The organism is Blautia sp. CGZ-1-C1, from assembly GCF_056504575.1.
Map to the genome: position 1 here is coordinate 1 of NZ_JBWLUT010000104.1, position 45,889 is coordinate 45,889.

General features: G+C 41.6%; 42 protein-coding genes, 1 tRNA gene and 2 pseudogenes. 5 read left to right on the forward strand and 40 right to left on the reverse strand.

Annotated features, from left to right (window positions below; genetic code table 11):
• Positions 1–5 precede the first annotated feature (5 nt).
• From AC058W_RS09250 to AC058W_RS09345, 20 genes are all read right to left on the reverse strand, one after another.
• Positions 6–659: an HAD family hydrolase gene (locus AC058W_RS09250; protein WP_118137090.1), complete on the reverse strand. Its 654-nt coding sequence runs from the start codon at positions 657–659 to the stop codon at positions 6–8.
• Positions 660–774: 115 nt separating this feature from the next.
• Positions 775–2,151, reverse strand: a complete 1,377-nt coding sequence (gene radA, locus AC058W_RS09255; RefSeq protein ID WP_118247297.1) for a DNA repair protein RadA — start codon at positions 2,149–2,151, stop codon at positions 775–777.
• Complete coding sequence (locus AC058W_RS09260) at positions 2,145–2,558, reverse strand: hypothetical protein (protein WP_008705473.1); 414 nt, start codon at positions 2,556–2,558, stop codon at positions 2,145–2,147. Before AC058W_RS09260 ends, radA begins: the two co-directional genes overlap by 7 nt.
• Positions 2,559–2,883: 325 nt before the next feature.
• Positions 2,884–5,337, reverse strand: a complete 2,454-nt coding sequence (locus AC058W_RS09265) for an ATP-dependent Clp protease ATP-binding subunit (protein WP_118137086.1) — start codon at positions 5,335–5,337, stop codon at positions 2,884–2,886.
• Positions 5,338–5,345: 8 nt separating this feature from the next.
• The gene (locus tag AC058W_RS09270; RefSeq protein WP_117676472.1) at positions 5,346–5,723 is read right to left on the reverse strand and encodes a GntR family transcriptional regulator; all 378 of its coding nucleotides are present in this window, start codon (positions 5,721–5,723) and stop codon (positions 5,346–5,348) included.
• Positions 5,724–5,954: 231 nt separating this feature from the next.
• Positions 5,955–6,725 carry an SseB family protein gene (locus tag AC058W_RS09275; RefSeq protein ID WP_117676473.1) on the reverse strand — a complete coding sequence of 257 codons (771 nt, stop codon included), beginning with the start codon at positions 6,723–6,725 and terminating at the stop codon, positions 5,955–5,957.
• A gap of 4 nt (positions 6,726–6,729) precedes the next feature.
• Positions 6,730–7,452 carry a DNA alkylation repair protein gene (locus tag AC058W_RS09280; RefSeq protein ID WP_479389997.1) on the reverse strand — a complete coding sequence of 241 codons (723 nt, stop codon included), beginning with the start codon at positions 7,450–7,452 and terminating at the stop codon, positions 6,730–6,732.
• Between the two features lie 369 nt (positions 7,453–7,821).
• The gene (gene purD, locus AC058W_RS09285) at positions 7,822–9,096 is read right to left on the reverse strand and encodes a phosphoribosylamine--glycine ligase (protein ID WP_117844694.1); all 1,275 of its coding nucleotides are present in this window, start codon (positions 9,094–9,096) and stop codon (positions 7,822–7,824) included.
• Positions 9,097–9,121: 25 nt separating this feature from the next.
• Complete coding sequence (gene purN / locus AC058W_RS09290; protein WP_117844696.1) at positions 9,122–9,763, reverse strand: phosphoribosylglycinamide formyltransferase; 642 nt, start codon at positions 9,761–9,763, stop codon at positions 9,122–9,124.
• On the reverse strand, positions 9,757–10,782 hold the full coding sequence (gene purM, locus AC058W_RS09295; RefSeq protein WP_117844698.1) for a phosphoribosylformylglycinamidine cyclo-ligase: 1,026 nt from the start codon (positions 10,780–10,782) through the stop codon (positions 9,757–9,759). The genes purN and purM overlap by 7 nt, the downstream gene beginning before the upstream one ends.
• A 75-nt stretch (positions 10,783–10,857) precedes the next feature.
• The gene (gene purE / locus AC058W_RS09300; protein ID WP_117844700.1) at positions 10,858–11,358 is read right to left on the reverse strand and encodes a 5-(carboxyamino)imidazole ribonucleotide mutase; all 501 of its coding nucleotides are present in this window, start codon (positions 11,356–11,358) and stop codon (positions 10,858–10,860) included.
• 213 nt (positions 11,359–11,571) lie between these two features.
• Positions 11,572–13,593 carry an aminopeptidase gene (locus AC058W_RS09305; protein WP_118247345.1) on the reverse strand — a complete coding sequence of 674 codons (2,022 nt, stop codon included), beginning with the start codon at positions 13,591–13,593 and terminating at the stop codon, positions 11,572–11,574.
• 38 nt (positions 13,594–13,631) lie between these two features.
• On the reverse strand, positions 13,632–13,952 hold the full coding sequence (locus AC058W_RS09310) for a DUF6142 family protein (protein WP_117676478.1): 321 nt from the start codon (positions 13,950–13,952) through the stop codon (positions 13,632–13,634).
• Positions 13,936–14,409: a VanZ family protein gene (locus AC058W_RS09315; protein WP_117676543.1), complete on the reverse strand. Its 474-nt coding sequence runs from the start codon at positions 14,407–14,409 to the stop codon at positions 13,936–13,938. The genes AC058W_RS09310 and AC058W_RS09315 overlap by 17 nt, the downstream gene beginning before the upstream one ends.
• A gap of 97 nt (positions 14,410–14,506) precedes the next feature.
• A complete protein-coding gene (locus AC058W_RS09320) occupies positions 14,507–14,659 on the reverse strand; it encodes a hypothetical protein (RefSeq protein ID WP_178761025.1) in 153 nt (50 codons plus the stop codon).
• Between the two features lie 58 nt (positions 14,660–14,717).
• The gene (pyrE, locus tag AC058W_RS09325) at positions 14,718–15,398 is read right to left on the reverse strand and encodes an orotate phosphoribosyltransferase (protein WP_117676479.1); all 681 of its coding nucleotides are present in this window, start codon (positions 15,396–15,398) and stop codon (positions 14,718–14,720) included.
• A gap of 110 nt (positions 15,399–15,508) precedes the next feature.
• Positions 15,509–16,411: a dihydroorotate dehydrogenase gene (locus AC058W_RS09330; protein ID WP_117676480.1), complete on the reverse strand. Its 903-nt coding sequence runs from the start codon at positions 16,409–16,411 to the stop codon at positions 15,509–15,511.
• Positions 16,411–17,199: a dihydroorotate dehydrogenase electron transfer subunit gene (locus AC058W_RS09335; protein WP_118247299.1), complete on the reverse strand. Its 789-nt coding sequence runs from the start codon at positions 17,197–17,199 to the stop codon at positions 16,411–16,413. The genes AC058W_RS09330 and AC058W_RS09335 overlap by 1 nt, the downstream gene beginning before the upstream one ends.
• A 10-nt stretch (positions 17,200–17,209) precedes the next feature.
• Positions 17,210–18,136, reverse strand: a complete 927-nt coding sequence (gene pyrF, locus AC058W_RS09340) for an orotidine-5'-phosphate decarboxylase (protein WP_117676482.1) — start codon at positions 18,134–18,136, stop codon at positions 17,210–17,212.
• A gap of 76 nt (positions 18,137–18,212) precedes the next feature.
• Positions 18,213–19,499 carry a dihydroorotase gene (locus AC058W_RS09345; protein ID WP_117676483.1) on the reverse strand — a complete coding sequence of 429 codons (1,287 nt, stop codon included), beginning with the start codon at positions 19,497–19,499 and terminating at the stop codon, positions 18,213–18,215.
• Between the two features lie 307 nt (positions 19,500–19,806).
• Here AC058W_RS09345 and AC058W_RS09350 point away from each other — a divergent pair, with 307 nt between their 5' ends.
• Entirely contained in the window at positions 19,807–20,007 is a 201-nt protein-coding gene (locus tag AC058W_RS09350; protein ID WP_008705499.1) for a cold-shock protein, read from the forward strand.
• 122 nt (positions 20,008–20,129) lie between these two features.
• Here the strand turns inward: AC058W_RS09350 and AC058W_RS09355 are convergent, their stop codons facing one another.
• The gene (locus AC058W_RS09355; RefSeq protein ID WP_181977704.1) at positions 20,130–20,600 is read right to left on the reverse strand and encodes a hypothetical protein; all 471 of its coding nucleotides are present in this window, start codon (positions 20,598–20,600) and stop codon (positions 20,130–20,132) included.
• Positions 20,601–20,678: 78 nt separating this feature from the next.
• Positions 20,679–21,518: a DegV family protein gene (locus AC058W_RS09360; RefSeq protein ID WP_117676485.1), complete on the reverse strand. Its 840-nt coding sequence runs from the start codon at positions 21,516–21,518 to the stop codon at positions 20,679–20,681.
• 211 nt (positions 21,519–21,729) lie between these two features.
• Here AC058W_RS09360 and AC058W_RS09365 point away from each other — a divergent pair, with 211 nt between their 5' ends.
• A complete protein-coding gene (locus AC058W_RS09365; protein WP_117676486.1) occupies positions 21,730–22,230 on the forward strand; it encodes a DUF5721 family protein in 501 nt (166 codons plus the stop codon).
• A gap of 9 nt (positions 22,231–22,239) precedes the next feature.
• Here AC058W_RS09365 and AC058W_RS09370 read toward each other — a convergent pair whose 3' ends face one another.
• The 7 genes and pseudogenes from AC058W_RS09370 to AC058W_RS09400 all read right to left on the reverse strand — a co-directional run bounded on the left by AC058W_RS09370 (position 22,240) and on the right by AC058W_RS09400 (position 30,758).
• Positions 22,240–22,584 carry a sporulation initiation factor Spo0A C-terminal domain-containing protein gene (locus AC058W_RS09370; protein WP_117676487.1) on the reverse strand — a complete coding sequence of 115 codons (345 nt, stop codon included), beginning with the start codon at positions 22,582–22,584 and terminating at the stop codon, positions 22,240–22,242.
• Between the two features lie 597 nt (positions 22,585–23,181).
• Positions 23,182–25,254, reverse strand: a pseudogene (gene htpG / locus AC058W_RS09375) (molecular chaperone HtpG).
• A gap of 143 nt (positions 25,255–25,397) precedes the next feature.
• A complete protein-coding gene (locus AC058W_RS09380; RefSeq protein WP_242986802.1) occupies positions 25,398–28,124 on the reverse strand; it encodes an Ig-like domain-containing protein in 2,727 nt (908 codons plus the stop codon).
• A gap of 313 nt (positions 28,125–28,437) precedes the next feature.
• Positions 28,438–28,695, reverse strand: a complete 258-nt coding sequence (locus AC058W_RS09385; RefSeq protein WP_117676489.1) for a glyoxalase — start codon at positions 28,693–28,695, stop codon at positions 28,438–28,440.
• A 1-nt stretch (position 28,696) separates the two neighbouring features.
• Positions 28,697–29,500, reverse strand: a complete 804-nt coding sequence (locus AC058W_RS09390) for an HAD family hydrolase (protein ID WP_117676490.1) — start codon at positions 29,498–29,500, stop codon at positions 28,697–28,699.
• The gene (locus AC058W_RS09395; protein WP_117676491.1) at positions 29,493–30,158 is read right to left on the reverse strand and encodes an HAD family hydrolase; all 666 of its coding nucleotides are present in this window, start codon (positions 30,156–30,158) and stop codon (positions 29,493–29,495) included. Before AC058W_RS09395 ends, AC058W_RS09390 begins: the two co-directional genes overlap by 8 nt.
• 6 nt (positions 30,159–30,164) lie before the next feature.
• A complete protein-coding gene (locus tag AC058W_RS09400; RefSeq protein WP_118137079.1) occupies positions 30,165–30,758 on the reverse strand; it encodes a Maf family protein in 594 nt (197 codons plus the stop codon).
• 233 nt (positions 30,759–30,991) lie between these two features.
• Between AC058W_RS09400 and AC058W_RS09405 the strand changes: the two genes are divergently transcribed.
• On the forward strand, positions 30,992–31,411 hold the full coding sequence (locus AC058W_RS09405) for a hypothetical protein (RefSeq protein ID WP_117676545.1): 420 nt from the start codon (positions 30,992–30,994) through the stop codon (positions 31,409–31,411).
• 96 nt (positions 31,412–31,507) lie between these two features.
• Here AC058W_RS09405 and AC058W_RS09410 read toward each other — a convergent pair whose 3' ends face one another.
• Positions 31,508–33,175 carry a glutamine--tRNA ligase/YqeY domain fusion protein gene (locus tag AC058W_RS09410; protein ID WP_479389998.1) on the reverse strand — a complete coding sequence of 556 codons (1,668 nt, stop codon included), beginning with the start codon at positions 33,173–33,175 and terminating at the stop codon, positions 31,508–31,510.
• A 353-nt stretch (positions 33,176–33,528) separates the two neighbouring features.
• On the opposite strand from AC058W_RS09410, the gene AC058W_RS09415 reads away from it, so the two are divergent.
• Positions 33,529–34,038: a Uma2 family endonuclease gene (locus AC058W_RS09415; RefSeq protein WP_117676494.1), complete on the forward strand. Its 510-nt coding sequence runs from the start codon at positions 33,529–33,531 to the stop codon at positions 34,036–34,038.
• Between the two features lie 87 nt (positions 34,039–34,125).
• Positions 34,126–34,425 (forward strand): annotated as a pseudogene (locus AC058W_RS09420) (Uma2 family endonuclease); the annotation flags it as partial.
• Between the two features lie 659 nt (positions 34,426–35,084).
• Here AC058W_RS09420 and AC058W_RS09425 read toward each other — a convergent pair.
• The 10 genes from AC058W_RS09425 to AC058W_RS09470 form a co-directional block, all read right to left on the reverse strand.
• A tRNA-Thr gene (locus tag AC058W_RS09425) sits at positions 35,085–35,156 on the reverse strand.
• Positions 35,157–35,277: 121 nt separating this feature from the next.
• The gene (sigH, locus tag AC058W_RS09430) at positions 35,278–35,877 is read right to left on the reverse strand and encodes an RNA polymerase sporulation sigma factor SigH (protein ID WP_294439157.1); all 600 of its coding nucleotides are present in this window, start codon (positions 35,875–35,877) and stop codon (positions 35,278–35,280) included.
• A 134-nt stretch (positions 35,878–36,011) separates the two neighbouring features.
• A complete protein-coding gene (gene rlmB / locus AC058W_RS09435; RefSeq protein ID WP_117676498.1) occupies positions 36,012–36,749 on the reverse strand; it encodes a 23S rRNA (guanosine(2251)-2'-O)-methyltransferase RlmB in 738 nt (245 codons plus the stop codon).
• A complete protein-coding gene (locus AC058W_RS09440; protein WP_117676499.1) occupies positions 36,746–37,225 on the reverse strand; it encodes a Mini-ribonuclease 3 in 480 nt (159 codons plus the stop codon). Before AC058W_RS09440 ends, rlmB begins: the two co-directional genes overlap by 4 nt.
• The gene (gene cysS, locus AC058W_RS09445; protein WP_117676500.1) at positions 37,210–38,619 is read right to left on the reverse strand and encodes a cysteine--tRNA ligase; all 1,410 of its coding nucleotides are present in this window, start codon (positions 38,617–38,619) and stop codon (positions 37,210–37,212) included. The genes AC058W_RS09440 and cysS overlap by 16 nt, the downstream gene beginning before the upstream one ends.
• 134 nt (positions 38,620–38,753) lie before the next feature.
• Positions 38,754–39,230 (reverse strand): 2-C-methyl-D-erythritol 2,4-cyclodiphosphate synthase, encoded by a 477-nt coding sequence (gene ispF, locus AC058W_RS09450; protein WP_117676501.1) that lies wholly within the window; start codon positions 39,228–39,230, stop codon positions 38,754–38,756.
• Between the two features lie 2 nt (positions 39,231–39,232).
• Positions 39,233–40,507, reverse strand: a complete 1,275-nt coding sequence (locus AC058W_RS09455) for a sn-glycerol-1-phosphate dehydrogenase (protein ID WP_117676502.1) — start codon at positions 40,505–40,507, stop codon at positions 39,233–39,235.
• Between the two features lie 231 nt (positions 40,508–40,738).
• Positions 40,739–42,223, reverse strand: a complete 1,485-nt coding sequence (locus tag AC058W_RS09460; protein WP_118591468.1) for a serine hydrolase — start codon at positions 42,221–42,223, stop codon at positions 40,739–40,741.
• Positions 42,224–42,506: 283 nt separating this feature from the next.
• Positions 42,507–44,864 carry an ATP-dependent DNA helicase gene (locus AC058W_RS09465; RefSeq protein ID WP_479389999.1) on the reverse strand — a complete coding sequence of 786 codons (2,358 nt, stop codon included), beginning with the start codon at positions 44,862–44,864 and terminating at the stop codon, positions 42,507–42,509.
• Positions 44,865–45,172: 308 nt separating this feature from the next.
• Positions 45,173–45,889 (reverse strand): ACT domain-containing protein (locus AC058W_RS09470; RefSeq protein ID WP_479390000.1); only part of this gene is annotated, 717 nt, incomplete at its 5' end.

Sequence of the window (45,889 nt, forward strand, 5' to 3'; positions counted from 1 at the left end):
AACTTTCACTTAATATACTCTTTAACTTCATACAACGACCTCAATATTTTCTCTGCCAACACCCTCATCTCCTCCGTCGGTTCCTTCAGATCCGGCACCATAATAGGATGCATCCCTGCTGCATGTGCTGCCCTGATCCCATTATAAGAATCTTCTATCACATAACAATTTTCCGGTTTTGATTCCAGTCTTCTGCATGCCTCCAGAAAAATATCCGGTTCCGGCTTACTCCGCTCCACCATATCTCCCCCGATAATCTGATCAAAATATCCCAGCAGCCCGCCATCTGAAATCTCCGAACGCACCAGTGCCTCCCTGGTAGAGCTGGCAAGCCCGATCTTAAACCCCTTCGCCTTCAGATATTTCAAAAGTTCCTCAACTCCCGGCTTCTTTGCCAGTTTACCTCCTGAAGCATGACTGAAAAACACTTCTGCCATCTCCGCTTTATATTCCTCATATGGGAAATCTTCACCATAATGTTTCAGAAAAACCCCTTTACTTACAACACTGTTTGTTCCCAGACACTCATGACATGCCGCCTCAACTCCTGCGATTCCATGACGTTCTGCCACTTCTTTCCACGCTTGAAGCACAAGAATCTCCGAATCAAAAATCACTCCATCCATATCAAATATCACTGTATCAATTCCACTCGCCATAACTTTTGATCCTTTCCTCTTTCTCTCTGTCAGCAGACTTTCTCAGACAAAAAATATCTTTGACGACAGTCTGATCGACTTATCAAAACCATATATAAGCAAGTAGTCTGCCAATCTATTTTTTCATAATATAACCAATCGCATCACGAATCTGCGACACATAAACCAAATTGATCCCTTCCACTTTTCCAACAGAAGACTTACACACTTCCGGAAGCACAACTGTTCCAAAGCCCAGTTTTTTCGCCTCCTGCACACGCTGGCCTGCCATACTCACCGCGCGGATTTCACCACTCAGGCCAACCTCACCAAACACCATCACATTATCAGGAATCACAATATCCTTCGCACTGGAAACAATCGCCAGACAGATTCCAAGGTCAATTGCCGGCTCTGTCATCTTCATTCCCCCTGCAATATTGACATAAGCATCCGATGCAGCCAGACGAAGTCCGACTTTCTTCTCAAGCACAGCCATAAGGAGATTCACTCTGTTAAAATCAGTTCCCACCGCTGTCCGCCTCGGAATACCGAAATTACTCTGGCACACAAGTGCCTGGATTTCAACCAGAATCGGACGGGTTCCTTCCATAGAACACGCCACAACAGAACCCGACGCATCCTCCGGTCTGCCATTCAGCATATATTCCGACGGATTCTTCACCTCCTCAAGACCTGTATTGCACATTTCAAAAACACCAATCTCATTCGTAGAGCCAAAACGATTCTTCACTGCACGCAGGATACGATAAGAAGCATGCCGGTCACCTTCGAAATAAAGCACCGTATCTACCATATGTTCCAGAACCCTCGGACCTGCCACATTTCCTTCTTTCGTCACATGACCTACAATAAAAATGGACACACCCATCCCCTTTGCAATCTGCATAAGGATATTGGTAGATTCTCTTACCTGAGAGACACTTCCCGGTGCCGAACTTACATCTTCATGAAACATGGTCTGAATGGAGTCGATCACAACCACATCCGGTTTCCTGCGCTCGATCACCTCACGTATCACTTCCAGGTTCGTCTCACATAAAAGCTGCATCTTATCCGTAAACTGCCCGATACGATTAGCTCTCAGCTTAATCTGTCTCAGAGATTCCTCGCCTGAAATATAAAGGACCGAAACCTGCTTCTCTGCCAGATTCCTGCACACTTGTAAAAGCAGCGTAGATTTTCCGATGCCCGGATCTCCTCCCACTAAAACAAGGGAGCCGGGGACGATACCGCCGCCCAGCACCCTGTCAAGTTCACCAATCTGAGTTGTCTGTCGTTCATCTTCTGACAGGCTGATGTCTTTAAGGATCACCGGTTCCTGCCTTTTTTCTGATGATTTCATTGCTCCAGAAGAGGATGGCTTCTTTGTGGAAACTGTCTCTTCCACAAAGGTGTTCCATGACTTGCATCCCGGGCACTGCCCCATCCATTTCGCAGATTCATATCCGCACTCCTGGCAAAAATATACTGTCTTTTTATTTTTTAGCATTTTACAATTTTTACTTCTACTCTTGCAGCATTTCCAAGTTCTACACTAAAGGAAAGTTTACCGCCAAGGTTTGTCTTCATCTTGCCAGTGCTTGCCTGCTCGATAAATACTTCATACTCTGTGTCCGGTTCCATCTCTACTGTGATCTGTGCATCTTCCGGTCCTTCTACATGGAAGTCCATCTGCGCTTCACTCTGTGTAAGGTTAAACACTGCTGTTCCCGGAACTGATTCGTAAACGAACATTCCGTTTCTCTCGAGCTTGGTAATCTCCTTAAAAGTTTTTACTTTATACATATCGCCCTGATGCTGGTAATCTGATAATTTAGATTTCTGTGCAAGCTCATAATCACCAAAGCTGATTGCTCCATTCTCTTCTGTGCGGATTAATTCTTTTACTACTGCCATTTCCCTATGTCCTCCTAAGACTCTTTTGTTTGCCGTCCCCGCCGTTTTATTCACCGGCATTGATACAGTTTTCATCATCACTGTACCTTTCCCGACATTTTATGTGGTTATTATATAATAAATTCACCTTTTTGACCAGTGGCTCACTGGTTTTTTTATACTAATTTCACAATTCCAGATACCAGGGTTGCAAAATCAAAAGGCGTTTGATCTTGCAACCCGCCAAGCATGAGGAAGTAGCGATTTACGTAGTAAATCTGCGGATTCCGAATGTTTGCAGAATTGCGAAAGCTGCCTCGCAGCGGAGCAATTCGTAAGTATCGTACTACTTCACTTCAAACATAATCTCATTCTTATGAAGTTTCACCTGTACGTGGTCTCCGTGTTTAACTTTGCCTTCCAGAATCTCATTCGCAAGTGCATCCTCGATTCTGCTCTGGATTGCGCGGCGAAGCGGACGGGCACCGTATTTGTTGTCAGAACCTTTATCTGCAATAAAATCTTTCACTGCATTTGTTACAGTAAGCTGAATATCCATCTGCTCTGCGCATCGTTTCTCCAATGTCTTAAGAAGCAGAGTTACGATCTTACGGATATCTTCTTTATTTAATACATGGAATACCATGATATCATCAATTCGGTTGAGGAATTCTGGTTTGAAGATACGGCGTACTTCTTCCATTACACCGCCTTTCATCCGTTCATAGTCCTTCTTCTCATCATTATTTGACATGAATCCCAGACGTTTCGGCTCCATGATTGCCTGCGCACCTGCATTAGATGTCATGATAATAATCGTCTGTTTAAAGTCTACCTTTCTACCCTGTGCATCTGTGATATGGCCATCATCCAATACCTGAAGAAGAATGTTAAATACATCCGGATGAGCTTTCTCAATTTCATCAAAAAGCAGTACACTATATGGATTTCTGCGGACTTTCTCGCTGAGCTGTCCACCCTCTTCATAGCCTACATATCCCGGAGGAGATCCAATCAGTTTGGAGACGCTGTGTTTCTCCATATATTCAGACATGTCAACCCTGATCATTGCCTGCTCACTGCCAAATACTGCCTCTGCAAGAGCTTTGGAAAGCTCTGTCTTACCAACACCTGTCGGTCCAAGGAAAAGGAATGAACCAATCGGACGGTTCGGATCTTTAAGTCCTACTCTTCCTCGCTTCACCGCCTGTGCAACAGCTTTTACTGCTTCATCTTGTCCAATCACTCGTTTATGAAGCTCTTTTTCAAGACGTGCAAGACGTTTGGTTTCTCCTTCTGTCAGACGCTGAAGCGGTATTTTCGTCCAGTCAGAAATAGTTTCTGCGACAGCAGCTTCATTTACGACCAGTTTCTTTCTCTTATTTCTGCGCTCTGTCTTAATACGGATTTTCTCCATCTCGGCTTCTACTTCGTTCTGGCGGGTCTGCGCTTTTCTGGCACGTTCAATATCTGCCGTCTTAACTGCCTGCTCTTTTTCCTCGCGAAGCTCGTTAAGTTCCATTTCATATGCTTCCAGTTCCGGTGCTGACTGATAACCTGCAAGCTGGACCTTGGATGCTGACTCATCAATGATATCGATAGCCTTATCCGGAAGAAAACGGTCATTGATATATCTCTGAGACATTTTCACTGCTACCTCAAGGGCCTCATCTTCGATCTTCACTCCATGGTGTTTCTCATAATATGGGCGAAGTCCCTTAAGAATCTCTATTGTCTCTTCTGCTGATGGTTCTTCCACTGTTACCGGCTGAAATCTTCGTTCCAGTGCCGCATCTTTCTCAATATGTTTACGGTATTCCTCAAGAGTCGTTGCTCCGATAAGCTGTATCTCACCTCTGGACAGAGATGGTTTCAGAATATTTGATGCATCCAGCGCACCCTCAGCTCCTCCAGCCCCGATAATGGTATGGATTTCATCAATAAACAGAAGAATTCCCTGATGTTCCTTCACTTCCTGAATCACATTCTTGATACGTTCCTCAAATTCACCTCTGTACTTGCTTCCCGCAACCATACCGGAAAGATCCAGAACAACAAGACGTTTATCTTTCACTGTATCAGGAACCATTCCCATGACAATACGCTGAGCAAGCCCTTCAACGATAGCTGTTTTACCAACTCCCGGCTCACCAACCAGACATGGATTGTTCTTAGTTCTTCTGCTCAGAATCTGGATAAGTCTGGTAATCTCTTTATCACGTCCTACTACTGGGTCAAGCTTTCCTTCTGCGGCAAGCTGTGTCAGATCGCGGCTGTATTGATCCAGAGTAGGGGTGCTTGTCATCTTTTTATTTCTTGCATTCTTTGCATACTGAAATTCCTCTGCAATCGTATCATTATCAAATCCCATCGCTGTCAGAATCGCTGCAAAAAGTTTCTGGATATTTACTCCCATTGTAAACAACAGTCTGGTAGCTACGCAGTCTGTCTCTTTCAGAAGTGCAAGCAACAGATGTTCTGTTCCGCAGACGCATTCCATGCTCTCTGCATCTTCCTGCGCCTGCTCAATGATTCTCTTTGATCTCGGGCTATACTGCGGATCCTTTTCTTCTACAACAGTATCTCCCTGTGCCGGAGCAATCAGCTGGCTGATCAGCTCCATAAGCTTTTCTTCTTCTACATTAAATTCCTGCAGTACTTTTCCCGCAGTACCCTCCGGTTCCTTTAAAAGACCTGCCAGAAGATGTTCTGTTCCGATATACCCGTGTCCACAAGACTTCGCTGTCGTCTTTGCCAGTTTAAGGGCATTCTCTGCCTGTCTGGTAAATTGTCTCTCCATGTCGTCTCCTATCTGTCTTTATTATAGTCATCAAAAATTTCGTCGATAAGCTGATGTACTTCCTCTCTGGTCACACTCTTACAGCATCCTTTCGCAAGAGCCACCATGAGATTCTGTTTTAGCTCTTCTAACGCTTTACGTTTATTTACATCAATGGAAATCACTGCACCACGTCTGCGGTCGATAGTTACAAATCCCTCCTGCCTTAACAGTGAATATGCTTTATTTACTGTGTGCATATTAATTCCTACTGTATCTGCAAGCTGCCTTACGGATGGTAAAGTATCACCCTCCTGCAGCCTTGACGTGGCAATTCCCATGATAATCTGATTGGTCAGCTGGATGTAAATGGCTTCATCACTGCTGAAATCTATTTCAATCATCATATGGATTTTTCTCCTTTTTTGTGTTACACATATCCTAGCACAAACCAACATTTTTTGCAATCATATCTGTAAGGTTTTGGAAAGGATAAATTTTGTAACATAAAAAGGTGTATATTATGCATTTTTTTACATAATCTACACCTTTTTTATTTCATGTTACTATTTTCCAGTCTTCTCAAACATACCAGAGTTAGTCTTCACTCTGTAACGCGATCAAATGTCCAGCTCAGATTACTTTAACCCAATAATCTTGTTCAACTGTTCTTTATTCAGAATAAGGTTGAATCCTAATGGATTAACTGCATAAGCCATTGCCTTGTCAATCATCAGTTCCGGAAGTTTTGCAAATGGTACTTTTGCAATACGGAGTTTCTGACCTTTGGTAAATTTCTCAAGTTCCATGACATCAGTAAATACCGGCTGAAGAATGTCACCTTTTTTATTCTTCAGATATGGAATGTTGATCTTCTTCGGATCTTCCGGATCTACATTCATGGCAACCAGATATTCTGATTTTTTAAGGTTCACGATCAGCTCTTCCTCAAGTTCACGGATATTTCCATGCTGATCTTTCTCTACCGGACGGCGAAGTTCCTGTACAAAATAAATACCGGAAAGTTCAAGTGTCGGATTGAGAAGTGGTCTCTTGGCCGGCTCAATTTTGCTCATATCAGCCTGTTTTGCAATATCAGGAAGATCAATCTCAATCTTATCTTCACCGTCTACCCATACAACAGTGTTAACACCAATGGCATAAAAAGTACCATATAATCTTGGATAATCTTTCTTGGAAAATCTCATTCCCATAAGAAGAATCTTATCTTCAATCATCTTTTTGCCGAATTCCTTGATTCCCTCTTCTGTGGAAAAAATCCATGCCTGGTCATTATAAGTCTCTTCGTCACATTTCACATATGGCAGTTTGGTAGCCTGTGAGTATGCAACAAATACTGTCTCTCTGTTCTGTAATTCCTTGATTGCTTCTTCTTTGCTGATTCCCATTATTTTATCCTCTCTGTCTCATTTCTTTTATGATCTTTTTCATTTCCTTATCAACACGATAAGACTCTGTGATCTTCTGTAGTGATTTCTTATATGTAAATTCATCCAGTTTGTGGCCGTCCTGCAAGTATGCCAGCATCTCATCCGGAAATACCGCAAAATATACAGATACTGCCCACGCCACTGCCATCTTTGCATAATAGCCCTGCTGAGTGATACTCTCCAGACGTTTGATACTCTCTTTCAAATATTCACGCTTCACAAAATGTCCCAGAAGCATGACTGCCGCAAATCTTGCTTCGTATTCTTTATCCGAAGTAAAATACGGTTCAATAAAATCCCAGTATTCCGTCTGGTATTTATCTGCATCTTTTAATGTACTGCAAAAACAGTCGCACACTGCCCAGTTATTAATGTCCGGCACAAATTTTGCCACATATGTTAAGCGTTCTTTGCATTCCATCTTTGCGTAAGCGCTCACCAGTCCACGAAGCATCGTTTCTTCATACCACTGATCATCTGCCTGTTCAAACCATTCCTGCCAGTCCATACCAGAAAGCTGCTTTGCAAATTTTCGCAACACCGGAAGTCTGATTCCCATAACATTATCCACACCCGGCAGAAGATTGCTGTGAAAATCCCGATAACCGGTATCTTCATTCTCCTGCAGAAACTGGCGCACCATATGTGTCGTCACCTGAATCTCTTTCTGACTTTTCCTGTTCATAATATTTCTCCCATTACTGCGCATATGCTGAACAGTAACTTTCTCCTCGCTGTTTCTGCTACGTTACAATTCATCTCAATCTGTAACTTTGCTTTACAGCACTTTTCTATTTTATAACAGATTGCATGAAAAGTAAAGGAAATCGCTCGTATTATTTATGCAAAAATATTTATGTGGATTCTATCGTTCTTTGAGGAAATACCATATTGAAAACACTTCTGGACAGAAGAAGTATCTGCTGACTATAAAATAGGAGACAAGAATAGGACTTTTCTCCCAGTCTTGTCTCCTGTTTATTTTTAATCATCGTAACTGTTCAGTACCTCGCGGGATAGTAGACCGCTGAATAGTTACTAATCATCAATACTTTTATGCTTCATCAATTGCTTTTCCAATATCATGGCGCATATATTTATTTGCGAATGTAATCCACTCTGTAGCTTCATATGCATTCTTTCTTGCTTCTTTTAAATCTTTGCCTGTCGCAGTGATTCCCAGAACACGACCGCCGTTAGTAACGATCTGGCCGTCTTTCAGTTTGGTTCCTGCGTGGAAGCAGTAATATCCGTCTTTGTCTTTGAAATTTTCAAAGCCGTACATTGGGATACCTTTTTCATATTTTACAGGATATCCATCACTTGCAAGTACTACGCACACTGCTGCATTATCCTCGAACTGAAGGTCTACCTGGTCCAGTGTTCCATTTACGCACGCTTCCATTACTTCAATGATATCATTCTTCATACGTGGCAGGACTACCTGTGCTTCCGGATCTCCGAAGCGTGCATTATATTCCAGTACTTTCGGGCCATCTGCGGTAAGCATAAGGCCAAAGAAAATGATTCCTTTGAACGGACGTCCTTCTGCTGCCATTGCATCTACAGTCGGCTGATATACATATTTTTTGCAGAATTCATCCACTTCTTCTGTATAGAACGGACTTGGTGAAAATGTTCCCATTCCGCCGGTGTTAAGTCCCTGATCTCCGTCCTGGGCACGTTTGTGATCCTGTGCAGAAGTCATGGTGCGGATTGTTTTTCCATCTACGAAAGATAAAACAGAAACTTCACGTCCTGTCATAAATTCCTCAATGACCATTGTATTTCCGGCATTTCCGAATTTCTTATCCTCCATGATCTCTTTTACACCGTCTTCTGCTTCTTTCAGATCATTACAGATCAGTACACCTTTGCCAAGTGCAAGACCATCTGCTTTCAGAACGATCGGAAATTTCGCTTCTGTACGGAGATATTCCAGTGCTTTCTCAGGATCATCGAAATTCTCATATGCTGCTGTCGGGATATTGTATTTCTTCATTAAATCTTTTGAGAAAGCTTTAGATCCCTCAAGGATTGCAGCGTTCTTTCTTGGTCCGAATACTTTCAGACCGCGGGACTCAAATACATCTACGACACCACCGACCAGCGGATCATCCATGCCAATGATCGTAAGATCGATTTCTTTTTCCTGTGCAAAATCAGCAAGTTTCTCAAATTCCATTGCACCGATATCTACACATTCTGCAAGCTCTGCGATTCCTGCATTTCCAGGTGCACAATAAATTTTATCTACTTTCGGGCTTTTTGAAACACTCCATGCAATCGCATGTTCTCTGCCGCCGCTGCCTACAATTAAGACTTTCATTTTATCTTGCCGCTCCTTTTTGTATCTACTCTTCCGTATCGTATTCTTCTATTTCCACTCTTCCATCCACAACCTTCACCTTGCCATTGGCAATGAGATTGATTGCCTTAGGAAGGATTTTCCACTCTGCTTTCTCCATAACACGTCTCTGGAGAACTTCCGGAGTGTCATCAGATTTAATCTTCACTGCTTTCTGAAGAATAATCGGACCGGTATCTGTGCCAGTATCAACGAAATGTACCGTAGCGCCTGTAACACGAACCCCTCTTGCTAACGCTTTCTCATGCACATGAAGTCCGTAATAACCAACTCCACAGAAAGACGGAATCAGTGACGGATGGATATTAATGATCTTATTTGGATATGCTTCCACGATCATCGGCGGAATTGCTACGAGGAATCCTGCCAGAACGATAAGCTCCACGCCACTCTCTTTCAGCTTTTCCAGAAGTGCTTTGTGAAATTCTTCTCTGCTTTCATACTGTTTCGGAGAAATACATACGGCTTCTATGTTATGGTTCTTCGCTCTCTCCAGAGCATAGGCATTTGGATTGTTGCTGATGACCAGAGATATTTCTGCATTTGTGATCTTTCCACTGTCAATGGCATCCAGGATGGCCTGCAGATTTGTGCCGCCTCCTGAAACCAGTACACCGACTTTTAACATAAAGTCACTCCTTTTTCACCTGCTTCGATACGTCCGACTACATATGGAGTATCGCCTGCTGCTTTAATTGCTTCCATTGTTTTATCAACATCTGCTGCATCTACGGCAAGAACCATTCCAAGTCCCATGTTGTAGGTGTTGTACATCATCTGTTCTTCAATGTTACCTTTCTCTGCAAGAAGTTTGAAGATTGGAAGTACCGGATAGCTGTTCTTCTCTACTACTGCACGTGTACCATCTTTGAGCATACGCGGAATGTTTTCATAGAAACCGCCACCTGTGATATGGCTGCATGCATGTACGCGGACACCTGCATTTTTGATGCTCTTTAATGCTTTTACATAGATTCTTGTCGGGGCAAGAAGAGCTTCACCAAGTGTTGTTCCAAGTTCATCATAGTAAGTATCAAGGGATTCTTTTGTCATATCAAATACTTTACGGACAAGTGAGAACCCGTTGCTGTGAACGCCAGTGGAAGCCATACCGATCAGGACATCTCCGGCTTTTAAATCTTCTCCTGTGATCATATCTTTCTTATCGCAGACACCTACTGCAAAACCAGCCAGGTCATATTCATCTTCCGGCATTAATCCCGGATGTTCTGCTGTCTCACCACCGATGAGAGCTGCATCAGACTGTACACATCCTTCAGCCACACCGCCTACAATAGCCGCGATTTTCTCCGGATAGTTCTTTCCACATGCAATATAGTCAAGGAAGAATAATGGTTCTCCGCCTGCACATGCGATATCATTGACACACATGGCAACTGCATCAATTCCGATAGTATCATGTTTGTCCATGATCATCGCAAGTTTTACCTTTGTTCCACATCCGTCTGTACCGGATAAGAGTACCGGCTCTTCCATTTCTTTGATCTTAGCAAGGGAAAATGCTCCGGAAAATCCGCCCAGGCCTCCGAGCACTTCTTCGCGCATGGTTCTCTTTACATGTTCTTTCATCAGCTCTACTGATTTATATCCTGCTTCAATATCTACTCCAGCGGTCTTGTAATCCATAATTATCCTCCGTCTTTTACTCTCAATTTCAGATTGTTTTCTATTACCGTTCACTTCGTGTATAGCAATTATTTTTTAGTAATTTTTATATCCAACTTCCTGCAGTCTTGCGTCTTTTGCTTCTACCTGCTCTTTTAATTCCTGGCTGTATGCTTTTAACTTTGCAAGAAGTTCTGCGTCTGAGGTTGCAAGGATCTTAGCTGCCAGAAGTCCTGCGTTTGCACCGCCGTTGATAGCTACTGTTGCAACCGGGATTCCTGATGGCATCTGTACGATGGAATAAAGGGAATCTCTTCCTCCAAGGGAAGTTGTGTGCATAGGAATTCCGATAACCGGCATCGGGAAGATTGCCGCGCACATTCCTGGCAGATGTGCTGCCATTCCGGCACCTGCGATAATTACTTTAAAGCCTTTTTCTTCTGCTGTTTTTGCGTATTCAAAAAAGACATCCGGTTCCCTGTGTGCGGAAATGATCTTCATCTCATAATCAATTCCCAGTTTCTCCAGAATGTCTGCTGCTTTGCTCATGATCGGCATATCTGAGTCGCTGCCCATCACAATTCCTACTTTTGCCATGATTATTCTCCTTTTCTTCTCAAGTATCCTCTGACAGATATGGTTATACCCGTCGGAGACTCACATTTTATTCTTATTGATAAAAAAAGTACGGTTAGAAAAGATTTTTTCAAAACCCTCTCTAACCGTAGATTCTACTAAGATTCCCTTTTTCTGTCAATAATATTGGAGCAAAGAAATATTTTGATGAACTAATAATTTTTTTATTGACTATTATTCATCCCCAAACGGTTCATTGAGTGCTTCTGTTCCCGGCAGTACAAATCTTCCATCTTCAATGATTGCTGTCATTTCACCCTCATCATCAATAGTGCGGATACTTCCCAGTTCATCATACGGGATCGTGATATCTGTGTGGCATCCATAATAAGCAAGGCTGACATCATCTTTTCTCATCTCAGAAATCTCATTGTCTCTTGCAATGATTTCTTTTCCATCAGGATTATAAACCGGAGTATCCTCTTCCCAGCTGTAGCAGGTATCTCCTACCGCAAAATGCGGTCCCATCTTCTCTGCGATAAGAATCGGAAGTTTATCCGCGATGTCATATTTGTGTGCGGCCACATAAGCTGTCGTATTCGTTCCGATTGCAAATTCTCCCATTGCAATCTTCGGATGATGGAACAGGATGTTATCCTCGATATATTTGCGGTTCTCTTCCTCTGTCTCAAAATTGGAGCAGCTGTAGTCAATAACCTGTCCGCAGTCAAATACCAGTTTCAAATCCCTGAACTGCAATCCATTCAGATATACCTTGGAAACATGAAGCATTCCGCCGGTTCCTGCAAGCACAGGAGAAGTGAACACTTCACCTAACGGAATATTCACATCCGCCACACAGTTTTCGAAATTTGTCTGTGTCTTCGGATCTGTCAAGGTATGAAGATGAATGAGCAGATCTGTCTCATTCTCTCCCTTTCCCTTGATTTCTACCCATTCACAGGTGTCAAGAGTGTCAATGATTGTCTGCTGGATTTTCTGATATTTTTTGTAATCCAGTGTATTGATTTTCACGATCTCACGGAAAATCTCAGGGAAATTTTCTCCGATTTCAGGCACCGGATATGCAATAATCGTAAAACTTCTCTCATCACCTTTGATATAGCGGTTTGTGATCTGGCTGGATTCATTATCCAGTTCCAGCTGCTGTTTCTGCTGTGCCTCTGTAAAAGTCCAGCTCTCCGGTTTGCTTACCGGTGAAAATGGAATTTCACCAAATGTCTCGATTACCGCCGGTCCACCATGTACCGCTGCCAGTTCTGCATATTCATCATAGGATGTCTGCATTGCGCGAAGTTTGCGTTTCACGAAATCAGAATCCATAAATAACGCACAGTCCTGTCTGTGGTCGTAATCAAACTGTGGGTTCGCAATTCCACCTGTAAATCCACTTCTGAACTGGTTACGTCTGTTTACTGCATGAAGTGCATGACGATAGATCACTGTTTTAAGTCCCATCTCTTCAAACTGACAGATAGCAGCTTTTACCATACGCTCAAACCCCAGATGATAGCGGATATTAACGGTCTTTTTCCTGGTAATATCTTTTCTTCCTGTAATAAAGCCGATACGGTATCCTTCTGTATAGGTACGTGCCATATCATCAATTTCTTTCTGGGAAAGGGAATTCATAAACTCCGCTGTTTTCAGCTCATTCTCTGAAACATACTCACCTGACTGATACAGATAGCTTAAATCATTCAGATCAGATTCCATGATTAATTTCACTATGAAGTTATTTTCAGGATCAATCGCTTCTCTGATACGCTCTTCTACCATATCCTGGCAATAATCATTTACATAAGAGACAAGAATCTCCTTCACCTGTTTCTCAGTAGGAATTTCCTCCTGCGCAAATGCGGAATAGATTTCCAGAAACAGTTCCAGTATAACCGTAAGATCCCATGCTTTCTTTTCAAAAGCATAGGCAATCCCACCATGAAGTTCTGTATACAGGAATGTAAATACCTTTCCGTATTCTCCCAGCATCTTCTGTGCATAGGCCGGATTTCCATAAGAATTCTCATAATTCTGTGGCAGGATATCCTGGTATAATTCATGATTCTGCACTTTCAGTTCTACAAAGTTTTTTCCCTGCGTTCCATTATCCATTACAGTGATGATCTGCTGTAAAAACGCAGCTTCTTTTACAAAAAAATCACGATATGGCTCTTCCACGATCGTTTCCTGCGGTATCTGGGCAATTCTTTCTTTTGCCAGTTCATATCGTTCCATAACCCATTCGTCCAAATTATTCCCCTCCTTTTTGTCTTTCAGCCTGAAATTCCCATCAGGAAAATCCCAAGCCAGCCAATCATTATTATTCCATTTGCAATAGACCCAATCATGCTTGTGCGATGTGTCCTGTTTTCTTCCGAGAAACTCTTAAGCCCCATTGTGAATCCATATATAGACAGCAACATCGCACAAAGACTGACACCGCCTACAATGTATCCAAATTTTCCCTTCAAAAAAAAGGACAGCAAAACTGCAGTCACAAATAAAAGCAGGGAAGCTGCCGCCAGACCGGTCGACAACTTACCCTTCTGCGCTTCCTTTTTCTTTGCAAATGCATATCTATATCTTTTTGCCATAAATCTTTCTCCTCAGGTGATTGCAGATAAAAAAAAGCAGATATCCCAGCGCTGCCCCCGCTGTATTAAGTATCATGTCATCTACATCGAAACATCCGACTTTGGTAATAAGCTGGATTACTTCCACTGTAACACTAAGTCCAAATCCTGCCAGTATAATCAGCCATCCGCTTCTCATTCTCTCCAAAATAACCGGCAGTATAAATCCAAAGGGCAGAAAGCCTATCACATTTCCAAAAAGATTTGTAAAGACCGCCAGAAATCCCAGCTGTTTTCTATACACCCAAAAACGTCGTATTTCAACAAACGGAATCAGATTATACCTGTATTCCCGTTCTTCCATTGCTACTCTTCCATATTCTTCTGAAAAGAAAAGGAAATAAATCAGTGCCAGAACATACAGGATAAACAGAACCGTTCCCAGTGTCCGTATGATATGCTTTGTTTCTTTCTTCAATGTTTTCTCCTGTTTCTGACTGAAAAACCACACAGAGCAATTTCCCGGTCTGATACAGACAGTTCGAAAAATTTCCCCATGTGGTTTATGCGGTCTTTTATATCAATATATCTGATTTCTTTTTCAGCAGTCTTGCACCGCTTACGATCATCATAATCCCTGTTACGATTCCTGTTGTCAGTACAATGATTCCGACTGCCAGACTGCATGCTCCTGTGGAAGACATGGTTTTATATATTTTTTCGTTCATAGTCATCCTCACCTTCATGTCAGGCCTGTGTATCGCAGACCAAAGCACATTTATTCATTTATTTTGCACCGTACTGCTCATAATATGCATCAATCGCAGCTTTAAGAGTATCGTCAATGATTACTTTTCCTTTGTACTCTTTGTTGTAAAGATGTTCAATTACTTCCTGCATGGTAACAATCGCATTTGTCTCAAAGCCATAGAGGTCATGCACTTCATCAAGTGCGCACTTCACGCCGCCTTTTCCAACTTCCATACGGTCAAGAGAAACCATCAGACCAACGATTTCTACATTTGCCGCACCTTTTACCTTTGGTACTGTTTCTTCCATAGATTTACCGGATGTGGTTACATCCTCGATCATAACTACACGATCACCGTCTTTTAATTTACTTCCAAGGAAACTTCCCTTGTCTGCACCATGGTCTTTCTCTTCCTTGCGGTCTGAGCAATAACGAATTTCTTTTCCGTATAATTCGCTGAATGCGATGGCTGTTACAACACTTAACGGGATTCCCTTGTATGCCGGTCCGAAAAGTACGTCAAAATCATCGCCATATTTGTCGTGAATCGCATGTGCATAGTATTCGCCAAGTTTTTTTAACTGAGAACCTGTTACATATCCACCTGCATTCATGAAAAATGGAGACTTTCTTCCACTTTTAAGAGTAAATTCTCCAAATTTCAGTACTTCACTGTCTACCATAAATTCAATAAATTCCTGTTTATACTGTTCCATCTTATGTTCTGCCTCCTGTATTTATTGCAATTAATCTAATAATACCAAGGTTTTAAGTCCAAAATCAATTCGTATCTGCGCGATAAAGTTTTTTGAACTTAATAGTATTTTTATTTTACAATACCAACCATATCTTTAACAGAATCAAATCCATTCTTCTTCATATATGCTTCGATTCCGTCAATAACCTCCATCGTCACTGCAGGATTATGGAAATTCGCTGTACCAACAGATACCGCGCTTGCTCCTGCAAGAATAAACTCGATAGCATCCTCTGCGCAGGAAATTCCGCCCATACCGATGATTGGAATGTTTACTGCCTGGGCTACCTGATATACCATGCGGACTGCGATTGGCTTCACGATTGGTCCGGAAACACCGCCTGTCTTGTTTGCAAGTGCAAATGTTTTTCTGTTGATATCGATTTTCATACCTGTCAGAGTATTGATCAGGGATACCGCATCTGCTCCACCGGCTTCTGCTCCCTTTGCAATCTCTGTGATATCTGTAACATTCGGTGTCAGTTTCATAATCACCGGCTGTTTTGCAATCCTTTTAATCTGGGCTGTGAGTTCTTCTACATGATGTGCGTCCTGTCCAAATGCAAGGAAACCTGCATTTACGTTCGGACAAGAAATATTAATCTCCATCATATCGATTGGCTGGTCTGCCAGACGTTCTACCACTGCCAGATATTCTTCCGGTGCATGACCACATACATTGACAATGATCTTTGTATCATACTGCTTCAGAAACGGAATGTCTCTCTCACAGAAAAGGTCAATGCCAGGGTTCTGCAGACCGATAGCATTCATCATACCACCGTAAACTTCTGCTACACGCGGAGTAGGATTTCCTGCCCATGGAACATTGGCCACACCTTTGGTTGTTACTGCTCCGAGTTTATTAATATCTACATAATCAGCAAATTCTGCTCCTGAACCAAAAGTTCCGGATGCCACTGTTACCGGATTTTTCCACTCTATGCCGGCAATATTTACACTCATATCCATCAGATTTCCACCTCCGTAGAAAGAAATACCGGGCCATCCTTACAGATTCTCTTGTTATGCACATTGCTGTGTGCATCCTTCTCTTTGGACTTGCACACACAGGCAAGGCAGGCACCAATCCCGCATGCCATACGTTCTTCCAGAGAAATATAGCATTCAATTTCATTTTCTTCTGCGTACTGTTTGATCGCACGGAGCATTGGAGTAGGACCGCACGCATAGATAATATCTGCATTTAGACCATTTTCTCTGATAGCATCCATGACATTGCCTTTTGTTCCTACACTGCCATCCTCTGTAGCAATATAGAGTGTTCCTGCTGTCTCAAACTCCTCCCTGAGGAAAGTATGACAGTCGCGGTATCCTGCAACGATTTGTTTCTTCTCACATTTCATCTGCTTTGCCAGTTCCAGAATCGGAGGAACACCAATTCCACCGCCCATAAGGAATACATTCTTTCCCTGTGCTTTCTCTACCGGAAAACCATTTCCAAGCGGTCCGAGAACCGGAATCATATCTCCGGCTTTCAGTTTTGAAAATTCGTCTGTGCCGGTTCCCGGTCCGGTTACTCTGTAAACAAGATGAAGTCTTTTATTTTCTTTATCAATCTCACAGAGGCTGATCGGTCTCGGGAGAATTTTAGATTTATCATTTGTATAAAGTGATACAAACTGACCTGGTTTCGCATCCACTGCAATCTTATCAGTCTGAATCCACATACTGTAAATACCTGCACCGATGCTCTCCTGGCTTACAATGGTACAGATTTCTCTTGTTTTCTCGCTCATTCTGCGCCTCCTAGCGGTTATTTAAAGCACTGCTGATGTCTTCAATCATATCTTTTACTGCCTGACGGGATGCATCTGCATAGTTTAATTCACCAAAGGAAGCATATTTCTCCTGTTTGTAAGCTGCGATAATTCCACGGGAAGAGTTAACAATCGCACCAAGTCCATCTTCATTGAAGAAGTGTACAAGGTCTGCACCTTTGCCACCCTGTGCCCCATAGCCAGGTACCAGGATAAATGTTTTCGGCATGATCTTACGGAGTGTTTTTCCCATTTCAGGATAAGTTGCACCTACTACAGCACCTACGTAGCTGTAGCCATTTCCCATATGTTCTTCGCCCCACTGGGCAACTTTCTCACCAACCCACTCATAAAGCGGACGACCGTCAATGATTCTGTCCTGGAATTCCCCACTGGACGGATTGGATGTTTTTACAAGTACAAAGATACCTTTGTTCTCTTCTTTGCATACGTCGATAAATGGTTTCACACCGTCTGATCCAAGATATGGGTTTACAGTTGCGAAATCTTCGTCAAATCCTGCGATTTTGTTGCTTCCCACCTGAACTTTTCCAAGGTGTCCTACTGCATATGCAGCGGATGTAGATCCAATATCACCACGTTTGATGTCGCCGATAATCACCAGACCTTTTTCCTTGCAGTAATCAACTGTTCTTTTGTATGCCATTAATCCAGGAATACCAAACTGCTCATACATGGCGATCTGCGGTTTTACAGCCGGAATCAGATCACTGACTGCGTCCACGATTCCTTTATTATACTGCCAGATTGCCTCTGCTGCGCCTTCTAATGTCTCACCCAGTTCAGAAAATGCTTTCTGCTGAATGTGCTGTGGAATATAGTTAAGCATTGGATCCAGTCCTACAACGATAGGAGCGTTTGTTTTCTGGATTTTTTCAATAAGTTTGTTGATCATGAGTCTTTCCTCCTGAATATTTATCTCTTGATTTTATGACGTCAGAATCAAAGGGTCTTTTGACCCTGATATCATTTTATACGTTCTGATACACAACTTTTCCATCGCAGATAGTGTAAAGAATCTTTCCTTTTACTTTCCATCCGTCAAATGGAGTGTTGCGTCCTTTGGAAGCAAATTCATTTTTATCTATTTTGTATTCATGGCCGATGTCTGCGATGACAATATCTGCAGGATGGCCTTTCTGGATGGTTCCCCTGTCACTTCCGAGAATCTGCGCCGGATTCCAGCTCATTTTCTCGATCAGCTGTGAAATTGTAAGAATACCGGTTTCTACCAGTGCTGTATAGGATAATGCAAAGCTTGTCTCAATTCCTACGATACCGAAAGCTGCATTTCGGATTGAGCCGGTCTTCTCAGGTACAGCATGTGGTGCATGGTCTGTACTGATTACTTTAAAAGAACCATCTTTCAGCCCCCTGATCAGTGCATCTACATCTTTTTTTGTGCGAAGAGGAGGGTTCATTTTGTAATTTGGATCATCACATTTGATATCATCTGAAGTAAGAATAAAGTGATGTGGGCAAACCTCTGCTGTGATATTATCCAGACCTTCTTCCTTTACAATTTCCATCATTTTGGCAACGCCTTCTGTAGAGCAGTGACAGAGATGAAGCTTTGCACCTGTCTCTCTTGCCAGAAGAATGTCTCTTGCTGCGATCACATCCTCTACTGCATTGCAGATACCTGGCAATCCCAGTCTCTTTGCATTCTCATCATCATTCATGCAACCATCTCCACGCAGGTCAATGTCCTCACAGTGTGCAAAAATCGGAACATTCAATTCCTTAGCTACTTCCATCGCTTCTTTGCAGAGTCTGGTATTCATAACTGACTTTCCATCCTCAGACAGCGCAGGAATTCCTGCTTTTACCATTCCTTCAATATCGGAAAGCTGTTCGCCTTTCTCTCCCTGTGTAATTGCCCCTGCCTGAAGCACATGAATACCGGAAAGCTGTTCTGCTTTATTGTGTACATAATTTACACGGTCCGGATTATCAATAACCGGCGTTGTGTTTGGCATGGCAACAACAGTTGTCACTCCACCTCTCGCAGCAGCGCGGGAACCTGTCTTTATATCCTCTTTCTGTGTCTGTCCAGGATCTCTGAAATGAACATGAAGATCGATCAGGCCTGGCATTACCAGACATCCTTTCGCGTCAATCACTCTGTCATTTTTATCCTTTACTGAAAGTTTCTCACCAATTTCAGTGATCACTCCGTCTTCCAGATAAACATCGCCTTTTTTATCAGTATCGGTGGCTGCATCTACGATACGCCCTCCCCGAATCAGAATACCCATGCAATTCTCTCCCTTCGTTGTGGTACTTTAGATACTTTCTATCATCTATGTTGATTACAAAGCAGTAACTTTCTGATATACATAATACACGAAACCGCTTATTTTATAAAGTCTTTTTTTGCTTCTATGCGGTCTTTTTTGCTTGACATTTCAAAATGCGGGAGATATAATCAATTCATATCTGGATTATTTAATGTATAGTCACTGGTTTTTAGAGATTATATACTGGTATATAATCTGTAAAATCTGGTGATTTTTTTATTGCCAGAAGCTATATAATTTTTTTATTTTTTATGGAGGTAACAACATGAACAAGGGAACTGTAAAATGGTTCAACGCAGAAAAAGGTTACGGATTTATCACTGGTGAAGACGGCGCAGACGTATTTGTACATTTCTCCGCTATCAATGGTGAAGGATTCAAATCCCTTGAAGAAGGCCAGGCTGTAACATACGACTTAACAGAAGGCGCTCGTGGAATGCAGGCTGCAAACGTTACAAAATTATAATTCATAATTTTCAATAACGTGAGAGGATTGAATTCCGCACTTTTAAATACGGATTAAACCTCAAAAAATCCCCGGATGATCCGGGGATTTTTTTTGGCTTTTTTAATTATAAAAACTTGATCTTATTCAGCGTCTGTGCTGTCTGTAGAAGCAGAATCTGTACTTTCTGTCTCTGCGTCATCTGTGGATGCAGTATCGTCTGTTGATTCTTTATCATCAGCGGTTTCTTCTGTATCTGTGGCAGTATCATCTGTAACTGTGTCCTCGCTGTCTGTGTCTTCAGAAGCAGTTGTATCTTCAGCATCTGCATCTGTTGTATCAGCATCTGTGCTGTCTGCATCATCCGTTGTATCTGTTGTCATATTTGAAATGTAATTGTCAAGTGCAGTAGTATCCATTACTGTATTCTGAACCACATTCTCTTTGGCTCCTGTTACTTTGGCATATGCAGAATAGCCAATCCATGCAACGATCACAACACAAATAAATGCCCAGGCAAACATTTCCAGTCCAAAAAGCATTTTTTCTTTCTTGTCTGCTTTGCTATGCTGTCCTTTTCTGGCCTTATAAGCATCGACTTTCTTCTGGCTCATGATATATCTCCTTTGCATCTAATATTTCGTATTTTCTGATTATAGCACACTTTATTGCAAAAGAAAATAGGCAATCTATTATACAGCAACGATCACTCCGCCGTCATTTGCATACATCGAACTTACGCCTGCTGTGTCAAGAACTACGATCTTCGCAAGTTTCATTCTTTCCTCAAAAGCTTCCTTGAGCACCTGTGCTCTTGCAGGACAGTTGCAATGACTGATTGCCAGCACTTTTTCAGCACTGTCCGGAGTTTTTGCTATCACCTGTTCCACCATTTTGATCATGGCACGGTTCATTCCTCTTGCCTGATCCAGCTGACAGATATTTCCATCATCTGTAGATCCCATAACCGGCTTGATCTTTAATGCACTTGCCACTAAAGCTTTCACCTTGCTGAGGCGTCCATTCTTTCTCAATGTATCAAGGTTCTCAAGTACAAAGAATGTATGCTGTCCTTCAATATAGTGTTCTACTGTTGACACCACCTCTTCAAAGCTCATTCCCGCTTCTTCACATTCCTGGATTTTCATTCCAATCAGGCTCTGTCCGATAGATGCGGAACGTGAATTAAATATATGGATTTTTTTATCCGGATGATCCTCCAGAAGAAGATTTCTACCAAGCAATGCACTGTTATAAGATCCACTCAATTCAGAAGATAAAGTTACTGCATAAATATGCTCTGCCTCACAATCATACGCCTTCATATATCTCTCCGGTGACGGGCAGGCTGACTTCGGGCATTCCGGGCAGTCAGCCACTTTCTTAAGAAAAGCCGCCTGGTCAAACGTCTCATCATCTATGATCTGCTCAGCTCCCACCATCAAAGTCAGAGGGACTGATTCAAAATGTTCATCATCTTTCCATTCATCCAAAAGTTCTCCACAACTATCTATGACAATCTTATATCTCAATTATATCGTCCTCTTTTCCATTATATGTAGTATCCAATACCAGATATATATTATCATACTGATTTACATTTGAAAAGGCTTTTTCATAAAAACGCTGTTCTTTTTTTCAAAAGTGATTTATAATAAGAAAACGCTCCTTGCAAAATACAGGGAGCGCTGTTGAATCCACGAAATAAGTATTATAAAAAATGTGTTGTAAAAGAGGTGTTGTATGCTCGCTTTAAGAATTATTGATATAAAAGATTTTATGAATAAGCTCCTGATTGGTGAAGTATTTGATCATTTTTCCTTTATTGAATCATCTATTACAACTTTCAATACTTTCACTATCAACGGCAAACTTCAGCACGATTTCTTTGATACAGATACAAAATCTGCTCTTCTGGAAAAATCCGCCGAATATTCTCTGTGGCATGATGTGAAACCATTCTGTTTCTCTGTTATACGTGGCAAACGCACACCATTGAATTTCAAAATCGTATTTGAGCTTTCTCACGAGCAGGTGCAGTCTTTGTTAAGAAATGAAAGTCTCCCTTCAGACATTCCCGTCCGCAATTTCTATCTGAATATCCAGTATAAAAATCAGGCACTTTTATGTACAACAGGTGTTTCCTACACTTCCTTCAGCCTGGACAAACGTCTGGAACATCTCTGGGATGATTCTCTGGTCACTTTTTTCTCCAGTCATCATATTTCCTGTGAGAAATTATAAGCGGCCTTATTATTTGTTACCTGTTCCTGCTTTAGCAGAACAATACAGATAATACACCAGAATATCTATAAACTCACTGTTAGTCGGTTTATCTGACATTGTACATCCTGCGATTTCCTGCAATGTATCTTTATGGTTCATCCAGCACAAATTTACCAATGTCCTGATATTATGTTCTACATTAGAAGGTGTTGATTTATATTTTCTCGCAATGATCGGGTAAATATCTTTCGTCACCTTAACCGGACGTTCATGTATTCCCTGTGCCATCTCCACAGCATCTGCAACATAATAATATCCCTTATACTTTGACGTTGCACCTAATTTTCTAATAATTCCATACACTTCAGTCATACTTCGTTCCTCCTAACAATCTCCATAGCCTGTATGATCACAGGTCTGGTATCTCTTTTATTTACACACATTTTTTCATAACGTAAATGGAAGATACAGTAATTGTCATTCGGAATTTCCGTTACCCAGTTACCATATATAAAGCATACGGCAACCGTTATACTTCTTATGGATTCGACATGTTATTAAAATATCAGCAATTTAATCATAAAAATTTATAAGACGTTTGTCAATACCAATCGTCAAAAAAGTACTATATTTTGTTTTTTATTTAGTCAATCGGATATTCGCAATCCGCTTTCGCTACTTGCTCATAACCAAATAACTGCTTCGCAGTTTATCAGAAGGGGCTTGTACCCCTTCTGAATACAAGCAAGTCCCCACCCACTGCTTATTGCTCTTCGCAATTGAAGCAGGGGACTTACTTGATTTGGTTAAAACAACATACTTTCACTGTAATTGGAGCAAAAACGAGGCAAAGCAGATTCTATCCACCTTACCTCGTATCTTAACCGAATCAGGCAAGTTTTCTGCTTCAATTACGAAGAACAATAAGCTTGTTGTTCGTTATGGGCACTTAACTCACTATCTGACGGATTATTTTGTTATCATCAGCAGAATCTCATTGCTTCTCTGAACAAATTTTGTCATTTCCTCAGGTGAGAGCTGTTTATGGCTCATCATTGCAAGGTCGTACAGCTGCTCGCAGATTACAGGTGCTTTATCAGATTCCTTATTCTTTGCCAGATATTTAACCAGCGGATGATTTGCATTCAGAACCAATGTTTCCTGTCCGCCAAACATATTCGGATCCATTCCGTAACATATCGTACATTTTCATCATATCCTGCATACGGCGGCTTTCTTCAGAAAGAGTCATCATTGCAGATACATTTTCATTCTTCAGATTCTCTACATGTACTTCCAGTTTATCCTTGTGAAGATTCTTACGGAAAAGTTCTGTCAGTGCTTTTACAGTTTCTTCATCTGCTGTGCCTTCACCCTTCATTTCCTCTGTAAGGTCAGCGTCGATTCTCTTGAACTGTACATCCTGATGTTTCTGTTCCAGACTGGAAATAAATGCACTGTCAATGTTGTGTTTCAGGATAACAGCATCCTTTCCTGCCTCTTTGAACATATTAATATACTGGCTCTGCTGAACCTCATCAGTTACATAGAAGATTACGGTCTTCTCAGGCTCTTTCTCCTGTGCATCTTTATTTTCTTCAGATGCAGTATCTTCTTTCTTCTCTTCTGCCTGATTTTCCGGTTCTTCTGTTTCTTTCTTGTTCTCTTCAATGCAATCTTTCAGTGTCAGATATTTGCCGTCAAGATTCTTGAAGAGTACATAATCTCCTATTTTCTCTGCAAATTTAGTATCCTTGATGCAGCCATATTTAATGAATGGGCTGATGTCATCCCAGTATTTTTCATAGGATTCACGGTCTGTTTTGCACATTCCTGTCAGTTTATCTGCTACCTTCTTGGAAATATACTCGGAAATCTTCTGTACAAATCCATCATCTCTGCAGTGCACTTCTGGATACGTTGAGCGGCAGATCCGGGGCAGTCAATTACACCTTTCAGCAGAAGAAGGAATTCCGGAATTACCTCTTTGATATTATCTGCGATGAACACCTGGTTATTATACAGTTTGATTGTTCCTTCGATAGAATCATACTCTGTATTGATCTTCGGGAAGTACAGGATACCTTTTAAGTTAAACGGATAATCCATATTCAGATGAATCCAGAATAACGGCTCTTTGTAATCCATAAATACTTTACGGTAGAATTCCTTATAATCATCATCTGTACATTCATTCGGATGTTTCATCCAGAGAGGATTGATATCACTGATGGAAACCGGACGTTTGTTGATCTTTACTTTATCCTTTGCAGGGGAAACTTCAACAACTTCCTTCTCACCATTCTCGTTTTCTTTCTCTTCTGTCTTAGCTTCTTCATGAATATGTTCAACAACTACATCATCATCTCTTAATTCAGCTTCATCGATCGTCTCATATTCCTGCGGTGCGTTTGCCTTGGAAAGATAAATGTGAACCGGCATAAAGGAACAATATTTCTCCAGAATCTCACGCATACGATATTCGTTTGCAAATTCCAGACAATCTTCATTCAGGAATAATGTAATCTCTGTACCGATTGTATTCTTGTTGCCTTCCTGAATATCATACTCTGTACCGCCATCACAGGACCAATGTACAGGCTGTGCACCTTCTGTATAGGAAAGTGTATCGATGTGTACTTCATCTGCTACCATAAATGCAGAATAGAAACCAAGTCCGAAATGACCGATCATCTGGTCATCTGTTGTTTTATCTTTGTATTTCTCAAGGAACTGGGTTGCACCTGAAAAAGCAATCTGAGTAATGTATTTCTCAACTTCTTCAGCAGTCATACCGATACCATTATCGATAAATTTCAGCGTCTTTTCATCAGGGTTAACAATTACCTGAATTTCCGGTTTATATCCTTCCGGGAAATTATATTCTCCCATTACTTCCAGTTTTTTCAGTTTTGTAATCGCATCACATCCGTTGGATACCAGCTCTCTTACAAAAATATCATGATCGGAATATAACCATTTCTTAATAATCGGGAAAATATTTTCACTGTTGATTGATAAACTTCCATGTTTTACAGCCATGCTGTCCACACTCCTTTTTTTGTATTTACTGCAACTTTTTATCTGTAGTTGCTTCTCTGAGAGATATAGTAATACCATTTAATCCAAAAGTCAAGAAAAAATTAGCACTCATTTAAAATGAGTGCTAACAGTTTGTTTTGTATTTATTTTTTCTTCTTTTTATAAACCACAACACCTGCGATACATCCTGCCGCAATCACCAGAATGATCACAAACGGCGCGATATTCGTTGTATCTCCTGTCTTTACAGCAGATTTTGCGGTTGCTCCGTTTGGCTGTGGAGTTGGAGTTGCCGTTACTATCTGTGCCTGAGTAATATTGAAGTTTACCTGTTTGGTATCCTGCTCTCCTGTATTTTCCCACTCTTTTCCATTATACATCTGGCGGTCAAATACAACAGTCAGTGTATAAGTTCCTGCTTTTGTAATTCCAAATGCTGCCGTATACGGTGCACTGCTCCAGCTGTTTGTGTTGATTACTTTCCAGTTATATGGTACATAGCGGACATCTCCTTTTCCAGGACTCTCGTTATCCATACCTGCACCAACTGCAGTGAAAGTAATCTTGGACTGCGTTGTATATCCCTCAGAACTGATTCCTGTGATCTTATTATCTGCCGGATCTGCAATCTTCGCTTTGCGAACAGTCTTAACTGTAAATTTGACATTTACCTTTGCACTGACGTTCTGATCAGTATTAACGGCGATAGCTTCTGTATAAGAACCAGCCTTCAAACCTTCTTTTGGACGAATCTTAAATGTCGCGCTCTCGCCCGGTGCAAGTTCTGTAGCAGAAAATTTACCAATTTTAAAGTTCTTAGCTGAAGGTGTATTTAAAGTAACATTTGTATTTCCTTCATTTGTCACAGTAACTTTCTGTGCTTCCGGTGCTTCGCCGTATCCGGCTTTTGTCTTTCCAAAATCCAGTTCTGTCGGATTAACAGATAATTTGTAAATTTTTTCCACTTCAGAAACAGTAATCGAAGCATTTACTGTTGTCAGCACTTCTTCCTGTCCATCAGCGTTTGTCTGCATAATCTGGATACTGTCCATATAGTCTCCGGCTGTCAGTCCTGTTACCGGAGTTACTGTAAATTCAGCGGTATCTCCCGGATTCAGTTCTGATGCAGAAAGTTCTCCGATATTAAAATATTCTCCCACCGGCTGTACCAGTGAAACAGTTGTATTTCCTGTATTTGTAAGTGTAACTGTTGTTGAATCAGGAGTATCATACCCCTCTTTCAGATCATCATAATTAACAGAGGCCGGATCTGCCTGAATCTCTGTAATCTGCTGTTGTGCTTCTTTTACTGAAATTTCAGCAGTCACCTGTGCGGTTACTTCTGATTCTTCATTGCTTCCAAATACCAGAGTATCACTGTAATCTCCCTTAGTCAGCCCTGTCTTTGGCTGTACCATGAACATAATGGATTCCCCTTTTGCAAGCTGTGTTCCTGATGCAGCTTCGCTTCCATCCTCATTCAGTACATTAAAGTATTCTGACTGTGGTATTCTCAGTGTAACAGTACTGTCGCCTGTGTTTGTTACTGTTACAGACAAAGTCTCATTTGCCTGTGTATAATTTTCCTCAACGTCACTGAAATTCAATGTCCCGGTATTTATATCCAAAGACTGTGCTTCAAGAGATGCGTCTGTATTATCATCTGATGTCTTTGAATCATCCGGTGTTTCAGCCGGTTCTTCTTTTGGATCTTCTACCGGTTCCAAATCCTCGTCATCTGCGTCAGATGATTCACCCTCAATCGTAATCTTTGCTTCAAAGGATACCTCTGTTCCCTCTTCTGTCTCGTAAGTGATCACATCATCATAATCTCCGGCTTCCAGTCCTTCTCTTGGCTGTACCCATACATTCACAGATTCACCTGCTGCCAACGGTTCTGTAATATCAGCAACCATAAAATGTTCCGGACTGATTTCCTGAAAATTTAAGGTTTCACTTCCTATATTTGTGATCTGCACATACTGTGCCTCAACATCTCCGAGATCACTCTGTGCTGTTCCAAAATCACAAACCGGATCTTCACTGTCTTCTACAGATGCAACAGCCTCATAAGCTTCTTTGCTGTCTTTTCCCGCAGTGTCTTCTGCGTTTTCATCTGTTTTGTCAGTCTGCACATTTCCATTTTCATCTACCTGAAGCTGTTCTTCTGTGTAGATTTTCATCTGAGAATCATCAGTTCCCTCTGTGCTGTCTGTCTCGTTATATGTCTGATCAGACGCATTTTCCTGTGAATCATCCGTCTGCTGTGCACTCTCATTATCGTAGGCAGTCTGTGTTTCATCCAGCTGGCCTTCTGTTTCCTGCACTTCATCATTCTGTGAATTTTCTACATTCTGATTCTCATCTGTCTGTGTTTCATCAGTAGTCTGATTCTCAGAATCCTGATTGTTCTCCGCTTCATCTGTAGTCTCCGCCAGCTGTGCTTTCTCCGTTTCATCCGGATTCTGCTCTGTAAGGGCTTTCGCCTCGTCCTCTGTAGCCGCTACTTCTAATGTTTTGGCTGTCAGCGTTCCTGTAAGACCACTTCCGTCTATCGGTGTGATATCAAGTTCCAGTTTATATCCCAGATCCTCCTGAGTAATCGTATACGTTTTCTCAGTCCCTATCTGTGTTAATTCCTTCTCTCCTGTCTGTCTTGACCAGGAAAAAGTAAAATCTTCATCTGTCACTCCCTCCGGTGTGACCTTTGAGTAATCCGCGCTCACAGTTGCCCCTACTGCTGCAAGCCCTTTAACCTTAAGCTTGCCACCAAGCTCTCCTGACGGAGCTGCCGCAAAAACCATGGATGGAATCAATGAAATAACCATCATCACAGTCATCACGATTGCAAGAAATCTCCTTCTCTCCATCTGTAGTCCTCCTTTTCATTTATAATAGAATTGTGATTTCATTACTGTTCATTGCATCTCCTCAATATATTTCGCAGGATATTTACAATGAGTGGCAATGACATCTCCTTCATTCTCTGCATAAAGCCATTATAACACTGTATTTTAAGAAAATGTAATCTGTATTTTTCTTCCTATAATATCAAAAAGAGCCACTGTAAACTTCATTACAGCAGCTCTAAATTACCTTTTACACCTATGGGTACTTATCCTGCACCATTTACCAACAATAGTTAACGTTCATATCATCATTTCCAAGACAGATACTGTTGTTTTATCCCTCTACGATCAGATATTTTCCATCTGGCAGTGCAAAAACTTCGCTTGCTTCTTCCAACTCTTCATCTGACATTCCATCCACATCAGCTCCGATCTCTTCCAGATACTCTCTGACCTCTTCGATAGAATCTACTACCTGTGCCATGCAGTCCTCAAGAAAAGCTTCTGCTGCCTCATAAGATTCTGCCACCGGCTGTGGAAAAAGCTGCTCCTGATTTTCCAGAAAAGTATTGATACATTCTTCTGTAAACATTTTAAATTACCTCCTCAATTTCTCCCTTTGCCAAAATCAGCTTCTCAAGGATCGGTTCAACCCGTTCTGTCACATAGGACGCTGCTGCCCGTACCCCCTCCTTGGAATGCGCCATGGCAAAGCCATATTTTACTGCCTTAAGCATCTCTATATCATTATATTCGTCTCCGAATGTCAGACATTCTTCCGGCGAAATATGATATCTCTTCTGATATTCTATAATTCCCTTTGCCTTATTAGTACCAAAAGGAATAAAATCAATCCATTCATTTCCCGACGTAACAACCACACAGTCTTTTCCAAATCTTCCGGTCCAGTATTTTACGGACTCTTCGGTAAGACCACCCGGCTCAAATACAGCCAGCTTCATAATCGGATCTGTCATTTCATCCAGACTTTTTACAAATCTGCACTCATTTTTTACTTCATATAACATATGATCATGAAATTTCTTTGTCTTCGGCATCAGATAATGGTAATCCTTTGCTGAACAGGTAAACTCTGCATCTTTCTTTTCCATGATTGCAGAAATGATCTCATTTGCAAGTTCCCTGTCAAAAGAATCCTGATACAGCACTTCCCCATGATCTACTGCCAAAGCACCATTTTCGGAAATATAAGAAATCTCTGACGCAACAGGTGCAAACAATTTTCTCATATTCGGGTACTGTCTGCCACTGGCTGCAACAAATATGATTCCCATTTCCTGTAACTGTCTGATCAGTGGAAATATCTCTTCCGGCAAAGATTGTGCTTTATTTAAGAGCAAAGTTCCATCCAGGTCACTGGCAACTAACTTAATCATTTCCATGTTCCTCGCAAATCTTTACTAAGTCAGTCGGTGCTTCGGCAACTATATCTGCGCCATTTTCGTTGAGTTCCTCACGGTCACGGAATCCCCATAATGCACCAACTGTGAACATTCCTGCTGCTTTTCCTGTTTTCATATCTGTGCTGGTATCTCCTACATACATGCACTCTTCTGGTTTTACACCAAATTTCCCAGCAACCATCAGAGGACCGTCCGGAGCAGGTTTTCTGCGGATTGCATCACTCTGTCCGACCACCATGTCAAACTCTTCTCCGAAAAGCTGCGCGATAACTTTTACAGCTGCCGGATGCGGTTTGTTGGAGCAGACTGCCAGCTTCATTCCATGTTTCTTCAGCTCTTTCAATGTCTCCGGCATTCCCTTATAAGGAACTACTTTATACATCGGATCTGCTGCAAACATTTCTCTGTAAAGTCTCTCTCCTTCCTCATAATGAGTAAGCTCCGGGTCCCCGGCATCTTTAAGTGCACGGCGGATCAGCATGCTTGCACCTTCTCCGCTGTAATATCTGAAATTATCCACCGGAAGTGTCTTTAAACCAAATTTTTCCATGATAACGTTTGTGACATATGCCATGGATTCCAGTGTATCAGCTAACGTTCCATCCAAATCAAATATACATGCCTTAATCATCTTTTGTCATCCTCTCAAGTCAATTCCTGATTTCTTCATTTCATAAAATAATCTGGCGGCCGGAAGCCCTACCACATTATTGTAGTCTCCATTAATTCCTTTTACATATATTCCGAAAAACCCCTGAATTCCGTAACTTCCCGCTTTATCCATAGGCTCTCCTGTCGCAACATATTCTCTGATTTCTTCATCTGAAACCGGATAAAATGTCACATCTGTACTCTCATAAAAGGCATGTTCCTGCCATTGCCCATTCTTTTTCTCCAATACAGAAACGCCAGTGTATACCTGATGGGTGTTCCCCTGCAGTTTCCTCAGAGTATCTGCTGCGTCTTCCTGATCGTGTGGTTTTCCAAGAATCATATTCTGAAACACTACCACTGTATCAGAACCGATAATTACAGTTCCCTCTTCGGCATCCTCTACTGTCGCTTTAACAGAAACCGCCTTATCTCTTGCCAGCTGCGCAACTGCCTCTTTCGGGTCATCAGAAGTCCGATTCTCGTCTCCTGATGCGGGTATCACTTCAAATTTCACGCCTGCTCTCTCCAGCAGTTCTCTTCGTCTGGGTGAAGCAGATGCTAAGATAATTCTTCTCATATATAAACCTCTTCTGTTACTGTTCGAACGCCGTTATTCTGTAAAATGTTTTTATCAGCGCCCCTCTTCTTTCGTGTCATAGTATACCTTGTATCTTTTTGCTATGCAACTGCTTTCAGAAAAAGTTTTGCTTTTCTTTTTATGCAAAACGTATTAAAATATGAATAACCAATCACTAATCTGTTTCATATTCGCAGAAATAGGAGAATATCAGAAAGGAGTTTATGATTATCATGGCTAAAATTAATAAATACTGGGGATTTGTTGCAGTCGGCGCTCTTACCGCAGCTGCTGCCGGTGTCGTTGCCGCTATTATCGCAAAGAAAGGATCCTGCAAAGAGGATTTTGATTTTGAAGATGACTTTGATGATTTTGATCTGACAGACGAAGAAGAGAAAACTGAGGAAAAAGCTGACGAAGAAGCTGAAACTGCAGAAGATTTCCAGTCCTGGGAACATACAGGTGAGCAGGCAGAGAATGACAGTGCTGAAGACAAAGCTGACGAAGTAGCAGCTGAATCTGATTCAGAAAATTCAGAAGAAGCTCCTGAAGCAGCCACAGAAGTTGAAATCAAAGATGCTGAGGAAGAAGATGCCGACGATCCAAAAGACTTCGAAGAAGCTATTGAGGCAGCAGCTGAATCTAAGGAATGAATCAACTTGTCGGCACACTAGTACAGCGTAATTATACTATATGTTGCAAACAGCCAGACGAATAATCGCCTGGCTGTTTCTTTATCTTTTATTGCATTATGCTTTCGGCAGTTTAAATGAGCTCTTAAGAGATACGATACGGTTAAATACCGGTGCTCCCTCCTTAGAGTCATGGATATCTGCGCAGAAGAATCCTGTTCTTACAAACTGGAAGCTGTCATAGCCTTTTGCTTCCATCAGTGCAGGCTCTACATAAGCAGTAACTTTAGTCAGAGAATTCGGATTTACGTTCAGTGAACCGTCTTCCTTGTTGTATACACCTTTTTCCTCATCTACGATATTCTCATAGAGACGAACTTCTGCTTTGCCAGCCTGGCTTGCTTCTACCCAGTGAATTGTTCCTTTTACCTTTCTGCCATCCGGTGCGTTTCCACCCTTTGTTTCCGGATCATAAGTACAATGTACTACGCGTACTGTACCATCTTCGTCTGCTTCGTATCCTGTACATGTTACAAAATATGCATTCATAAGACGAACCTCTGTGCCAGGGAACATTCTCTTATATTTCTTAGGCGGATCTACCATGAAATCCTCTCTCTCAATATAAAGTTCTCTGCCAAATGGCATCTTACGTGTTCCAAGTTCTTCGTTCTCCATATTATTCGTAGCTTCCAGATACTCAATTTCACCTTCCGGATAGTTATCGATCACAAGTTTGATCGGATCAAGGATTGCCATCAGACGCGGACGTTTCAGTTTCAGGTCCTCGCGGATACAGTACTCAAGCATTGCGTAATCAACAGAGCTGTTTGCCTTGGATACACCACAAAGCTCAACAAACATCTTGATAGATTCCGGTGTGAAGCCACGACGGCGCAGTGCTGCGATGGAAACCAGACGCGGATCATCCCATCCGTCTACAATTCCTTCTTCTACAAGTTTCTTGATATAACGTTTACCTGTGACAACATTTGTCAGGTAAAGTTTTGCAAATTCAATCTGTTTCGGAGGCTGCGGATATTCCAGTTCTCTTACAACCCAGTCATACAGCGGTCTGTGGTCCTCGAATTCCAGTGTACAGATGGAATGTGTGATTCCCTCGATTGCATCTTCGATCGGATGAGCGAAGTCATACATCGGATAGATGCACCATTTATCGCCTGTTCTGTGGTGTGTCATATGAGCAACACGATAAATAACCGGGTCTCGCATATTCATGTTCGGAGATGCCATATCAATCTTAGCGCGGAGTACTTTCTCTCCGTCTGCATATTTACCCTCTTTCATCTCCTCGAAAAGCTGAAGATTCTCTTCAACAGTTCTGTTTCTGTATGGGCTCTCTTTACCTGGCTCTGTAAGTGTTCCGCGGTATTCACGGATCTGATCTGCTGTCAGGTCGCATACGTATGCTTTTCCTTTCTGGATCAGCTTTACAGCAGCTTCATACATCTGGTCAAAATAGTCAGATGCAAAGAAAAGTCTGTCTTCCCAGTCAGCACCCAGCCATTTGATATCAGCTTTAATAGATTCTACAAATTCGCTTTTCTCTTTTGTAGGGTTTGTATCATCAAAACGCATGTTGAATTTGCCGTTATACTCCTGAGCAAGGCCATAGTTTAAAAGAATAGATTTCGCATGACCGATATGAAGATATCCATTCGGTTCCGGCGGAAAACGTGTATGCACGGTGTCATAAACACCCTCTGCTAAATCTTTATCAATAATATTCTCAATAAAATTCTTGGAAACTGTTTCGTTCTCCATCTTTTTCCCTCCTGTTTTCGTATTTTATACATGTTTCATGTCACTGCATTATCTGCCCGTACCCACAAAACCAGTATATCCGTTATTTTCAGTTATAATATAAGTACATTTTATTAACTATATTGATTTTCCTTCTATTAAGCACAAACGAATGAATTTATATTATCATTGGAAATTCCATCTGTCAACTGTTTCCACAATGGTGGCAAGCCTTATTTTATGCACTATTGAGGCTGATACTGACATCTGTTTTGCCATTTTAAGTTTCCGGTTTTCTTGACGAAATCTGTGTTAACACTTATAATTATCTCAATATATACGATTATACCAATATATTCAGGAGGTGCAGCAACATGAGTAACGCATTGCCAATCGAAGATTTAAGCAAAACTTACCTCGAACATTCTATGGTAATTAACAACTTCGTTATTAAAATTGGAAGTCAGATTAAAGATAGTCTTTGTCGTGTTTTTGGTGACGGTGTTCAGTACGAATGGCGTGAAAATGACGACAAAGTAATCATTCCTGATGTATCAATCATCTGCAACCTGAGAGATCGTAAAAACATTTCTTTTACCGGCATTCCTCGCTTTGTAATGGAGGTTTTATCCAATGCCACTGAAGAATATGACCGCCACGAAAAAATGGATATTTACTGTAAAGTCGGTGTTTCTGAGTACTGGATTGTTGACTGGAGAAAAAAATCTGTAGAAATTTATCTTTTTGACTTTAAAGAAGATGGTACTGGTTATCCGTATCTTTATAAAACAGTTACCGCTCAGAATAAAGAAGATTTACAACTGGTTATGTTTCCAAACTTGAAGATAACTTTTGATGAGCTATTTGATATTGGGGAATATTAACATTGTCAATGGGACTGCTGTCCGATTGTTAGCGTTGAATATTCTACCTGAATCCATTATAACATAGCCCAAAAGGAGCGTGATTGTATGGCTTTATCTAAAGAAGAATCTTATACCATTGAAGATATCTATGCTTTGCCAGACGGAGAAAGAGCCGAGCTTATTGATGGACACATCTATTATATGGCACCACCAACCTATAAACACCAGAAAATCGTTATGGAACTCTCCGCTTCTATCCGTAATTATATAAAACAACACAAGGGATCTTGTGAAGTGATTCCTGCACCATTCGCAGTACATCTTGACGAAGCAAGTAATACCTACGTAGAACCGGATATTTCTGTAATCTGTGATAAAAATAAGCTTGATGATAACGGTTGTAATAATCTTCAGCATCTTAATGGATGTACACTGGTAGAATGCTTTTGCTCCGATTTTTCTTATACTTGATGGTAATTCTCTCAGAAATCAATCTCTGTTTCCAGAGGAACACGGGTCTTCGACACTTGTGAGGCAGATAAATAGCAATAGTCACGGGTGCAGATTATTAAAGAGAATAAACCTATCAACTGAGCCATTTTGGGAAATAAGGCATAAACCAACGGGATAGTTTACGTTACTGTTCACTCCGTTCTCAGTAACGTAGCCAAAATTCATTCCAGATTGCCTGCGGCAATGGAATTTTGGCTTGTATGTCTCGGGATTTTGGCATATTTATGCCAAAACACCTCGCGGGATAGTGGTGGTGTGTGAACAGTAACTATTTTACTCTTTTTTATTTTTTCAGACTCATCTGCATATTGATTTCATGATCTGCATATGCTATAATGCCAGTAGGCAAAAGGTATTAAAGTGTTTATAACAAAAAGAATGAAAGCCCTTGAAGTTGCAGCTTCTTGGGCTTTCTTCTTATTGTTAGGGCAAGGCCCTGTAATTATTGGGTTTGACGGGTGTTTTTTGTTAATTTACCTGCAAAAGTCAGGTTTTGATTACTTTTGAGGTACCGAGGTTCAAGAAATCCTTTATTTTCAAGCATTAAAAAAAGCTGATGACGGGAATTGAACCCGTGACCCCTTCCTTACCAAGGAAGTGCTCTACCTCTGAGCCACATCAGCATCGTGTCGGATTTACCGCTCACATTTGGATATGTTACCAGAACTTAACCGTATTGTCAATCCCTATTTTTTAACTTTTTTATTTTTATAAAAATTACCTTCAGTTAAAATTCTGTATTTTTTATTTACGGAGCTGTTCCAGTTGTTCTTTTATTTTGGTGCGGATTCTGCGGAGTGCGTTGTCTATAGATTTTGGTGTTTTTCCCATAAGTTCGGCAATCTCTCCGTAGCCGTTTCCTGCCAGATAGTATTCCAGTACCTGATTCTCCATTGGGCTTAATGTGGTAGTGATCTCTTGTTCCAGATTCTCAACGTTTTCCTGGTCGATGATGATCGATTCCGGATTTTCTACCCAGGTATCACCAAGATGTTCTTCGTTCTCTCCGCCCTGCTCACTGAGAGAGACATATGAGTTAAGCGGCTGATGTTTCTGCCTGTTAGAACTCTGGATTGCATTGTAAATCTGTCTGTCCACGCATATGCCCGCAAAAGTCTGAAATGTGGCATCTTTGTCCGGCTGGTAGTCGCGGACTGCCTTAAACAGTCCGATCATACCTTCCTGTATCAGATCATCATTCTCCCCGCCTATCAGGAACATGGTCCTTGCTTTCTTGCGGACCATGTTCTTGTATTTTTCCATAAGATAGTCGAGAATCTCTGACTCTCCGTTTTTAAAGCGAAAGATTAATTCTTCATCCTTGATTCCGTCATACTGTTTCATCAATTTAAACCTTCCGTTTTCCATAAATCTTGCTATTAACTGAAACAATTCTATTCTGCTGCACAACCAATACGCTATTTACACCAAAACAGATTAACCACATAACCCTCTAATAACTAATGTAAATATGGCACTTATTTCTTCTGCATTCTCTGACGTACGATCTCATAGCCGAGTACGCCTGCTGCTACTGATGCATTCAGGGAATCAATATCCCCCTTCATCGGAATAGATGCTACAAAATCACATTTCTCGCGAATCAGTCTGCTTACTCCCTCACCTTCGTTACCGATCACAACTCCGATCGGACCTGTAAGATTCAGGTTATACATAGTTTCTCCACCCATATCTGCGCATACAAACCACACACCCTGCTCTTTCAGCTCATCAATGGTATGTCCCAGATTTGTCACTTTTGCAACAGGTGTATAGTTTAATGCACCTGCTGAAGTCTTGGCAACTGTAGAGGTCAGTCCTACTGCACGTCTCTTCGGAATGATCACGCCATGTGCTCCTGCCAGGTTTGCAGTACGGATGATTGCACCGAGATTATGAGGATCTTCAATATTATCCAGAATAAAGATAAATGGATCTTCCCCTTTTTCCTTTGCTTTTGCAAGGATATCTTCTACGCTTGCATATTCATAAGCAGCTACCTGGGCGATTACGCCTTGATGCGCACCTGTCTCACTTAACTGATCCAGACGCTCTTTTGCCACATAATTGATAATCGTATCTTTTTTTCTCGCCTCTCTGGCAATAGTGCGGACTGGTCCATCCTGGCATCCATCCAGGATAAACAGCTTATCTACACATTTACCGGAACGAAAAGCTTCCAGGACTGCATTGCGTCCTTCTATCTGTTCACTCATATCTGATCCTCTCCGATTCCAGCACGGACCAGTTCTATGATCCTGCCGAAATCATCTTTTAAATATAAATATCCCATCAGAGCTTCAAACCCGGTTGCTCTGCGGTAATCTGCCATTGTTGCGTGCTTTGCCATTGTCGGGGAGTGCGCATTTCTGCCTCTTTTATAAACGCTGTGCTCCTCTTGCGTAAGCATTGGTTCGATCACTTCCATCATAGAAGACTGTGTGCCTGCTTTAACCAGACTGCTTGCCTTTCTGTGCAGCTGATTTACCGGACAGTTTCCTTTTTTCACAAGAATTGTGCGGATCACCAGTTCGTAAACACCGTCTCCGATATAAGCTAAAGTCAAGGGTGAGTAAGACCTCATATCATTATCTTTCAGATGAAATACCTGATGAAGCAATCCTTTTAAACCAGCAATATCATGCTTATCAAACTCATTTATTTCTGCCATACCGTTTAAGCTCGTTTCCATTTTACTCCCTCACGGGTATCTTTAAGGATAATTCCCTTAGCCAGAAGCTCATCTCTGATCTCATCTGCTCTCGCAAAGTTCTTTGCTTTTCTTGCTTCCTGGCGTTCTGCAATCAGGTCTTCGATTTCTTTATCAAGAATTTCTTCTTTCTTCTCTGCTTTCAGACCAAGTACATCGCATAATTTTACCATTGTATCAAGCAGTACTCCGGCGAATTCTGAGGAGCTTTCTTCGGATACATTTGTATTGGCAAATTTAACCAGTTCAAAAATTGCAGCCAGTGCGTCCGCAGTGTTGAAGTCATCATCCATTGCTTCTTCGAATTTCTTAACAAACTCCTGAGACTGTGCAAGGAGTTCTTTCTCTGCATCTGTCGCAGCCTCTGTCTGTGCTGCTGCTTTTCTGTCTTTTAAGTTTGCAGCTGCATCTGTGATACGCTCTAACGCATTCTTTGCAGCTTCCATCAGATCTGCGCTGAAGTTCAGCGGGCTTCTGTAATGTGCATTCAGCATGAAGAAACGAAGTACCTGAAGATCATACTGCTCGCTGATCTCACGTACAGTACGGAAGTTTCCAAGAGACTTGGACATTTTTCTGTTATCAATGTTTAAGAATGCATTGTGCATCCAGTATTTTGCAAAAATCTTATCGTTGCAGCATTCACTCTGTGCAATTTCATTTTCATGATGTGGGAAGATCAGGTCCTCACCGCCTGCATGAATATCAATCTCATCTCCGAGATATTTCTTTGCCATAACAGAGCATTCAATATGCCAGCCAGGACGTCCGTCACACCATGGGGATGGCCAGGATGGCTCTCCCTCTTTTTTCGGTTTCCAGAGAACGAAATCCAGCGGATCTTCTTTCTGATCTTCTCCTGATACCTGCAGAGAGCGGAAACCGGACTGCAGATCATCCAGATTTTTGTGAGAAAGTTTTCCGTATTCTTTGAATTTCTTAACTCTGAAATAAACAGTACCGTCTGCTGCCGGATATGCATATCCTTTATCAACCAGAGTCTGGATCATGCTGATCATTCCATCGATTTCCTGCGTTGCCTGTGGATTTGTAGTAGCAGGTTTTACATTCATGCCATCCATATCTTTCCTGCACTCTGCAATATAACGTTCAGAAATCTCCTGAGCACTTACGCCTTCCTCGATTGCTTTCTTGATGATCTTATCATCTACGTCTGTAAAGTTAGAAACAAAGTTTACTTCATATCCCTTGTACTCCATGTAACGGCGTACAGTATCGAAGATGATCATTGGACGGGCATTTCCGATATGGATCAGGTTGTAAACAGTCGGACCGCAGACATACATGCGAACCTTTCCCTCTTCAAGAGGTACAAATTCTTCTTTTCTGCGTGTCAGTGTATTAAAAAGTTTCATTCTCTATTCCTCCAGTTTTCCCTATGTTTTATCATTCTATAGAGTTTTTGTTACTGTTCCGTAACACGCTTCGCGGAATAGTGGCGTGTGTACAGTAACGATTTTTTATAAAATCTTATTATATGAATTACCAATTACTTTACTTCATTAAGAAGACATATTGCCTGAGATGCAATTCCTTCTTCTCTTCCTGTAAATCCCAGTTTCTCTTCTGTAGTAGCCTTAATATTCAGCTGAGACTCATCAATTCCCATTGCTTTCGCCATATTTGCCCTCATCTGTGGAATATGAGGTGCCATTTTCGGTTTCTGCGCAATGATCGTTGCATCTATATTTCCAATCTCATAATGATGTTCTTTCAATAGCTTCGTTACGTGTTCCAGCAGCAGAATACTGGAAATTCCTTTATATGCAGGATCTGTATCCGGAAAATGTTTTCCGATGTCTCCCAGCGCAGCTGCTCCTAAAAGTGCATCCATCACCGCATGGATCAGCACATCGGCATCTGAATGTCCCAGAAGACCTTTCTCCCAGTCAATCTTTACTCCTCCAAGGATCAAATCTCTGTTTTCGGTTAGTCTGTGTACATCATATCCCATTCCAATGCGCATAATCATTCTCCTTTGATTTCCAGCATTTTGCTGAGTCTTAATAAGCTTAATCGTCTTCTTGTATAAGGTGCAAGTCTGAGACTTGGTAAAACAGCTGCTTCATCAAGTCCGATATCATAAACCGTCTTTGCACATCCAGCCTTTTCCAGCATGTGGAACATATCCTGTTCGCTCGGAAGCTCATCTATGATTTCCGCGATTCCACCCAGGCAATTCTCCAGATGCTCCGGTGAAATGGATTTCAGAAGTTCTGGTTCATTTTCTTTCTTTATCTCTTCCAGAAATCCTTTACTTCCAAAGGTTTCTTCCAGAAGTTTCTCGTCTTCATTCTCATACGGTTTTGCGTGACATCGTCCCTGTGTAATAGCTGTGGCAATGCGCTTGTACTCCTCCAGTACAAGAAGTGTTGCTACAGAGACTTTCTCCCCATGAAGTGCATCCAGCGGGCCATTGATCACTTCCATATCCCACAGATGTGTCACCTGGTGCTCTGCACAGGATGCCGGTCTTGAATTCCCGATCATCTGCATCGCAAGCCCAGAAAGGATCAATGCATACATCAGCTGTTCACATTCATCTTCCTCACCCTCTGCAATATCCTGTATGGAAGATCTAACCGTCTTTAAGGCTTTTTCTTCCAGTCTTACAGTTTCCCGGCAAAAATATTCTCCGGTAACCAGATTTGCGATTTTCCAGTCTGCAAGACAGATATATTTTCCCATCAAATCTGAAATTCCCGCATCTGTAAGACGCCGGGGAGCTTTTGAAAAAATATCTGTATCTGCATATACACAGATAGGCGCAATTGACGGCACTGTTTTCTTCACACCGTCCAGGTTCATGGCAGCCACTGTTGTTACAAATCCATCTCCACTTGCTGCGGTAGGCACTGAAATGAAAGGTACTTTGTATTTGTGTGCAACATAGCGGCTGATATCATGAATCGTTCCTGCCCCTACTGCGAGAATCAGGTCAATATCTTCCTCCATGTTGTTCTCCACAATTCTTATCGCTTTCCGGTCAGCCAAAAGCCCCTCTGCGTCCAGAACTAATACCTGGCATCTGTCATAGATATCCTCCATGATTTCTTCTGTTGCCGCATAGGTATTGGTGTCGCAGATAACCAACGGAGATATATATTCTTTCAGCATCCCCTCTGACATCTCTTCTTCAAGCTTCTCTACTGCTCCGGCTTCTATCAAAATCTCTTTCACTGCAATCTGGTGTTCCCTGCCGCAGCTGCAAGGTCGGGCAAAATCGTCCGCATCAACTCGCATTTAAATTCTTCCTCCTGACTTTATACAATTGTTTGTTTCAATCCACAGTCGGTAATTTCACAGAATATGACATACAATCACATAGATGACTGTGGCTTGTCACGTGTCAGTGGGGGATACCGATTCCTCTCTGCCCGCCACTGCTGTTAAGTTTCATCGTACATGACATAGTTCCATGGTATTATACATGATTTTCCAGTAAAAATCAATCATTCGCCGCACACAATGCCCTTACAGATTCAGGTAATTGTAAACAATCTTTGAAATATTCTGGATATTTGTTACTGCTGTACCTTCCGGGCAGTTTTCGGACATGATACACAATATGTATGTTGTCTTTTCTCCGTAAATGATTGCAATATCATGCTGGTCCTGATCTGTCTCTCCGGTTTTATTTGCTGATTTTATTCCGTCAGGAAGTCCTTCCGGGATTTTCCAGGTGTTTTCCTGATTCGACAGAAGATTAAGCATTTCCTCTGAGGCTTCTTTGCTGACGCACTCTCCCTTGAAAATGCTCTCAAGCAGAGCTCCGCAGTCTTTTACAGAAGTCATATTTCTGCCGCCAAGACTTTCCTGCGCGGAGGCTGCCGGGTGGAGTGTATGCTGTACACTTGTTTCTGTATATCCCTCTTTTTCCAGATATTTATTGATGTCCTCTGCACCTTTTTTGAAATCGAGTGCATCTGTCTGAAGTTTCACCAGTTCATTACAGGATTCGTTGTCGCTGACAGTGATCATATTCCACAACAGATCATTTAATTTCACATCTACGGTTTTCATATCCGTTGTATTTAATTTCTTCGCTTCATCCGTTCTTACCTGTTCCATATCCTGGTAAGTCTTTGCCATGACAAATGGCTTGATCAGGCTTGCAGAATATAACGGCATATCGTTAATCAGAAACTCTTTATCCTCGTCGAGATCTTTGACATATACGCTCCATGTTCCCTGATATCCTGACAGCAGATTTTCAAGCTGTGGTTTGAGGTTATCGATTCCCAGATCATCCAGATTTATGACTTTACCTGTGTCATCCACTATGAATCCGTCTGTTGTCACTGTATTCTCCTGTGCCAAAGCTCCGTTCGCACCGCCGAAATAATAGTTTCCGTCAAAATTCATTTCATAGCAGTCCATCTCAAGCGAATGGATTCCCGGCTCTGTTACCATTCTGCCATTTTCATCAAAGTAATAATAACCATTTAACGTGATTCCGTCTATCGCCAGGTTATCTATATACCTTACCTGCGGGGCTGCCGATAGTCGTCCAAGATTATTTACAAAATAGAAGCCATCAAATTTGTCTGTTTCCTGTGTTTTCTGCGCATCAGTTGTCTCCTCAGCCTCTGTATTTTTAAATACTGTAACACCTTTCAAACGTTCCATATGCGGGCTGCATGCTTTAAATTTTCCATCTGTATCATGGTAATAATATCCGTCAAATACCGTTCCATCAATTTCATAGTCCTGAAAATAATGAATCTCTGCCTGATTGCTTTTCGCTCCATTTACATCCAGACAGTAAAATCCGTCACTCTTCATGATATACTTATTACTTCCATCACCTATCGGCTGAATCTGTGCCTGTTCCGTAACAGAAGACATACTTTGCTGCGCAGCCAAAGCAGTGCCAGGCAAAGTCGTTGTCATTACAACAGCCCCTGCCAGAGTTCCTGCCAGGATAAAAGTTTTCGTCGTTCGTTTGTTTTTTTTCATGTAAAACTCCTTTTACGGTTGCTTTCCATATCTCTTCGTAACTGTTCACTGCCATCGTCAGATAACAGCTGACAGAATTGTTACATCTCTTTTTTATAGTAAGCAAAGTATATATTGTTTTTTTCAGGATAGCAACATTTTTGTCTTTTTTCCAGTAACAACCTATGCCAGCATAGTTACTGTTTACTTCATTCTCAGTAACACCGTATGTCTCGGGATATTCTGGTTATATACCTTGTCTGTTTAATGGAAATCATATCATATTCTGACTCTGGTCAGCTTTTTATTTATCCATACAAACCCTGTTCCAGAATTCTCCAAGCTGCTGTTCCACCGTATTCAGAGTACAGTTTCTGCGGTCAGACCATTCTGCCGGGAAAAGATTGCGATAGTTATGATCAGCAAAGCGCTCATCCAGCAAAAGTATGATTCCTGTATCCTCCTGGGTTCTTATCACACGTCCTGCTGACTGCAGCACTTTATTCATTCCGGGATATCTGTATGCATAATCAAATCCATCTGCGCCTTTTTTATCATAATACTGCCTGAGTATTTCCCGTTGTGTCCCAATCTGGGGCAAACCTGTTCCTACTATAACCGCCCCGATCAGTTTCTCCCCCATCAGATCAATACCTTCCGAAAAAACACCACCCATCACACAAAATCCAACCAGTGTCCCTTCTGATGTAGAAAATTCTTCGATAAATTCCTCTTTTTCCTGTTCATGCATCCCTGATGTCTGAGCGATGCATCGTACCCAGTCCACTGAAAACTCATTCTCATACACCTCCAGCACATCTTCCATAAATTTATAAGAAGGAAAAAATACCATATAGTTTCCTTTTCTCGCCCATACTGTTCTTGCAATATATGACGCAATTTTATGATATTCTTCATAACCTCTTCTGGTATAACGGCTGCTCACATCACGTCCCGTAAGAATACATCGTTTTTCCTGCTTAAAAGGTGATGGAACATAAATGCCATAATCATCTTTTCTGGTGCTTAAAAGTGTACGGTAATAGTCCATAGGAAGAAGCGTCGCCGAAAAGAAAACCGCGCTCTTCCCCTTTTCCAGACATCTTCCGATATTCGCCGCAGGATTTACGCAGAAAAGCCGCAGTATTACTTTTCCCTGCGTTCCGATTTCTGTATAAATCACATAATTCTCATCCAACAGCTCATCTATATTCAGAAAATCTCTGACACAAAAATAAAAATCCAGGAGCTGTTCCGGAAGCTCTTTTCCGTGAAGTTCTTCCAGAAGCTTGTCCATCTCTCCCATCACCTGTAGCATACTCAGAGAAACCGGTCCGGGATTCTGTAAAATCTCATAATCTCCACAGTCTTTCTCCAACGCCAGCAACTGACGGTTTACTTTTCCCAACGCCCGTACAAGTCCCTTACTGTAATCCGCGGCCAGCTTCTTTGCTTCCAGAACATCCGCTCTATCCACAAAAGCACTGTACATTTCTCTGCCTCTGTCCACCAGATTATGGGCTTCATCAATCAGAAAAATATATCCTCCCGAGGTACCTTCGCCAAAAAATCTCTTCAGATACACATTTGGATCAAATACATAATTATAATCGCAGATTACCGCATCCACCCATATTGCGAGATCAAGACATAGCTCAAACGGACATACCTGCCATTTCTTTGCATACTCAAGAATCCTCTCTCTGCCATAGCAGTCCTGTGTCGTCCACAATTCATAGACTGCATCATTAATTCTGTCCAGATGTCCTCTCGCCCAGAGACAATTCTCCGGATTGCATTCTGTTTTGTCACAGAAACATAGTTTTTCCTTCGCAGTGATAGTGATCACTTTAAACTTCAGTCCATGTTCCTTTAATATTAAAAACGCTTCTTCTGCCACTGTTCTGGTGATCGTCTTCGCTGTCAGGTAGAAAATGTTTTCTCCCAGTCCGGCACCAACTGCTCTTACCGCCGGAAAAATCGTGGACATGGTTTTCCCTACCCCCGTAGGCGCCTGTATAAAAATCTGCCGTTCTGCTGATATCGTATGATACACACTGGATACGATCTTTCGCTGACCTTCTCTGTATTCAAACGGAAACTCCAGACCTTCCATGGATTCATTCCGCTCTTTTTTCCATGCCAGCTGATACGAAATCCATTTATGATATCTGTCCAGAAGTTCCTGATACCAGTCTTTAAGTTCCTCCAAAGTAAATTCTTCTCTGAAATACTTGAGTTCCTCTGTATCCAGATTTCCGTATGTCATCTGAACACCGATTTTCTCTAATTGCTGTTCTCTGGCATAGATACAGGCATAGCACATGGCCTGGGCACGATGTACTTCCACTGGTTTCTCAAGCTGGCTGACATCTGCATAGACACCTTTGATCTCGTCAATGAAATATTGCTCGTCCTCTGTAAATATCCCGTCAGCTCTGCCTTCTACCGCGATACTTACATCATCATATTCCGTCGTATATTTAAGCGAAACTTCTGCCCTGTAATGACTTCCCATCTGGCTTTGTATCTTCCTGTGAAGTCTGCTGCCTTTCAGCATCGCTTCTTTATCCGCAGAGCCTCTGCGGTTATCAAGGTCACCGCTTCTTAATATAAATTCCACCAGATTTCTGACCGAAATACGAACCACCGGCTTATCCATGTCTGCCCCCTATATCTTAAGAGTTACTGTTCACTCCGTTCTTAATAATCTCTAAAATCTATTTTCATTCACCATTCAACTTATCGATTCATCAAATGCAAGGTCTTTTAAAGATAATACACGATTATAGCACATCTTCTCAACACATGAAACGAAAAAGCCGCCAGAAATCTTTATACAGATTCCTGACGGCCTGTTATTTTCTTTATCTTTTATCTATCTTAATCTTCCGATGTACTGACAAGCTGATTCCTGAAATAATCTTATTGATACATGAACCTTAGCTCCACGATTCTATATAATAGGAATTACATCTGAGTAAGTACAAAAATATCATAGATTGCTTTTACAGCAGTTTCGAAATCTCTGTTCTCAACACCAATAATGATGTTCAGTTCACTGGATCCCTGGTCGATCATCTTAACATTTACATTTGCATGGGCAAGTGCGGAGAAGATTCTTCCTGCTGTACCTCTGGTGGATTTCATGCCACGTCCTACAACAGCGATCAGTGCAAGGTCAGATTCCATTTCTACGAAATCCGGCTGTACTGCGCGATGGATTCCTGCGATTACCTGCTGTTCCTTTTCTTCAAATTCATCCTGATGTACATATACAGTCATTGTATCGATTCCTGATGGAACATGCTCAAAACTGATTCCCTGATCTTCGAATACCTGAAGTACCTTACGTCCGAAACCAACCTCACTGTTCATCATGGATTTCTCAATATTGATAGAGCAGAATCCTTTCTTACCTGCAATACCTGTGATTGTAAATTTCGGTTTCTTGCATGTACTCTCAACAATAAAAGTACCCTTGTCTTCCGGTCTGTTTGTATTTTTGATGTTGATCGGAATTCCCTCTTTACGAACCGGGAAGATCGCATCTTCATGAAGAACAGTTGCACCCATATAAGAAAGCTCTCTGAGTTCTCTGTAGGTAATGCTCTCGATCACTTCCGGATTTTTAACAATACGTGGGTCTGTTACCAGGAAGCCGGAAACATCTGTCCAGTTTTCATA

Excerpts from the sequence above, each read along its gene's own strand:
- AC058W_RS09250 (WP_118137090.1), bottom strand. The coding sequence starts at position 659 with ATGGCGAGTGGAATTGATACAGTGATATTTGATATGGATGGAGTGATT.
- radA (WP_118247297.1), bottom strand. The coding sequence starts at position 2,151 with ATGCTAAAAAATAAAAAGACAGTATATTTTTGCCAGGAGTGCGGATAT.
- AC058W_RS09260 (WP_008705473.1), bottom strand. The coding sequence starts at position 2,558 with ATGGCAGTAGTAAAAGAATTAATCCGCACAGAAGAGAATGGAGCAATC.
- AC058W_RS09265 (WP_118137086.1), bottom strand. The coding sequence starts at position 5,337 with ATGGAGAGACAATTTACCAGACAGGCAGAGAATGCCCTTAAACTGGCA.
- AC058W_RS09270 (WP_117676472.1), bottom strand. The coding sequence starts at position 5,723 with ATGATGATTGAAATAGATTTCAGCAGTGATGAAGCCATTTACATCCAG.
- AC058W_RS09275 (WP_117676473.1), bottom strand. The coding sequence starts at position 6,725 with ATGGGAATCAGCAAAGAAGAAGCAATCAAGGAATTACAGAACAGAGAG.
- AC058W_RS09280 (WP_479389997.1), bottom strand. The coding sequence starts at position 7,452 with ATGAACAGGAAAAGTCAGAAAGAGATTCAGGTGACGACACATATGGTG.
- purD (WP_117844694.1), bottom strand. The coding sequence starts at position 9,096 with ATGAAAGTCTTAATTGTAGGCAGCGGCGGCAGAGAACATGCGATTGCA.
- purN (WP_117844696.1), bottom strand. The coding sequence starts at position 9,763 with ATGTTAAAAGTCGGTGTACTGGTTTCAGGAGGCGGCACAAATCTGCAG.
- purM (WP_117844698.1), bottom strand. The coding sequence starts at position 10,782 with ATGGATTACAAGACCGCTGGAGTAGATATTGAAGCAGGATATAAATCA.
- purE (WP_117844700.1), bottom strand. The coding sequence starts at position 11,358 with ATGGCAAAAGTAGGAATTGTGATGGGCAGCGACTCAGATATGCCGATC.
- AC058W_RS09305 (WP_118247345.1), bottom strand. The coding sequence starts at position 13,593 with ATGGAACGATATGAACTGGCAAAAGAAAGAATTGCCCAGATACCGCAG.
- AC058W_RS09310 (WP_117676478.1), bottom strand. The coding sequence starts at position 13,952 with ATGGCAAAAAGATATAGATATGCATTTGCAAAGAAAAAGGAAGCGCAG.
- AC058W_RS09320 (WP_178761025.1), bottom strand. The coding sequence starts at position 14,659 with ATGAACGAAAAAATATATAAAACCATGTCTTCCACAGGAGCATGCAGT.
- pyrE (WP_117676479.1), bottom strand. The coding sequence starts at position 15,398 with ATGGAACAGTATAAACAGGAATTTATTGAATTTATGGTAGACAGTGAA.
- AC058W_RS09330 (WP_117676480.1), bottom strand. The coding sequence starts at position 16,411 with ATGGATATGAGTGTAAATATTGCCGGCATAGAGTGGAAAAATCCGGTA.
- AC058W_RS09335 (WP_118247299.1), bottom strand. The coding sequence starts at position 17,199 with ATGAGCGAGAAAACAAGAGAAATCTGTACCATTGTAAGCCAGGAGAGC.
- pyrF (WP_117676482.1), bottom strand. The coding sequence starts at position 18,136 with ATGATCAACAAACTTATTGAAAAAATCCAGAAAACAAACGCTCCTATC.
- AC058W_RS09345 (WP_117676483.1), bottom strand. The coding sequence starts at position 19,499 with ATGGGTATTCTGATTCGGGGAGGGCGTATCGTAGATGCAGCCACCGAT.
- AC058W_RS09350 (WP_008705499.1), top strand. The coding sequence starts at position 19,807 with ATGAACAAGGGAACTGTAAAATGGTTCAACGCAGAAAAAGGTTACGGA.
- AC058W_RS09355 (WP_181977704.1), bottom strand. The coding sequence starts at position 20,600 with ATGAGCCAGAAGAAAGTCGATGCTTATAAGGCCAGAAAAGGACAGCAT.
- AC058W_RS09365 (WP_117676486.1), top strand. The coding sequence starts at position 21,730 with ATGCTCGCTTTAAGAATTATTGATATAAAAGATTTTATGAATAAGCTC.
- AC058W_RS09370 (WP_117676487.1), bottom strand. The coding sequence starts at position 22,584 with ATGACTGAAGTGTATGGAATTATTAGAAAATTAGGTGCAACGTCAAAG.
- AC058W_RS09380 (WP_242986802.1), bottom strand. The coding sequence starts at position 28,124 with ATGGAGAGAAGGAGATTTCTTGCAATCGTGATGACTGTGATGATGGTT.
- AC058W_RS09385 (WP_117676489.1), bottom strand. The coding sequence starts at position 28,695 with ATGTTTACAGAAGAATGTATCAATACTTTTCTGGAAAATCAGGAGCAG.
- AC058W_RS09390 (WP_117676490.1), bottom strand. The coding sequence starts at position 29,500 with ATGATTAAGTTAGTTGCCAGTGACCTGGATGGAACTTTGCTCTTAAAT.
- AC058W_RS09395 (WP_117676491.1), bottom strand. The coding sequence starts at position 30,158 with ATGATTAAGGCATGTATATTTGATTTGGATGGAACGTTAGCTGATACA.
- AC058W_RS09400 (WP_118137079.1), bottom strand. The coding sequence starts at position 30,758 with ATGAGAAGAATTATCTTAGCATCTGCTTCACCCAGACGAAGAGAACTG.
- AC058W_RS09405 (WP_117676545.1), top strand. The coding sequence starts at position 30,992 with ATGGCTAAAATTAATAAATACTGGGGATTTGTTGCAGTCGGCGCTCTT.
- AC058W_RS09410 (WP_479389998.1), bottom strand. The coding sequence starts at position 33,175 with ATGGAGAACGAAACAGTTTCCAAGAATTTTATTGAGAATATTATTGAT.
- AC058W_RS09415 (WP_117676494.1), top strand. The coding sequence starts at position 33,529 with ATGAGTAACGCATTGCCAATCGAAGATTTAAGCAAAACTTACCTCGAA.
- sigH (WP_294439157.1), bottom strand. The coding sequence starts at position 35,877 with ATGAAACAGTATGACGGAATCAAGGATGAAGAATTAATCTTTCGCTTT.
- rlmB (WP_117676498.1), bottom strand. The coding sequence starts at position 36,749 with ATGAGTGAACAGATAGAAGGACGCAATGCAGTCCTGGAAGCTTTTCGT.
- AC058W_RS09440 (WP_117676499.1), bottom strand. The coding sequence starts at position 37,225 with ATGGAAACGAGCTTAAACGGTATGGCAGAAATAAATGAGTTTGATAAG.
- cysS (WP_117676500.1), bottom strand. The coding sequence starts at position 38,619 with ATGAAACTTTTTAATACACTGACACGCAGAAAAGAAGAATTTGTACCT.
- ispF (WP_117676501.1), bottom strand. The coding sequence starts at position 39,230 with ATGCGCATTGGAATGGGATATGATGTACACAGACTAACCGAAAACAGA.
- AC058W_RS09455 (WP_117676502.1), bottom strand. The coding sequence starts at position 40,507 with ATGCGAGTTGATGCGGACGATTTTGCCCGACCTTGCAGCTGCGGCAGG.
- AC058W_RS09460 (WP_118591468.1), bottom strand. The coding sequence starts at position 42,223 with ATGAAAAAAAACAAACGAACGACGAAAACTTTTATCCTGGCAGGAACT.
- AC058W_RS09465 (WP_479389999.1), bottom strand. The coding sequence starts at position 44,864 with ATGGATAAGCCGGTGGTTCGTATTTCGGTCAGAAATCTGGTGGAATTT.